The following is a 56,704-nucleotide window of genomic DNA, read 5'->3' on the forward strand; positions in this document are numbered from 1 at the left end:
ATGGGCCGCGCCATCGTGCGCGAACCGGCGGTGTTCCTGTTCGACGAGCCGCTCTCGAACCTCGATGCCAAGCTGCGCGTGCAGATGCGCGTCGAGATCCGCGAATTGCAGCGCAAGCTCGGGATCACCGCGCTTTACGTCACCCACGATCAGGTCGAGGCGATGACAATGGCCGACCGGATGATCGTGATGAATGGCGGCGTGGCCGAGCAGATCGGCACGCCTCTGGAGGTCTATGAGCGCCCGGTGACGGTCTTCGCCGCGCAGTTCATCGGCAGCCCTTCGATGAATATCCTGCCCGCCGAGGTGAAGGGCGGTCAGGTGATGCTGGGTGGCGCGGCGCTGGGCGCGAGCGATCTGCCCGATGGCCCGGTCAGCCTCGGCATCCGTCCCGAGCATCTGCATCCCGACGATGCGGGCCCGCTCACGCTCGAGGTGACGCTGGCCGAGCCTCTGGGCGCGAACACGCTGCTACACGGCACGCTGGGCGCGACCGGAGAGGCGATGACGGCGGCGCTGCCCGGCGTTCACATGGCGCAGAACGAGGTCGGCCAGATGCGGCTTTCGGTGAAGCCCGAGGACCTGCACCTGTTCGACGCGAAATCGGGCCAGCGGCTGAATTGATCAGCCCGCGCCGATCTGGCGCGTGACGGCGCGCGCGGCCTTCGTGACCGCCGCGCCGATCTCGGGCAGGCGCGTCTCACCCATCCGCTGCACCGGGCCGGAGACAGAGATCCCCGCCACCGCCTCACCATGGATATTGAAGATCGGGGCGGCGACGCAGCGCATCCCCACGGTGCGCTCCTCGTCGTCGATCGCATAGCCGCGCGCCTGTGCTTCGGTGAGCTGGGCGCGCAAGGTCGCGGCATCACCGATCGTCTTCTCCGTGAACCGCGTGAACTCATGACTGCCGAGGAAGCGCGCCAGCCGCTCCGGCGCGTAGCCGCTCAACAACGCCTTGCCGATCCCTGAGGCATGAAGCGGCGCGACGGTGCCGGGCGGGAAGAAGGCGCGGATCGCCTGATGCGTCTCGACCTGCCCGGTGAACAGCACCTGACCCGCGCGCTCCACCCCGAGGTTCGAGGTCTCGCCCGTGACCCGCATCAGCTCCTGCATGAAGGGGCGGGCGCGTTCGAAGACGTTGGTATGGCGCAGGAAGGCCGAGCCGATGCGGAAGGCGGCGGGGCCGATATGCCAATCCTGTCCCTCGGGGCTGGTCTCGACGAAATCGCGGGCGTGCAGCGTCGCGAGGACCCGGTGCATCGTGGCCGGCGACTGGCCGAGGCCGCGCGCGATCTCGCTCAGGCTCAGCCCCTCGTGGCGCGAGAGCAGGTCGAGCACGTCCAGCGCCCGGTCGAGCGCCTGGATCGTGCCTTGCCCCGGTTCGGTGTTGAACCCGCGCGGGCGGCCCTTGCGGCGGGCTGTGGTCATTCTTTCGCCTCCCGGACGGGGAAAATCCTTTTTAACGAGCATAAAGCAAAAATATATTTCATTGTATGAAAAACGTAACCCGTTGCTCTCACGGTGAAAGCTGGAAATTTCTGCGCTGCGGCTGCGGTTTTTCGTAAAAATATCCGAGCCTACCCGCGCGTGATACGACTTTTCCCAGCCAGAGGAGGAGGCGTCATGATCCATCTCAACCCCGTGTTCATTCCGGGCCCGACCAATATTCCCGAAAGCCTGCGCAAGGCCGTCGATATCCCGACGATGGACCATCGCAGCCCCGGCTTCGCCGATATCATCCACCCCGCGCTGGACGGCGTGAAGAAGGTGCTCAAGACCAAGGCCGGCGAGGCCTTCGTCTTCCCCGCGACCGGCACCGGCGGCTGGGAGACCGCGATCACCAACACGCTCTCGCCCGGCGACAAGGTTCTGGCCTGCCGCAACGGGATGTTCAGCCATAAATGGATCGACATGTGCCAGCGCTACGGGCTGGTGGTCGAGCAGGTCACGGTGAACTGGGGCGAGGGCATCCCGGTCGACCGCTTCGCCGAGATCCTCGCCGCCGATAAAGGCCACGAGATCAAGGCGGTGCTGGCCACCCATAACGAGACCGCGACCGGCGTGACCTCGGATGTCGCGGGCATCCGGCGGGCGATGGATGCGGCGGGCCACCCGGCGCTGTTCTTCGTCGATGGGGTCAGCTCGATCGGGTCGATGGATTTCCGGATGGATGACTGGGGCGTGGACGTGGCCGTGACCGGCAGTCAGAAAGGCTTCATGCTGCCGCCGGGCCTCGCGATCACCGGGTTCTCGCAAAAGGCGCTCGCCGCCGTGCAAAGCGCCAAGCTGCCGCGCTGTTTCTTCGATATCCGCGACATGCAGGCGGGTTACGCCGCGAACGGCTTTCCCTATACGCCGCCTGTGGGTCTGCTGAACGGGCTGAAAGCATCCTGCGACATGCTGCTGGGCGAGGGGCTGGAAAACGTCTTCGCCCGCCATGCCCGCATCGCCGAGGGCGTGCGCCGCGCGGTCTCGGCCTGGGGGATGGAGCTGTGCGCGGTCTCGCCCGATCTCTATTCCAACAGCGTCAGTGCTGTGCGCGCGCCCGAGGGGTTCGACGCGGGCCGGATCGTGGCGCAGGCGCTCAATACCTATGGCGTCGCCTTTGGCGGGGGCTTGGGCGATGTCGCGGGCAAGGTGTTCCGGATCGGGCATCTCGGTCTGATCACCGACGTGATGACGCTCTCCGGACTCGCGACCGCCGAAATGGCGATGGCCGATCTGGGCCTGCCTGTCGAGCTGGGCAGCGGCGTTGCCGCCGCGCAGGCGCATTACCGCGAGACGGCCGCGCCCGCACAGAAAGCCGCCGCGTAAGAGCGGCTAGCTCCGGGCGCTGGCGAGCCTCCCGATCATCGCCAGCGCCTGGGACATCTGGTCGAGCGAGACGTACTCATCGGCCTTATGCGCCTGCTCGATCGAGCCCGGCCCGCAGATCACCGCGTCCATCCCGATCGACTGGAACAGCCCGGCTTCGGTGTTGAAGGCGACGCAGCCCGCGTGGTTCTGCCCGGTCAGCGCGAAGACCAGATCGCGCGCGGCGTTCTCGTCCATCGGCTCGAGCCCCACCACCTCGCCGATCGTCTCGGTGGAGATGCCCGCCTCGGGGGCGATGGCGCGCATCTCGGGCAGCAGCTTGTCTTCGACGAAACTCGCGATTTCCTCTTTCACGAAGCGCATATCCGCCTCGTTGATCGGGCGCATCTCCCAGTTCAGCTCGGCCCGCGGCGCGATCACGTTATGCGAGACGCCGCCGCGCAGCGCGCCCACGTTGAGCGTCGTCTGCGGCGGGTCGAAGCGCGAGCCCTCGGGGCAGCGTTTGACCAGCTCGGCGCGCAGCTCGAACAGCCGGTTGATGTAGCGCACCGCATATTCGACCGCGTTCACGCCCTTCTCGGGGGCCGAGCTGTGCCCGGGCCGTCCCTCGAAGCGCACGGTATATTCGCAGCAGCCCTTGTTGCCGTCGAAGACCTGCATCGAGGTCGGCTCTCCGATGATGCACAGGGCGGGTTTGACCGGGCGCCTGGCGAGGATCTTCACCAGCTCCTGCGCGCCCAGACAGCCGACTTCCTCGTCATGGGTGAAGGCAAAATGGATCGGGCGGGTCCGTGCCGCCTCGGCCAGCAGATCGAGCGAGCCGAGACAGGCCGCGATAAACCCTTTCATGTCACAGGTGCCGCGCCCGTAGAGCTTGCCGTCACGCTCAGTCAGGGTGAAGGGATCGCTCGTCCAATCCTGATCGGTGACCGGCACCACGTCGGAATGACCCGACAGAACCAGCCCGCCATCGCGCGCCTCGCCCAGCGTGGCGAAGAGGTTCGCCTTCTGGCCGCTCTCGTCGACCATGACCTCCACCGAAGCGCCGACCGTTTCCAGCCGGTCGGCGATGTAATGGATGATCGGCAGGTTCGGGTCGGTCGAGATCGTCGGATAGGCGATCAGGTCGGACAGGATCGCGCGGGTGGTGTCGAGCCGCATCGCCTCAGTCCTTGATGAAAAGCTTGCGTTCGACCTTGCACAACGGCTCGGCGGGGCCGTCTTCAGTGATCAGGATCGTCTCGGTGGTTTCCATCCCCCAGTCGTCCATCCACAATCCGGGCATGAAATGGAAGGTCATGCCGGGCTCCAGGATCGTCTCGTCGGTGTCGCGGATCGAGACGGTGTGCTCGCCCCAATCGGGCGGATAGGAGCAACCCACCGCATAGCCCGCGCGGTTGGGCCGCTCGATCCCGACTTTCGCAAGCTCCACGTTCAGCGCGCGGGCGATGTCGCAGGCGCGATTGCCGGCGCGGGCGACCTCGATCCCGGCGTTCAGCCCCTCGGTCAGGGCGTGGCTCGCGTCGATCATGTGCTGCGGCGGCTTGCCGAGGAACACGGTCCGGCAGAGCGGCGCGTGATAGCGGCGATAGCAGCCCGACTGCTCGACGAAGGTCGCCTCGCCCGCTTTCAGCGCCTCGCCGTTCCAGGTCAGGTGCGGGGCGGAGGCATCGGGGCCCGAGGGCAGCATCGGCACGATTGCGGGGTAATCGCCCCAACTGTCCTCCTCGCCCTGCACGGCGGTCTTGTAGAGCTCGCCCACCAGATCGTGCTTGCGCAGCCCCGGCTCGGCCAGCTCCATCGCGCGTTCGATCACCAGTTCGGAGATCCGCGCGGCGCGGCGCATGAAGCGCAACTCCTCGTCGGATTTGATCAGGCGCTGCCAGTTCACCAGCACGCTCGCGTCGATCAGCTCGGCCTCGGGCAACCCGTCGGCCAGCACGGCATGGGCCTTGGCGGTGTAGAAATAGGTCTCCATCTCGACCCCGATCCGCGCCTTGCCATAGCCCATGATGCGCAGATGCGAGGCGAGGTCTTCCATCGGGTGCATCACATCCGACTGCACCATCGCGTCGTTGTAATGGAGGATGTTTTCCTCCTCCATCCAGACGGTGCGGCGCGCGCCGTTCGCATCCATGAAGCGGCCCCACCAGAAGGGTGCGCCCTCCATCGGCAGGATCACACCTTGGTGCGTGTAGAAGGACCACCCGTCATAGCCCGTCAGCCAGAACTGGTTCGAGGGGTTTGTGACGAAGAGAAGCTCGATCCCGCGTTCGGCCATCGCCGCGCGTACCAGCTTGATGCGACGGTCATATTCGGCCTGACTGAAGGGGGCGTGAGTGATGGGCATCTGGGTCTCCTGTCGCTTGCGCGCAGGGTGGGACGGTCGCATGGGAAACGTCAAGGGCAAAGCCGGGCAGGGCGGCGTGCCGCGCGGGGAAGAGCGGGCTGTGCAATGCCGCGCAGCCGCGCCGATTGACAGCGGCGCGCGTCTCTGAAACCCCTGAGGGCGAATTCCCGGAGACCCCCGGAGGCTCGATGAAACGTTACTCCCTTCTCGATCTCTCGCCCATTCCCGAAGGCGGCGGCCCGGCCGAGGCGCTGGCCAACAGCACCGATCTCGCGCGCGCGGCGGAAGCGGCGGGCTATCACCGCTACTGGCTGGCCGAGCATCATAACTTTCCCGGCATCGCGAGCGCGGCGACTGCGGTGGTGATCGGTCACATCGCGGGCGCGACGCGGCGGATGCGGGTTGGGGCAGGCGGCATCATGCTGCCCAATCATGCGCCGCTCGTGGTGGCCGAGCAGTTCGGCACGCTCGAGGCGCTCTATCCCGGCCGGATCGACCTCGGGCTGGGCCGTGCGCCCGGCACCGACATGGCGACGGCGCGGGCGCTGCGCCGACATATGGCGCCGGCGGATGGATTTCCCGATGACGTGGTCGAGCTGATGGATTTCCTTGCCGAAGGCCCCGAGGATGCCCGTGTCCGCGCGATTCCGGGGCAGGGCAGCAAAGTCCCGATCTGGATTCTGGGCTCCAGCCTGTTCGGTGCGCAGCTCGCCGCCTATCTCGGGCTGCCCTATGCTTTCGCTTCGCATTTCGCCCCGGCGATGCTGGAAGAGGCGCTGGCCGCCTATCGCGCAGGCTTCCGCCCGTCCGAGCACCTCTCGCAACCCTATGCGATGATGGCGGCGGGGCTCTTCGCGGCCGAGACGGATGCGGAGGCCGCCTATCTGCGCTCCTCACATCTGATGGGGTTTGCACGGCTGCGCATGGGCAAACCGGGCAAGCTGCCGCGCCCGAGCCATGATCCGGGCGCTGGCATCCCCGCGCAGGTTCTGGCGCAGGCGGAACAGGCGCTCGCGGTCTCGGCCACGGGCGCGCCCGCGATGATCCGCACGCAGCTTGCCGCGCTGATCGAACGCTACCAGCCTGACGAGCTGATGGTGACTGGGATGATCCACGACCCGGCCGCGCGCATCCGGTCCTTCCAGATCGGGGCCGAGGTGCTGCGCGAGCTGCAGGAGGCGTGATGCTGGGGAATGCCGATCTGATTGAGCTGACCGCGCTGCGCCACGCGCTCCACCGCGCGCCCGAGGTCTCGGGGCAGGAGGTGGACACCGCGCGCCGGATCGCAGGGGAGCTGAGCGCATTGAACCCGGCCGAGCTGATCACCGGGCTCGGCGGGCATGGCGTGGCGGCGATCTTCGACAGTGGAGCGCCGGGGCCGGTGGTGCTGTTTCGCGCGGAACTCGACGCGCTGCCGATCCCCGAGGCCCCCCATGTCGATTGGGTCTCTGAGCACCCCGGCGTGTCGCATGTCTGCGGCCATGACGGGCATATGGCGATGCTGATGGGGCTGGCGCGGCTGATCGCGCGCAAGCCCGTCGCAAAGGGTCGGGTGGTCGCGCTGTTCCAGCCCGCCGAGGAAACGGGCGCGGGTGCGCGTGCGGTGATCGCGGACCCGCAATTTGCCCGCATCGCCCCCGATTTCGCCTTTGCGATCCACGGGTTGCCGGGCCTGCCGCGCGGCTATGTGGGCACGAAGCCGGGGTTGATGAACTGCGCCTCGGTCGGGCTGAAGATCACGCTCTCGGGCAAGACTGCCCATGCTGCCGATCCCGGCGCGGGGCGCTCGCCGCTCCCGGTCTTCGCGCGTCTGGCACCGGTGCTGGAGGCACTCGGGCCGGGGGGCGAACTGGACGACAGCTTCCGCCTCGTGACGCTGACCCATCTGTCCGTGGGCGAGCCGACCTTCGGCATCGCGCCGGGCGAGGGCGTGCTTTATGCCACCCTGCGCACCGGGGGCGATGACAGCCTTGCGGCACTGGAGGCCGAGATCCGCGCTCGGGTGGCTCAGGAGGCCGAAGCGGCGGGCTTGGGTTTGATGATCGAGGAACACGACCGTTTCGCGGCCTCGGTCAATGCGGCCGAGGCCGTCGGAATCGCGCGGCAGGCGATGGATGCCCTCAAGATCGCGCATGGCGAGGAGGGCGTGCCGATGCGCGCCTCGGAGGATTTCGGGCTGTTCGGGCATGGGGCGCAATCGGCGATGCTGTGCCTCGGGGTGGGCCGGGATGCCCCCGCGCTGCACAATCCCGATTACGATTTCCCCGACGACCTGATCGGCACCGGCGCGCATCTCTTCGAGCGCATCGCCCGCGATCTGCTGGGCTAAGCGCGCGTTTGGGGGCGCGGATCGCCGCGCCCCGCCAAGGTCGTTAGGGGATCAGCCGCGCGATGATCAGATCGGCCGCTTCGTCCGGCGTCATCGCGGTCGTGTCGATGCGCAGCTCGGCATTGTCGGGCGCCTCATAGGGCGAGTCGATGCCGGTGAAGTTCTTCAGCTGGCCCGAGCGCGCCTTCGCATAAAGCCCCTTCACGTCGCGTGCCTCGGCCACTTCCAGCGGCGTATCCACGAAGATCTCGAGGAATTCGCCCGGCTGCATCATCGCGCGCACCATGTCGCGCTCCGAGCGGAAGGGCGAGATGAAGGCGGTGATCACGATCAGGCCGGCATCGGTCATCAGCTTGGCGACCTCGCCGACGCGGCGGATGTTTTCCACGCGGTCGGCCTCGGTGAAGCCCAGATCCTTGTTCAGCCCGTGGCGCACGTTGTCACCGTCGAGCAGGAAAGTGTGGCGGTTCATCCGCGCCAGCTTCTTCTCGACGATATTGGCGATCGTGGATTTGCCCGAGCCCGAGAGGCCCGTCAGCCAGATCACGGCGGGCTTCTGATGCTTCATGTTGGCATGATGCTCGCGTCCGATATCGGTCGCCTGCCAGTGGATGTTCTGGGCGCGGCGCAGCGCGAAGTTGATCATGCCCGCGGCCGCCGTCTGGTTGGTCATCTTGTCGATCAGGATGAACCCGCCCAGATCGCGGTTCTCGGCATAGGGCGCGAAGGGGATCTCGCGGTCGGTGGTGACATTGGCCACGCCGATCGCGTTGAGGTCCAGCGTCTTCGTGGCCAGATGCTCCTGCGTGTTGACGTTCACTTCGTATTTTGGCTCGTGGACGGTCGCCGAGACGGTCTGGGTGCCGATCTTGAGCCAATAGGCGCGGCCCGGCACCAGTTCGTTCTCGTCCATCCAGACGATCGTGGCCTCGAATTGGTCGGCGACCTCCAGCGGATCCTTGGCCGCGACGATGACTTGCCCGCGCGAGCAGTCGATCTCGTCGGTGAGCGTGATCGTGGTGGATTCGCCTGCCACCGCCATGTCGCGGTCGCCTTCGAGGCTGACGATACGCGCCACCGTCGAGGTCTTGCCCGAGGGCAGCACGCGCACCTCGTCGCCCGGTCGTACCGTGCCCGAGGCGATGAGGCCGGAAAAGCCGCGGAAATCAAGGTTCGGGCGGTTCACCCATTGCACCGGGAGACGGAAGGGGCGCTCCTGATCGGAAGTCACGTCCACTTCGACCGCTTCGAGGTAGGGTAGCAGCGAGGGGCCTTTATACCAGCCGGTCTTCTCGCTCGGGCCCGTGATGTTGTCGCCCTTGAAGCCCGAGATCGGGATTGCGGTGAAGCCCTCGATACCGATGCTGTCGGCGAAGGTTTTGTAGTCGGCGACGATGGCGTCGAAGGTCGCCTGATCGTAATCGACCAGGTCCATCTTGTTCACCGCCAGCACGATATGGCGGATGCCGAGCTGGTTCACGAGGTAGGAATGGCGCCGCGTCTGGGTCAGCACGCCCTTGCGCGCGTCGATAAGGATCACGGCGAGATCGGCGGTCGAGGCACCGGTGACCATGTTGCGGGTATATTGCTCGTGGCCAGGGGTGTCGGCGACGATGAACTTGCGCTTCTCGGTCGCGAAGAAGCGATAGGCCACGTCGATGGTGATGCCCTGCTCGCGCTCGGCGGCCAGACCGTCGACCAGCAGCGCGAAGTCGATCTCCTGACCCTGCGTGCCGACACGCTTGGAATCCGCTTCCAGCGCGGCCAGCTGATCCTCGAAGATCATCTTGCTGTCATAGAGCAGCCGCCCGATCAGCGTCGATTTCCCGTCATCGACCGAGCCGCAGGTGATGAAGCGCAGCATGGTCTTGTGCTGATGCGCCTCGAGATAGGCGTCGATATCCTGCGCGATCAGCGCGTCGGTCTTGTAGATCGGATCCTTGGTCGTCATGTCGGCTCACCTGATACGGGTGGAAATGGGGGCGCGAGAGGGAAGGCTCAGAAATAGCCTTCCTGCTTTTTCTTCTCCATCGAGGCGGCCTGATCGTGGTCGATCGCGCGGCCCTGACGTTCGGAGGTGGTGGTCAGCAGCATTTCCTGGATGACTTCCGGCAGGGTCTGCGCCTCGCTCTCGACGGCGCCGGTCAGCGGGTAGCAGCCAAGCGTGCGGAAGCGCACCGAGCGCATCACCGGCTCTTCGCCCTCGCGCAGCGGGAAGCGGTCGTCATCCACCATCAGGATCAACCCGTCACGTTCGACAGTCGGGCGCGGGGCCGAGAAGTAGAGCGGCACGATCTCGATCCCTTCGAGGTGGATGTATTGCCAGATGTCCAGCTCGGTCCAGTTCGAGATCGGGAAGACCCGGACGCTCTCGCCCTTGGCCTTGCGGGCGTTGTAGAGGCGCCAGAGCTCGGGGCGCTGGTTCTTCGGGTCCCAGCGGTGATTGGCCGAGCGGAAGGAGAAGACACGCTCCTTCGCGCGGGACTTCTCCTCGTCGCGGCGCGCGCCGCCGAAGGCCACGTCGAAGCCGTGCTTGTCGAGCGCCTGTTTCAGGCCTTCGGTCTTCCACATGTCGGTATGCAGCGAGCCGTGATCGAACGGGTTGATGCCCTTCGCCTTGGCCTCGGGGTTCTGATAGACGATCAGCTCCATCCCCGCCGCTTTCGCCGCCTTGTCGCGCAGCTTGTACATGTCCTGGAACTTCCAGGTCGTGTCGACATGCATGAGCGGGAAGGGGGGCGGCGAGGGGTAAAAGGCCTTCTTCGCGAGGTGCAGCATCACCGCGCTGTCCTTGCCGACGGAGTAGAGCATCACCGGGTTTTCGGCCTCGGCAACCACTTCACGCATGATGTGGATGCTCTCGGCTTCGAGGCGTTGCAGGTGGGTCAGGGTTTTCTGGTCCATGGGAGGGCCTTTGTCCGAACGCGAATTTTTTCCCGGTATAGGGAAGCGATCTTTCTGGATAACCCCCCAAATGGGGGGTAAATTAAAGCAATGTTGGGTCAGTCCGAAAACAGTTTGTTGATCAACGCCCTGTTTGCCGCCGCAAGTGATGCGGGGCAGGCGGGCTGGAACGGGTTTCTCGACCGCCTTTGTGTGGCCAGCCATGCCGAGGCGGCGGCATTGCGTTTGCTTGGGCCCGAAGGAGAAGGACCGGGTTGGCAGGTCGGCACGCTGGCGCTCCCCGAGGCGGAGCGGTTGCACGCGATGCGTCTCGACAGGGTCTATTCGCAGATTGACCTGCCAGGCGGGCCGGACTGGCCGACACCCCTGCGGGCGTTGAAGGTTGCGGCGGGTGCGGCGGGGCAGGTGGCGCTGATGATTGCCCGTTCGGGACGAGAATTTCGGGCCGCCGAGGCGCTGCCGCTTTCCAATCTCGCACCTCACCTGGGGCAGGCGCTGTCGATCCAGGCCGCACTAAAGACCGAGCGGGCCCGCGCCGCGCTGGCCGGGCAAAGTGCCGCGTCGCTTGGGGCGGGTTGGGTGGTGCTGAGTTCGGCGGGAATGGTGATCGCGCATGATCCGCAGATCGCGGCGGGGCTCGATGCGAGTGACCGGCTGCGACTGCGTCGGGGCGCGCGGCCCGAATTTGCCGACCCCGAGGCCGCGATAGCCTTTCGACAAGCCCTCGCGGCGCTGGCTGCCGGAGAAGGCGCAGAGCGCCCGATCGCGATTGCCGGCGCCCCCCCTGTGCACCTCCGGCTCGTGCTCGGAGACTGGCAGGGCGCGCCGGCCGTGATCGGCCATCTGCGCGCCCTGCCGATGGCGCAGGATCTGCCGCTCGCGCAAGTCGCGGGCGATCTCGACCTGAGCCGCTCCGAAGCGCGGCTGGCGGTGCTTCTGTGCGATGGAGCGAGCCTGCGCGAAGCCGCAGAGAGCCTCGGCTGGACGCTTGAGACCGCGCGCTCGACCTCGAAACAGATCTATGCGCGGGCCGGGGTCAGCGGCCAGACGGGGCTGTTGCGGCGGATGCTCGGCTCCGCGCTTTGGCTCGGTTAGCCAAGCTCGGGCGCAACTGGCACGACGATCCGCCCACGCACCTTCCCTTCGAGGAATTTCGGAGCCGTCGCGATCACGTCTTCCAGCGCGACCTCCATCTCCATCGCGGCGAGCTTGTCCATGTCGAGATCGGCGGCCAGACGGTTCCACGCCTCGATGCGGTCTTCGAGCGGGCACATCACGCTGTCGACGCCCGCGAGCGTGACATTGCGCAGGATGAAGGGTGCGACCGAGGTCGGCAGCGACATCGAGCCCGCAAGCCCGCAGGCCGCGACCGTGCCGCGATAGGCCATCATGGAAAGGACGTTGGCCAGCACCTCGCCGCCGACCACATCGACGGCCCCCGCCCAGCGTTCCTTGTTCAGCGGGCGCGCCTTGCCCGAGACTTCTTCGCGCGCGACGATCGAGGACGCGCCGAGCGATTTCAGGTAAGCCTCTTCCTCGGGGCGGCCGGTGACGGCGGCGACCGTATAGCCGAGCTTGCCCAGAAGCGCCGTCGCCACGCTGCCCACGCCGCCCGTGGCGCCGGTCACCACGACCTCGCCGCGCTCGGGCGTCACGCCATGCGCCTCGAGCGCCATCACGCAGAGCATCGCCGTGTAGCCCGCCGTGCCGATCGCCATCGCCTGCCGCAGAGAAATCCCCTCGGGCAGTTTCACCAGCCAGTCGCCCTTGAGATGCGCACGCTCTGCCAGCCCGCCCCAATGTTTCTCGCCCACGCCCCAGCCGTTGAGCACGACGCGGTCGCCTTTGGCGAAATCGGGGTGGTTGCTCTCAGTGACGATCCCCGAGCAGTCGATGCCCGGCACCATCGGGAAGGAGCGCACCACCGGCCCCGCGCCGGTGATCGCCAGCGCGTCCTTGTAGTTGAGCGTCGAATAGGCCACGTCCACGGCCACATCGCCCTCGGCCAGCGGCGGCAGCTCGATCTCCTTCAGCGCGACGGTCTGGGTGTCTTCCGGTTTCTCGATCAGGATGGCCTGCACCATGTCATGTCCTTTCAGCTTTGGGCGAGCCGCAGGAACCCGTCGGCGAAGCGACGCAGCGGCTCGGGGGAATGTTGAAGTTTCGCGCGCAGGACGGCGCCTTCCCAGCCCGTCCAGAAGATCTCGGCGAGCGTGTCGGGGTCTTGATGGGCAGGCACTTCGCCCGCTGTCTGGCCCGCGCGCAGGCAGTCCGCGACCAGCGCCTGCCAGCTTTCCAGCACGACGATGAGGCGGGCGCGGTAGTCCTCGGGCAGCGTGCCCATCTCCTGCCCGAGATTGCCGATCAGGCAGCCGCGGCGGAAATCGTATCTCGCCATGCCCGCCTCGGCGTCGCGGGTGAAGGCGTGCAGGCGCGCGAGCGGCGTCAGGTCAGCGCGGTTAAGCGAGAGGGACAGCTTGTCGCGGAAATAGGTGCCGTAAGCCTCGATCAGCTCGGCGCCGAAGGCGGCCTTGGTCGGGAAGTAGTGGTAGAAGCTGCCCTTGGTGACGCCAGCGGCGGCGGTGATCTCGTCGAGCCCGACATTGGTGTAGCCGCGCTCGGTCAGCTGCACGAGTCCCGCGCGGATCAGCGCCTTGCGCGCGGCCTGATCGTCCGGCTTGCGCGGTGGGCGGCCCCGGCGGCGGGGGGCGTTGGAATCGGGGGCGGGGGCGCTCATGCGGATTTAATATACCGAATGGTATGATAAATAAAGCGCCGTAATCTTGGGGTCGCTCAGCCGCCCGAACGGGGCGCGACGGGCGAGCCGTCCTCCAGCCCCTCGACCGGGTAAAGCACGACCTGATCGCCCTCGCTCAGCCCCGATGTAACCTCGGCCACGGTGCCGTTATCCGTGCCGATCTCGACCGAGACCTCATGCGCGCGGCCGTCCTCGACCTTGAAGGCCGCCCAGCCCGTGCCGCGCCGGAACAGGGCGCTGGAGGGCACGCGCAGCGCATCCTCCGCCTGCCAGACCACGATTTGCACTGTCACCTGAAACCCGTGGCCGAGCCCCGCACGTTTTGCCGGATCGCCGGTGAAGCCGATCACCACGCCGACGCGCTGTTCCTCGACCCCCAGCGCGGAAACCTTCGTCGTGCCCGCCGGATCGACGCGCAGCACCTTGCCATTCAGCACATCCGGCCCACCCCAATCGGTGATCTCGACCGGATCGCCCACGCGCACCCGCACCGCGTCGCGCGAGAGCAGGTCGGCCACCACCTCCAGCCCGTCCGAGATATTGCCGATCTCCATGATCGGGCTGCCGGCGGAGAGGACCGTCTCGTTCTCCTGCAGGATCTGCAGCACGGTTCCGGTCGCAGGCGCATAAAGCGGGATCGTCTCGGCGCCGGCGCTATTGGCGACGGCGGCATCGTTTTGCAGCACCGATTGCGCCGAGGCGACGGCCGCCTCGCGCATCGCGATCGCGGCTTTCGCGGCGGCCTCCTGGGCTGCGGCGTAATCGGCGTTGATCTGGTCGCGGTCGAGCGCGGATTGGCTGATCGTGCCCGAGAGCGCAAGACGCTGGGCGCGCGACAGATCCGCATCGGCCTGCTCGCGCATCGCGACGGCCGCGCGGTAATCGCCTTGGGCCGCGCTCAGCGCCGCCTGCGCCTCGGCCAGCGCGGCCTCGGCCTGCGCGCGGCTGCGGGCATCGAGCACGGCGGGCAGGGCGGGGCGCATCCGCGCCACCACCGTTTCGCCCTTCACCACCGGGTCGCCCACATGGATGTCGAGCCGCTGCAGCCGACCGCTCACCGGGGTCGAGACCGTGTAGCTTTCGCTGACCCGCGTGCGCCCGTCATCCTCGATCGCAAGCCGCATCGGCCCGCGCGTGACGGTCCCGAGATCGACCGTCTGCGACTGCGGCCAGAGCAGGGCCGCCACGGCGCCTGCCGCGATCAGCGCGACGAGGATCAGGATCAGCCAGCGGGTGCGGGGTCTTGGGGTCACGAGGTCAGTCCCTTGCCTTGAGCGCCGTCACCATGTTCAACCGATCCTGAGCGCGGCGCAACATCAGGATCGAGACCAGCATCGCCGCGACCACCACCAGCACCGCCTTGGCGATGCTGGGCAGATCGAAGCTGACGCTGACCTTGTAAAGCTCGTTCGAGAAAGCCACCGCGATCAGATTGGCGAGCCACCAGCCCAGCCAGATCCCCAGCGGCAGCGCGATTGCCACCAGCACCGCGATCTCGCCCGCCAGAACTAGCGTCACCTCGGCGCGGGTGAAGCCCAGCACGCGCAGGCTCGCGAGTTCATGGGCGCGCTCGGCGAAGGCGTTGCGCGCGGCGTTATAGACGATGCCGAAGCTCAGCACGAAGGCGATGGCGCCGAAAACGAAGCGCATCTGGCCCGCGCCCTCATCGGCGATCTTGCGAAAGGCCGCGTAGCTGTCGGCCTTGACCGAGACGCCCGCCACCTTGGGCCGCTCGCGCAGCGCGTGCAGCAGCTCCGGCGAGGGCGGGCCGGCGGTGCGGATCGAGACCGAGGTGATCCGGTCGGCCTCTCCGATCGCGCGGGTGAGCGCATCGAGGCGCATATAGGCGGGCGAGCCCAGCAGCGTGTCGGAGACCGCGACGACGGGCAGGGTCAGGTGACGCTTGCGTCCTTCGGTGACTTCGGCGGTGATCAGATCGCCGGGATGAAGCTTCAGAAGCTCCGCCAGCCCGCGCGACAGCACCACCCCGTTTGCAGGCAGCGGGATCGGGTTCAGCCCGGTATCGAGCGCGCGGTTCAACGTGGCAGGGTCGGGCAGCCCGGTCAGCTCGCCGCGATGGGTGATCGGGCCGTTGCGAAACAGCACCGGGACCATGCGCTGCGGCTCGGCCTCGAGCACGCCGGGCAGATGGGCGATCTCGTGGGTGACATCGCGCGAGATCGGATGGATGAAGCTCACCGCCGCATCCGAGCGATCCGCGAAGCCGAAGGTCACCGCCATCGTGTGATCGAAGCCCGCATAGATGATCAGCATCGCCATGTTGAGCGCGAGCCCCGCCGCCACACCCGCGATGGTGCCGAGGCTGCGAAACGGCTGGCGCGTGATCTGGCGCAGGATCATCCGCCCCGGCTGATCGAGCGGACGGGTCAGGAGCGCCAGAAACCCGATCCGGCCATGGGTGAAATCGGGCGGGGCGGGCGGACGCATCGCCTCGGCCGGGGTCAGGCGGAACACGGTGCGCAACGCGATCGCCGCGCCCAGGGCGGCGGCGAGCAGCGAGAAGGCGAGGCCTCCCGCGAAAGGACCGGGGCGCATCGAGAAGACGAGATAGGGGAACTTGTAGAACTCCATGTAGATCCCGGTGATGCCGCGCCCCGCCATCACGCCCAGCCCCGAGCCAAGCGCCGCCCCCGCCAGCGCGATCAGCAGCGCCAGTTCGAGGTAATGCCCCGCGATCTCGGCCCCGCTATGGCCGAAGGCCTTCATCAGCCCGATCTCGCGCCGTTCCGCCTGCACGATCCGGGTGATCGTGACATTGAGCAGGAAGGCCGCGACGGCGAGGAAAATGGGCGGCAGGAAAAGGCGCGACTGGCGCAACCCGTTCAGCTCTTCGTCGATGAAGCGTGCCGAGGTCTGCTGGTCCTGCAGGTAGCCCGCGCCGCCGCCATAGGGCGCCATCAGCCGGTCGAGATCGGCCAGCACCGCCTTGCGCGGGCGTTCGCGGGTGGTCAGCACCAGAACCTCGTTGAACGCGCCATCAAGATCGAGCACGGCAGCGGCCGCTTTGCGCTCCATCCAGATCACGGCGAAGCGGCCGTCGGTGGGGAAGAACTCGCCCGGCGCGGGCATGAACAGGAACTCGGGCGAGCGCGCGAAGCCGACCACGCGCAGGCGCTGGTGGCGACCCTCGACGGTGACGCCGAGCGTGTCGCCAAGCGCGATCCCGCGCGCGGCGGCGAAAGTGTCAAGCAGCACGACCTCGTCGCTGCGCCCCGCCACCGGCATCCGCCCCGCCGTCATCAGAATGCCGTTGAGCCCCGCAGGCCCCGGCAGCGACAGGATGCGCGCCTGCACCGGCTCGCCCCCATCCGCGTCGATCCTTCCGTAACCGCTCAGCCGCCCTTCAGCGGTCAGCACGCCGGGGATCGCGCTGACCTTCTCCATCAGGGAATTCGGCGCGCGGGTCAGCGGCTCGAAGACCTGCGCGAAGCGGTGGCGTTCGAAATAAGCGTCGCGGGTGATGGTGAGCGTGTCGGTCAGCCCCGCCATCATCACCTGCACCATCACGCCGACCGCAACCACCGCCGCAATCGCGAGCGCCTGCGCGCGGATGCGCCAGAGGTCGCGGCCGAGCTTGCGATGCAGGATCGTCATCGCCATCGGCTCACCACTCGATCTCGGACGGATCGGCGCGGGTCTCGTTGGTGATCGTCTCGCGCAGCTGGCCATCGGTGAAATGCAGAACGCGATGGGCCATCGCCGCCGTCGCCGCCGCATGGGTGACGATCAGAACGGTGGTGCCCAGCTCGCGGTTCACGTCGTTGAGGACCTGCAAGACGCGCCGCCCGGTCGTGCTGTCCAGCGCCCCCGTCGGCTCGTCGCAGAACAGAACCGCCGGGCGTTTCGCGATGGCGCGGGCGATGGCGACACGCTGTTGTTCGCCCCCCGACATCTGCGCCGGGAAATGGTCGAGCCGCCCTTCGAGGCCCACCAGCCGCAGCGCCTCGCCCGCATCCATCGGGTCATGCGAAATCTCCGTCACCAGCTCGACATTCTCGCGCGCGGTGAGGCTGGGCATCAGGTTGTAGAACTGGAAGACGAAGCCCACATGGCTGCGCCGGTATTGCGTGAGCGCGCGTTCGGACATGTCGGTCAGGCACTGATCGCCGAACCAGGCCTTGCCCGAGCTGGGCCGGTCGAGCCCGCCGATGATGTTCAGAAAGGTGGACTTGCCGCTGCCCGAAGGGCCAAGCAGCACCACGACCTCGCCGCGCGGGATTTCCAGCGTCACCTCGCGCAGGGCGTGGACGGCGGCCGGACCCTCGCCATAGGTCTTCGATAGCGCTTCTGTGCGAAAGGCGGGCTGCACGCGCGGGCTCCGTGATCGTTGCGGGCCGGATGGCCCGGTTGCGATCAGATCACAGCCCCGCGAGACAGTCAAAACCCGAGAGGGTAAAACCGCCTGGCCTGCCTCAGCGCCGGTTCATCGCATCGCGCAAAGCCGCGCCAAGCGCGCCATTGCCGCTATCCTTCGCGGGAGCTTTGCCACTCCCTTTACCCGGGCCTTTCCCGCGCGGGCCTTGCGGTCCGGGCTTGCCCTGACGCGGATTCTGGCCCTGCGGACTTGCACCGCCCTCGGATTGCTTGCGCATCGACAGCCCGATCCGCTTGCGCGGAATATCGACCTCGGTCACGCGGACGCGCACCACATCGCCCGCCTTCACCACCTCATGCGGGTCCTTAACGAAGCGATCGGCCAATTGGCTGACATGGACCAGCCCGTCCTGATGCACGCCGATATCAACGAAGGCGCCAAAGGCGGCCACGTTGGTCACGGTCCCCTCGAGGCTCATCCCCGGCTTGAGGTCCTTGATATCCTCGACCCCATCGGTGAATTGCGCGGTCTTGAAGCTCGGGCGCGGGTCGCGGCCGGGTTTTTCCAGCTCCGCGAAGATGTCGCGGATCGTGGGCAGTCCGAATTCGCCGGTGACGAACTCTTCGGCGCGCAGGCCCTTGAGCGCTGCGGGCTGGCCCATGATTTCGCGAATGTCGCGGCCGCAGCTTTGCACGATCTTGCGCGCGACTGCGTAGGCTTCGGGGTGAACCGAGGAGGCATCGAGCGGCTCCTCGCCCTCGCGGATGCGCAGGAAGCCCGCGCATTGCTCGAAGGCCTTGGGTCCGAGCCCCGCCACTTCCATCAATGCGCGGCGCGAGGGGAAGGCGCCATGCGCGTCGCGATGCGCCACGATGGCCTGCGCGAGCGCCGGGCCAAGCCCCGCCACCTGCGCCAGAAGCGGCGCGGAGGCCATGTTGAGATCGACGCCCACCGCGTTTACCGCATCCTCGACCACCGCGTCGAGCGCCTGCGACAGGCGGCGCTGATCCACGTCGTGCTGATATTGCCCGACGCCGATGCTCTGCGGCTCGATCTTCACCAACTCCGCCAGCGGGTCCTGCAGGCGTCGCGCGATCGAGACCGCCCCGCGCAAGGATACATCCAGATCGGGGAATTCGCGCGCCGCCAGTTCCGAGGCAGAATAGACCGAAGCGCCCGCCTCGGAGACCACCACTTTCGTCGGCGCGCGCACGCCCGGCGGCAGCAGCTTGAGCGTGTCGGCGACCATCCGTTCGGTCTCGCGGCTGGCGGTGCCGTTGCCGATCGCGATCAGCTCGACGCCATGACGCTTGACCATGTCGATGATCTTCGCCTCGGCCCCGCGCAGGTCCATCTTCGGCTGGAATGGGTAGAGCGTCGCGGTCTCCAGGAGCTTCCCGGTCGCGTCCACCACGGCCGCTTTCACGCCCGTCCGAATGCCCGGATCGAGGCCCAGCGTCGCGCGCGGCCCGGCCGGCGCTGCCAGCAGCAGGTCATGCAGGTTGCGCGCGAAGACCTTGATCGCCTCGTCATGGGCGCGCTGGCGCAGTTCTCCCAGCAGATCGACATAGAGCGAGACCGAGAATTTCACCCGCCACGCCCACCGCGCCACGTCGCGCAGCCACAGATCGCCCGGTCGCCCGGCTTCGGTGTCGAGCGTGGCCGCGATGGTGGCGATCGCGCGCGGCTCGCCGGTCTCGGGGTCGGGCGCGATCTCCATCGTCACGACCTCTTCCTTCGCGGCGCGCAGGATGGCGAGCGCTCGGTGACCCGGAATGCTGGCCCATTTTTCGCGATGGTCGAAATAGTCCGAGAATTTCGCGCCCGCCTCTTCCTTGCCGGGCACGACGCGAGCGGCGATCATCGCCTCGGCGCGCATGAACTCGCGCAGTTTGCCCAGCAGATCGGCGTTTTCCGACAGTTCCTCGGTCAGGATGTCGCGCGCGCCGTTCAGCGCATCCTTCACCGTGGGCACGGCCTCGGTGAGATACCCCTCGGCCAGCGCTTCGGGGGCTGCGCTCCGGTCGTCCTGAATGGCGCGCAACAGCGGCTCCAGCCCGTTTTCGCGCGCGATCATCGCCTTGGTGCGGCGCTTGGGCTTGAAGGGCAGGTAGATATCCTCGAGCGTCGCCTTGCTCTCCGCCCGTGCGATGGCCCGCGCCAGGTCGTCGGTCAGCTTGCCCTGTTCGCGGATCGAATTGAGGATCGTCTCGCGCCGCGCCTCCATCTCGCGCAGATAGCCCAGCCGGTCCGAGAGCGTCCGCAGCTGCGTATCGTCGAGCCCGCCCGTGGCCTCCTTGCGGTAGCGCGCCACGAAGGGCACGGTCGCGCCGCCATCGAGAAGTCCGATCGCCGCGGTCACCTGCGCGGGGCTCGCCGCGATGTCACTCGCAATGGTCTGCGCGATACGGGCTTGGACGGGGGCGGAATCGGTTTGGGCCAAGGCTCTCTCCTGATGCAATCGGGCCGTCAGCAATAGCCGCCCCGTCGCCTCGGGAAAAGGGGGAAGGGCGGGGTCGGGCGGATCGCGGCCTGTTGTCGCGCGCGGGCCCGTTCGTCTTGTCTGCCCGCCAGCGCGGGCCTAGCTGAGCGGGAGATGAGCGCAGAGGCCGGAATGGCGGATCTTTTCCTGTATGTCGCGATGTTCGGAGTGGTGCTGCTGGCGCTGCGCGCGCTGGTGCATCGCGCGCTTTTGCGCGGGCTGGCTGCGCCTCGGATCGCGCATGAGGTGACGCCTGCCGATCTCGATCTGGGCAGGGCCGAAGTGACGCAGGTCCAGATCGCAGGCCCCGAGGGCGCCCGGCTTTTCGGCTGGCTGATCACGCCCGCGACAGTGTCCGGGGGTCCGCCCGAGACCCCGCGCCCGGCGGTGTTGGTCATGCATGGCTGGGGCGCCAATGCGGCGATGATGCTGGGGCTCGCGCCGCCCCTGATCGCGGCGGGCTATGCGGTGATGTTTCTCGATGCGCGCTGCCACGGGCGCAGCGATGGCGCGCGTTTCACCTCGATGCCGCGCTTTGCCGAGGATATCGCGGCGGGGCTTGCGCATCTGCGCGCGCAACCGGGGATCGACCCGGCGCGGATCGCGCTGATCGGCCATTCGGTGGGCGCGGGGGCGGTGCTGCTCCATGCGGCGCGGGCGCGCGATATCTGCGCGGTCGTCAGCCTCTCGGCCTTCGCCCATCCGCGCGAGGTGATGCAGCGATGGATGGCCGAGCATCGCATCCCGTTTCGCGGGATCGGCCAATATATCCTGCGCCATGTGCAGCGCGTGATCGGCGCGCGGTTCGACGAGATCGCGCCGATCCACACGGTGACGCAACTGCGCTGCCCGGTGCTGCTGGTGCATGGGCTGGAAGATGTGACCGCGCCGTTTTCCGACGCCGAGCGCCTGCGCGCCGCCGCCCCCGACGCGCAGCTCCTGCCGGTTCACGGCGATCACGACCTGCGCGACAGTCTTCACGCACATGAGCCCGAGATCGTGAGCTTTCTCAACGCGGCCTGTCTTCCGTCCTGACCGAGCGTGCTTCACGCCGACATCGTTCCGAGCAGAACCGCACCGCGTCCCAATCCCGCGCCCATTTCTTGCGCCAGGTGAAGGGGCGCGCGCAATGGGCGCAGAGTTTCGAAGGCAGATCGGATTTGCGGCGCATTTTCATGGGCGAGTTACGCGGTGCGGGGCTTGGTGGATGAGTTGCGGGTTCTCGAGGATGCGGCTGAGGGCAAGGCTGGCCGCCTTGCGCTCCAAAAAGCAAAAGGGACGACCGTGGCCGCCCCTTTTTCATTCCTCATACTTTCTCGCTCAGATCGCCGAGCTGTGGCCCGCTTTAGACAGGTCATAGGCGTCGAAATGGCGGGCGATCATCCGCGTCAGCGGACGGCCTTTCATCGGAATGCGCAGCCCTTCCTCGCTGAGCTGCACCATATCGTCGAAATGATCCGCGCAGGATTTGAACATCGCGGTGAGCTCGTCCCGGTCCGCGCCGAAGTCGCGCACCAGTTCCTCCGTGCTGACCTCGAAATCGCACATCAGCGCCTCGATCAACCGTGCGCGCAGCTTGTCCTCGGCGGTGAATTCATGGCCGCGGGCAGTCGAGAAATGCCCCTCGCGGATCGCGGCCGTATGGGCCGAGGTCGCGGAGGCGTTCTGCGCATAGCCTTGCGGGAAGCGCGAGATCGACGAAGCGCCCATGCCGACCAGGGCCTCGGCCAGATCGTCAGTGTAGCCCTGGAAGTTGCGACGCAGCTTGCCCGCCTTCTGCGCGATCGAAAGACCGTCGGTCGGCAGAGCGAAATGGTCGATGCCGATCTCGTCATAGCCGTCGGCCACGAACAATTCGCGCGCCACCTCGAAGAGTTTCAGGCGCTCCTGTGGGGTGGGCAGGTGATCCGAGGGGATCATCGTCTGACGCCGCGCCATCCACGGCACGTGGGCATAGCCGTAAAGTGCCACCCGGTCGGGGTTGAGCGACAAAAGCTTCTGCACCGAATCCGCGATCTTCGTCGGGGTCTGGTGCGGCAGGCCGTAGAGGATGTCGGCGTTGAGGCTGGCCACGTCACGCTCGCGGATCATCTCGACTGCGGCGCGGGTGATCTCGTAGCTCTGGTCGCGCCCGATCACGCTCTGAATCTGCGGGTCGAAATCCTGCACGCCGATCGAGGCGCGGTTCATCCCCGACTCGGCCAGCGCATCCATGCGCGCGGCGTCGATCTCGTTGGGGTCGATCTCGACCGAGAATTCGGCCCCTTCGCCCATCGGCACAGCCTCGAAGACGGCATCGGCCACGCGGCGCATCATATCGGCGGGCATCAGAGTCGGCGTGCCGCCGCCCCAATGCAGCCGCGAAAGCTTCACGCCCGGCGCGAGCCGGTCCTTGAGCATCTTCAATTCGGCGAGCAACGTCTCGGAATAGGCGCGCACCGGCTCATCGCTCTGCGTGCCCTGCGTGCGACAGGCGCAGAACCAGCACAGACGCCGACAGAACGGCACATGCATGTAGAGCGAGATCGAGGCGCCAGCGGGGATCGCCTCGATCCATTGTTCAAAATGAGAAGGCCCGACATCGGCCGAAAAATGCGGCGCGGTGGGGTAACTCGTATAGCGGGGAACCCGTGCGTCGAATAGACCGAGCCGGGTCAGTTGCGATTCCTGTTCCATATGCGTATCTTTAGCGGTAAGACGCGCAACAGAATTTGACCCAGATCAAGCCTTTTCACCCTATGGCTCATGACGACGTATATCCTGTCTCGCTTGCTTGCGGAGACTGCCCGATTCAACACCGGGCAGTGTGCGCCCGTTGTGATTCGGACGAACTGGTAGAGCTTGAAAAGATCAAATATTACCGCAGCTTCGAAGCGGGGCAGACGGTTATCTGGGCAGGCGATCAGATGGATTTCGTGGCCTCGGTGGTCTCCGGGATCGCGACTCTGACGCAGACGCTCGAGGACGGACGCACGCAGATGGTGGGGCTTTTGCTGCCGTCGGATTTCGTGGGCCGCCCGGGGCGCTCGCGTGCGGCCTATAACGTGACCGCCACCACCGACATCCTGATGTGCTGCTTCCGCAAAAAGCCCTTCGAGGAGATGATGGACCGGACGCCGCATATCGCGCAGCGTCTGTTGCAGATGACCCTCGACGAGCTGGACGCGGCGCGCGAATGGATGCTGCTACTGGGCCGCAAGACTGCACGCGAGAAGATTGCATCGCTCCTGTCGATCGTGGCGCGGCGCGATGCCTCCATCAAGATGTCGACCGCCGCGGCACGGATGACCTTCGATCTCCCGCTGACCCGCGAGGCAATGGCCGATTATCTCGGGCTGACGCTAGAGACGGTGAGCCGCCAGATGTCCGCGCTCAAGCGTGACGGGGTGATCGAGTTGCAGGGCAAGCGCCATGTGACCGTGCCCGATATGGACCGGCTGCTGCTGGAAGCGGGCGACGACTGCGACGGCGGCTTCCTCGTTTGACGCGGCGCTTCGCGACCCTCGACGTGTTCACCGACAGGGCGCTGGCTGGCAATCCTCTGGCGATCGTGGAAGAGGCAGAAGGTCTCGACAGCGCGCAGATGCAGGCGATTGCGCGCGAGTTCAATCTCTCCGAAACGGTTTTCGTCTTGCCGCCCGACCTGCCGGGCCACGCGGCGCGGTTGCGGATCTTTACAACTATGGGTGAGCTGCCCTTCGCGGGCCATCCGACGATCGGCACGGCGATCCATCTGGCCACCACCCGCCATGGTCCCGACTTCGAAGGGCGACTGGTCCTGGGTGAAAAGGCGGGTCCGGTTCCGGTGCGGATCTGGTCCAAAGGCGGACGGATGCAGGCCGAGCTGACCGCGCCGGTCCTGCCGGAACTTGGAGCGGTCACGCCTGCTCGCACGGATTGTGCCGCCGCACTTGGGGTGGCGGAGAATGATCTCGGGGCGCTCGTGCCGCAGCTTTGGCGCGGTGGACCGGGATTTCTTTATATCGAGTTGGCCTCACTGGACGCGCTCGCGCGGGCGCGCCCGATCCAGCCCGGTTTCGACGCGCTGATGGCGCAGGTTGGAGAACTGGGCGTCTATGTCTTTGCCGCAGGCGAGGGGTGCGATTTTCAGGGGCGGATGTTTGCGCCAGCCGAGAACATGCCCGAAGATCCCGCGACGGGCTCGGCGACGGCGATCCTAGCCGGTCCGCTCGTCGCGCAGGGTCGTGTCGGCGAGGGCGAGACGGTGTTGCAGCTACGGCAAGGCGTCGAGATGGGGCGCCCATCGGAGCTGGTTCTGCGCATTGAGGTCGAGGGCGGTCAGTTGCGTGCGGCGCATGTTGCGGGCAGTGCCGTCCCGGTGATGCGCGGCGAGATTGATCTGCCGGGAGTCTGAGCGTCAAATCTTGGCCGGATTTTGAGGGTAGCCTCGCGTAATCGCTTCTGGAGGTTTCAATGCGCCGATTGATTCTTGCCGTCGTCGTGACCGCGCTCCCGATCGCGGCACAGGCTCAACCGCTATCGCAAAGCATGGCGCAATGTTCGGGGCTTTTCCATGCCGTGAGCACGTTCATGAGTGACCCCGTCCGTGCGCAGACGCTCGACGAGGCGGGAATCGCATGGCGCGCGGCGGCCGTGTTGCAGGCGCAAGAGGAAGGGCAGGCCGATCCGGCAGGCCATGTCGCCCGCTACCAGCGCGAGAGCTATGATGACTGGCGCGGGCGCGGCAAGCTCGCGGCCTTCAGCGAGGATTTCCGCGACTGGACGAAATATTGCAGCTCGCTGGCCAAATCGAAGGGGCTGAGGATTACGCCCGACTGAGCGGAGCGGTAATGCAAAACGGCGCCCCGAGGGACGCCGTTTGTCGTTTTGGGGCAGGGGCGCTCAATGCGCCATAAGCACCGGAACTTCCGCCATTTCCAGCATGTGCCGGGTCGCGCCACCCAAGATCGCCTCGCGGAAGCGCGAATGGCCATAGGCGCCCATAACGATCGCATCGGCATTGGTGTCGCTGACGTGACGGTTGAGCACGTCCGAGACGCGCGGCATCGTCTTGGCGAGCACCGAAACCTCGGCGTGAATGCCATGACGCGAGAGCATCTGGCTGAGCTGACCGCCCGGATCGGAGCGCTCGGGCCCATGTGCGGGCGGGTCGATGATGGTAATGTCGACCAGTTCGGCCGCCTTGAGAACCGGCAGGGCCGCGCGGATCGCGCGCATCGATTCATGCGACTGGTTCCAGGCGACCACGACGCGTTTCGCGGGGAGATCACCGGTGTAGCCATCGGGGACGATCACCACCGGCACCTGACCTTCGAAAAGCGCGGCCTCGACCGCGGCCTCGACTTCCGGCCCGCGGCCTTCGCCATAGGGGCGGCCCATCACCACGAGGTCGGCAAAGCGGGCGCGCAGCCCCACCACCGTGGCCATCGCACCGATCTGGCTGACAACGGCGTCGACGCCCCAGCGGATATCCTCGGCTTCAAGCCGCGCGCGCACCGCGATCTCGGCGTTGCGGGCGTCGTCCTGCGCGCGATCCATCGTCTCTTGCTGCACGAAGGCGGTCGCCCCTGCGTAGTAGTAGCCCGTTTGGGTGCGATCGACTCCCAGGCAGAGCACGTCGAGATGCGCATCGCGACGACGCGCCACCGCGACGGCGGTATCGAGCTGGGATGCGGCGGCGGCCGGATCCGTCACGATGGTGAGAAGGGTCTTGTAGTTCATGGGTCCCGTCCTTGCACAAAGCAAATTGCGTTTCGGGAACAAAGCTAACGCGATCACATCGGTACGACTTTGACAAGGATCAAGAGCGGTGGCCGCGAGATCACAAAGCTGCGACCGAATGGCGCAGTTCGATCGCGAGCATTTGATGCAGATCAAGGCATCGTGCATACCCTCAGATCACAAGGACTACAGTCACACCTCGGGGGGATTCTCTCGAAGCGAGCGTCGAGCCGAGGGCAGACAAGACGAAGGGACGCACAAAATGTGGGATTATATCAAGCTGATCGCGCTTGGCCTTGTGGCGGTTCTGGCCGCCATTGCGGCCGGTAACGCGCGCGATCTTGCCTATCAGGTGAATGCCGTCGAGGTCATGCTGGCCGCGGCGATCGCATTCATCTGGGTGCTTCGCACCATGGGAAGCCGCCAGCCGGTGGCTCAGAACGAGTATTTCGACGGCGTGGTTCGCGCCGGGGTGATCGCGACGACCTTCTGGGGCGTCGTGGGCTTCCTGGTCGCCGTCATTATCGCATTCCAGCTGGCCTATCCGGCGCTCAACTTCGAGTGGGCGCAGGGCTATCTGAACTTCGGCAAGCTGCGCCCGCTGCACACCTCGGCGGTGATTTTCGCCTTTGGTGGCAACGCGCTGATCGCCTCTAGCTTCTACGTCGTGCAGCGCACCTCCGCTGCGCGGCTCTTCGGCGGCAACGGCCTCGGCTGGTTCGTGTTCTGGGGGTACAACCTGTTCATCGTGCTCGCCGCGACCGGCTACATCCTCGGCGCAACGCAGTCGAAGGAATATGCGGAGCCGGAATGGTATGTCGATATCTGGCTGACGATCGTCTGGGTGGCTTATCTGGCTGCCTTCCTCGGCACGATCTTCAAGCGCAAAGAGCCCCATATTTACGTCGCCAACTGGTTCTACCTGTCCTTCATCGTGACCATCGCGATGCTGCATATCGTGAACAACCTGTCGATCCCGGTCTCGCTCTTCGGCTCGAAGTCGGTGCAGGTCTTCTCGGGCGTGCAGGACGCGATGACGCAGTGGTGGTACGGCCATAACGCGGTGGGCTTCTTCCTGACCGCGGGCTTCCTCGGGATGATGTACTACTTCGTGCCGAAGCAGGCCGAACGTCCGGTCTACTCCTACAAGCTCTCGATCGTGCACTTCTGGGCGCTGATCTTCCTGTACATCTGGGCTGGTCCGCACCACCTGCACTACACGGCGCTGCCCGACTGGGCCTCGACGCTCGGCATGGTGATGTCGGTGATCCTGTGGATGCCTTCCTGGGGCGGCATGATCAACGGTCTGATGACGCTCTCGGGCGCCTGGGACAAGCTGCGCACCGACCCGGTCATCCGTATGATGGTGGTGTCGGTCGGCTTCTACGGCATGTCGACCTTCGAAGGCCCGATGATGTCGATCAAGGCGGTGAACTCGCTGTCGCACTACACCGATTGGACGATCGGTCACGTGCACTCGGGCGCGCTCGGCTGGAACGGCATGATCACCTTCGGCACGCTCTACTTCCTCGTGCCGCGTCTGTGGGCGCGTGAAGGGCTCTACTCGCTGAAACTGGTGAGCTGGCACTTCTGGCTCTCGACCATCGGCATCGTGCTCTATGCAGCGTCGATGTGGGTTGCCGGGATCATGCAGGGCCTGATGTGGCGTGAAGTGGACAGCCAGGGCTTCCTCGTGAACGCCTTCGCCGACACGGTGGCCGCTATGCACCCGATGTTCGTGGTCCGTGGCCTTGGCGGGGTGCTCTACCTCACCGGTGGCATCATCATGGCCTACAACCTGTATATGACGGTCGCTCGTCAGCCGCGCGTGGAATCGCGTTCGGTTGCCGCAGTGCCCGCCGAGTAAGGAGGAGAACAGATGGGACTTCTCGACAAGCACGGCGTAATTGAAAAGAACGCCACGCTGCTTCTGATCTTCGCCTTCCTCGTGGTCACCGTCGGTGGCATCGTGGAGATCGCACCGCTCTTCTACCTCGAGAACACGATCGAGGATGTGGAAGGCATGCGTCCCTACACGCCGCTCGAACTGACCGGTCGCGACATCTACATCCGCGAGGGCTGCTACGTCTGCCACTCGCAGATGATCCGTCCGATGCGTGACGAGGTTGAACGTTACGGTCACTACTCGCTGGCAGCGGAGTCGCAATACGACCACCCGTTCCAGTGGGGCTCGAAGCGGACGGGGCCCGACCTCGCCCGCGTGGGCGGCCGCTACTCGGATGCCTGGCATGTGGATCACCTCGTGAACCCGCAGTCGGTCGTTCCGGAATCGGTGATGCCGAAATACGGCTTCTTGCTGAACCGGATGATCGAGCCGGCGCATATCGATCAGCGTCTGTCGACCGATGCTATGGTGGGTGTGCCCTATACGTCGGACATGATCGAGAACGCGAAGGCGGACTTTGCCGCCCAAGCGGACCCGAACAGCGACTATGACGGCCTGCTGGAGCGTTATCCCAACGCCACCAACGTCCGTAACTTCGACGGTCGCCCGGGCATTTCCGAGATGGACGCTCTTGTCGCCTATCTCCAGGTGCTCGGAACCATGGTCGATTTCTCGACCTTCCAACCCGTGGCCAGCCGGTAAGGGGGCTTAGCGATGGACTATCACATCCTCAGGGAATTCGCGGACAGCTGGTTTCTGATCTTCCTGTTCACGTTCTTCCTCGGCATCGTCGTCTGGGTGTTTCGCCCCGGTGCGCGCCGGACCTACGAGGATACGTCCGCGATCCCTTTCCGGAATGAAGACAAACCCGCCAGTTCCGAGGAGCCCGGCGCAAGCCGGGACTCCAAGGAATGACGGCGCCACGTTCTAAGGAGGCGTGGAGAAAATGAGCAAAAAACCGTTGAAGAAGAAGCACGAGGTCGAAACCACGGGTCATTCGTGGGACGGCATCGAGGAATACAATAACCCCCTTCCCAAGTGGTGGCTGTGGACGTTCTACGCCTGCATCATCTGGGGCATCGGCTATTCGATCGCCATGCCCGCTTGGCCGATCTTCAAGTCGGGGGCGACCCCGGGGATCCTTGGTTCCTCGACGCGTGCGAACGTTCAGGCCGATATCGACAAGTTCGCGGCCATGAACAAGCCGATCCAGGAGAAGCTGGTGACGGTCGATCTCGACCAGATCGCGGAAGATCCGGAACTGCGTAACTACACGCAGAATGCCGGTGCGGCCGTGTTCCGGACCTGGTGCGCGCAGTGCCACGGTGCGGGTGCGGGCGGCAATCCGGGTCTTGGTTACCCGAACCTGCTCGACAGCGACTGGCTCTGGGGTGGCACGATGGAGGATATCCATTTCACCATCACCCACGGCATCCGCAACGAGACCGATCCGGACGAAGAGGCGCGTTACTCTGAAATGCCCGCCTTCGGTCGCGATGAGATCCTCGCGAAAGAGGAAATCGATCAGGTCGTGCAATATGTCCGTCAAATCTCGGGCCAGGAACATGATGCGGATCTCGCATCGGCTGGCGAGACGATCTTCATGGACAACTGCTCTGCTTGCCACGCCGAAGACGGCACCGGCGACCAGATGCAGGGCGCGCCCAACCTGACCGACGCGATCTGGCTCTATGGTGGGGACGTGGACACGCTGACCTACACCGTGACCAACGCCCGTTTCGGCGTGATGCCGAACTGGAACGAGCGTCTGACCGAAGCGGATATCCGTGCGGTCGCGTCCTATGTCCACAGCCTCGGCGGTGGTCAGTAACAAGAAATCCGTGGGGGCTTCGGTCCCCTCGGGTCGCACCGGCGCCCCGTCCTGTTCGCGCGTTTCCTGGGGGTGCCGGTGCCCTTATCAAGAGGGCCCGCGAGGGCCCTCTTTTTTCGTGTTGAGGGTTACCTTTCCTTAGTCTTGGATGTATCTTTGGCAAAAGCAAGGTCTGAGGCGCCCGAGCACGCCCATGTGATGAGTGAAGCCGCATCGGAGGCCCGAAAACCGGCACATGCCGGAGGACGGCCCTGCGACCAAACGCCCGAGGTTTTCCTGCATGGCAAATCTGCCTTTTTGACGCAGGTCAAAGTCTTGAAGCCGGTGGCAGCCCAGAAGAGGCTTCGGACGCAGTCAAATATTGGAGAGAGTCGTGAGCTCCACCGAACCAGTTGAACCCCCGCCGCTCTATTCCGCGCGCGAGCCGGTTTTCCCGCGTCGTGTCAAAGGCCAGTTCCGCAACCTGAAATGGGTGCTGATGGCAATGATGCTGGGGCTTTACTATATCCTGCCCTGGATCCGCTGGGATCGCGGGCCGGAATTGCCCAACCAGGCGGTCCTCCTCGACCTCGCCAATCGACGCTTCTTCTTCTTCATGATCGAGATCTGGCCGCACGAATTTTATTTCGTCGCGGGGCTTCTGATCATGGCTGGCCTCGGCCTGTTCCTGTTCACCTCCGCGCTGGGTCGGGTGTGGTGCGGCTATGCCTGCCCGCAGACCGTCTGGACCGATCTCTTCGTGCTGGTCGAACGCTGGGTCGAAGGCGACCGCAACGCCCGTATCCGTCTGCTGCGTCAGAACTGGAATTCCGAGAAGATCCGCAAGCGCGTCACGAAATGGGTGCTCTGGCTGCTCATCGGCCTCGCGACGGGCGGGGCGTGGGTGTTCTACTTCACCGATGCGCCGACGCTGCTGCGTGAGCTGTTCGCCGGCACCGCTTCGCCGGTGGCCTATATCACCATCGCGGTCGCTACTGCGACGACCTTCGCCTTCGGCGGCTTCGCGCGTGAACAGATCTGCATTTATGCCTGCCCCTGGCCGCGCATTCAGGCCGCGATGATGGACGAAGACACGATCACCATCGCCTATCGCGAATGGCGCGGCGAGCCGCGCGGCAAGCTCAAAAAGGGTCAGCATGACCCGAGTCAGGGCGATTGCATCGACTGCATGGCGTGCTTCAACGTCTGCCCGATGGGGATCGACATCCGTGACGGGCAACAACTCGAATGCATCACCTGCGGGCTGTGCATCGACGCGTGCAACGAGATGATGGACAAGATCGGAAAGCCCCGCGGCCTGATCGGCTACATGGCGCTCAAGGACGAAGCCAACGAGCGCTCGGGCAACCCGGTCATCAACGTCTGGAAGCACATCCTGCGTCCGCGCACGATTCTCTATTTCACGCTTTGGGCGGGGATTGGTGTCGGGCTCGTCGTGGCGCTCTTCATGCGCTCGCCGATCGATTTCAACATTACTCCGAACCGCGATCCGCTCTACGTGATGGAGCCCGATGGCGCGATCCGCAACATCTACACGCTGCGGCTGCGCAACAAGTCGGGCGAGGATACCGCCTTCAAGGTTTCGGTCATCGCGCCGACGCCGGAAGAGCAATCCACACTCTCCCTTGCACTCGAGGGAACGGATGGTGATACCGTGACGGTACCGGCAGATGAAACCTACACGCAGCGTCTCTATATTATGGCTGCGCCGGGCTCTTCGCTGGCGACTTCGGACCGGACCGAGCTGACGATCTGGGTCGAAGACACCCATAATACGGACCGCGTCTCGACCGAGACGGTCTTCAACGGAAAGGCGAATTGAGCGTGATGTCGAAACCTCTCACCGGCCGGAAGGTGTTGATGATTGCCGTGGGTGCCTTTGGCATCATCATCACGGTGAACCTCGTGATGGCCTGGCAGGCGATCAGCACATTCCCCGGTCTTGAGGTCAAGAACTCCTATGTGGCGTCCCAGCAGTTCGACAAGAACCGCGCCGCGCAGGAGGCTCTCGGCTGGACGGTTTCTCCCGACTATTCGGACGGCAAGCTGAGCCTTGTCGTCCGTGATAGCGCGGGGCTGCCGGCCAAGGTCAAATCGCTGAAGGCGTTGATCGGGCGCACCACCCATGTCCGCGAGGACATGGAGCCGACATTCGACTACGTGGGCGGCATCTTTGTCGCCCCGTTGCAGCTTGGGCCGGGCGCCTGGCTGATCCATCTTGATGCCGAGGCCGCCGATGGCACGCATTTCCGCCAGCGGATCGACCTCTTCGTGAAAGGCTGAGTGCGATGACGGTTTCGCCAGCGCCATCCCGCAGCGTGGACGAGTTCGAGGACGAGCATGTCTCGGCCTCGGCCTGTCCCGCCTGCATCGCGGCCCCCTCGGCCGAGCAGATGGCGAAATCGGGCGACATCAAGGGCGCGCGCATCATGCTCTCGCTGCCCACTGCGCATTGCGCGGTCTGCATCACCGATGTCGAACGCGAGTTGATGAAGCAGCCGGGCGTGAAATCGGCGCGGGTGAACCTGACGCTCAAACGCGCCTCGGTCGATGCCGAGGGCGATGTCGAGGCGGCAGGGCTGATCTCGGCGCTCGACCGGATCGGCTACGAGGCGCATGAGCTCGACCCGGGCATGCTCTCGGCCACCGAGGCCGACAAGCGCGGCCGCGATCTGCTGATGCGGATCGGCGTCGCGGGTTTCGCGATGATGAATATCATGATGCTGTCGGTCGCGGTCTGGTCCGGGGCCGAGGACACGACGCGCGACCTCTTCCACTGGATTTCGGCGGCGATCGCGATCCCGACGACGATCTTCGCCGCCCAACCGTTCTTTGCCAATGCCTGGGCCGCGCTGCGCGGTGGGCGTCTGGGAATGGATGTGCCGATCTCGCTGGCGATCCTGCTGGCCCTCGGGATCTCGTTGTTCGAAACGATCCATTCGGGCTCGCATGCCTATTTCGAAGCGGCGACGATGCTCACCTTCTTCCTGCTGGTGGGCCGCTATCTCGACTATCGCACCCGCGCCGTGGCGCGCTCGGCGGCAGAGGAACTGGCCGCGCTCGAAGTGCCGCGCGCGACCGTGCTGCGTGATGGCGTCGAGGCCGTGGTGCCGGTCGGCGAGCTGGTTCCCGGCGATCTGATCCGGGTGCGCCCGGGTGGCCGCATCCCCGCCGACGGCGAGGTGATCGAGGGCCATTCCGAGAGCGACCGTTCGGTGCTCACGGGCGAGAGCCTGCCGGTGCAGGTCGCGCCGGGCATGGTGCTGTCGGCGGGCGAGGTGAACCTGACCGGCCCGCTGACGATCCGCGTCACCGCGGCGGGCAAGGACAGTTCGCTGCACCGCATGGCCGATCTCGTCGCGATGGCGGAAAGTGCAAAGACCAAATACACCTCGCTGGCCGAGCGCGCTGCGCGGCTCTACGCGCCGATCGTGCACCTGCTTTCCTTTTCTGCCTTTTGCGCCTGGGCATGGGTTACGGGCGGGGATTTTCGTCTTGCGGTGAATATCTCGGCGGCGGTGCTGATCATCACCTGCCCCTGTGCGCTGGGTCTGGCCGTGCCTGCCGTTGTCACGGCCGCGTCGGGCAAGCTGTTCCGCAAGGGGCTTCTGATCAAGGATGGCACGGCGCTCGAACGTCTGGCCGAGGTTGATACGGTGGTCTTCGACAAGACCGGCACATTGACGATGGGTGCGCCACGCCCGCAAAACCTTTCTGAACTTTCCTCCGAAGCGCTCTCGGTCGCGATGGCGCTGGCCGAGGGCTCGGCCCATCCGCTTGCGCGCGCCCTGCATGATGTGGCGGTGGGGCAGGGGGCAACCCCCGCCATGCTCGAGGATCTGCGCGAAGTTCCCGGCTATGGCGTCGAGGGCCGTTGGCAGGGCCAGACCGTGCGGCTGGGTCGTGCGAACTGGATCGGGGCCGAGGATGGCGCGACCACAGCGACCCATCTGGGGATTGGCGATGCCGCGCCGATCGCGATCACTTTCGCCGACAGCCTGCGGCCCGGCGCCGAGGACGCCGTGGCGGGCCTCAAGGCGCAGGGCAAACAGGTGTGGCTGGTCTCGGGCGATGTCGAGGGCGCGGTCTCCGAGCTTGCCGCCCGGCTTGGCATCGAGAATTACCGCTCCGGCGCGCTGCCGCTCGAGAAGGCGCAGCTGGTGAACGATCTCACCCATGAGGGCCATCGCGTGCTGATGGTGGGCGACGGGCTCAACGACACGGCCGCACTGGCTGCCGCGCATGTCTCGGTTTCGCCGGCCTCGGCGCTCGATGCAGCACGCACGGCCTCCGATATCGTGCTGCTGGGCAAGGAGCTTGCCCCGGTCGCGGATGCCGCCTCGATCGCGGTGCGCGCGCGCCGCCGGATCAAGGAGAACTTCGGCATCTCAATCGTCTATAACATCATCGCGGTGCCGCTGGCGCTGGTCGGGCTCGCAACGCCGCTGATGGCGGCGCTCGCAATGTCGGCCTCCTCGATCACCGTGTCTCTGAATTCGCTGCGCCTGCGCTGAGAAAGACTGACGATGGACGCACTTCTCTACTCGATCCCGATCTCGCTGTTGCTGGGGGGCATTGGTCTTGCCGCCTTCTGGTGGTCGATCAAGAACCGCCAATATGATGATCCGAAAGGGGATGCCGAGCGCATCCTATCGGACGAGTTCGACGACCGGCCCAAGCAGGACTGAGCGGGCAGGGCATCAACGCCGATACCGGAAAAGAGAAAAGCCGCGCTCTGCGAAGCGCGGCTTTCTCTGATCTGGCCCCAACCGGAGGAAGAGGGTTTCAGGGGCCGATCACCTTGCAATCCATAGCACGAGCCTGGAGGCGCGCACAGGCCAGAGAGGCCATGTCTTCGGTCATGCCGACGAAATTCGCCTCATAGCCGGTCTTGCGTTGCGCGACCTTGCGCAGCGCTTCGCCCAGCGTATCCGATTCCATCAGCGCCGTCGTCAACATGTGACGTTCGGCGGCGAAACGGGAGCCAAATTGACCGAGGCTGACGCCCCAGTTGCGCCCGCCCGAGCTGGAGACGCGCGCCACGATGCGCGGTTTCGCCTGCGGCGTGGGGGCGGGCGGGGTGAGAGCTGCGAGGATCATCGTCGAGGGGCGCGCTTCGGGCGCCTCGGCCATTGCCATGGTCTCGGGCTGCGGCTCGGTCGACTGGAGGAAGCTCGGGGTCGGCGGCACGGCATCGCCTTCGGCCAGACTTTCGTCGCCCACGTCGAGCGCGCGCGCCTGTGCCAGCTCTTGCGTTTCGGGCTGGGGCTCGGTGCTCTGGATGAATTTCGGTCCGCTCGGCGCATCTGCCTGCGGCTCATAGGACGCAAGCTGGATATCGCTGGGCTCGATCGAAGTGTCGGCCTCGGCCACCTCGGTGCGCGCGGCGGCGTCGCTGGCTTGCGCCTGTGCAAGCGGGGTGGCCTTGGTGACGGCGGCGGGCAGCGATTGCGTGGCCGCAGCCATCATGACCGGGCGCGGCGCGGGCATCGGGCGCGGGCTGGCGGTGATATCGGCGCCGATCCCGACCGTGCCTGCTTCGGCCACGACGATATCTTCCGCGTCCGGCGCGTCGGTGACCGTGTCGGTCTCAAGCGTCGCGACCTGGGTCTCAGCCGCGGGTGCATCACTTTCCTCGGCCACATCCTCGGGAACATCCGTCGACGTGTCATCGACCTGATCGGCCTGCACGGCTTCGGCGAGTGCCAGGGCGATCGCATCGCTGTCGGCTTTCGGCGGTGCGGGGCGGGCATCGGGGCGCGGGCTCGCTTTGGGCGCAAGCGGTTTGGCGCTGGCCAGCAGCATCGGCTGATCGCCACCCTGCGGGCCGATATAGCGCGGCGGTGTCGGGCGCAGCGTCGGCGCTTTCGAGGGCGCACGCTTGAAGCCGAGATCCAGCAGGTCCGCCATTTTGGCATTCCGCTGCGCGGTCGAGGTGCCGCCGAAGACGGTGGCGATGATGCGTTCGTTGCCGCGCTTGGCCGAAGCGGTGAGGTTGAAGCCCGAAGCCGAGGTGTAGCCCGTCTTGATCCCGTCCGCGCCCTGATAGGCATTCAGGAAGCGGCGGTTCGTCGAATAGACCGTGGCGATCTTCGCGTCGGCCGAGCGGCGCGAGAAGATGTTGTAATATTGAGGGAAATCGAAGAACAGGTGACGCCCGAGGATCGTCATGTCATGGGCCGAAGAGAGATGCCCCTTGCGGGTCAGGCCGTTGGCATTGACGAAATGGGTGTGGGTCATGCCGAGCTGCCGGGCGGTGCGGTTCATGCGCTCGGCGAAGCCTTCTTCCGAGCCGCCGATGAAATCCCCAAGCGCCGCGGCGGCGTCGTTGGCCGATTTGATCGCGGCGGCGCGGATCAGGTAGCGCACCGCGATCTTCTGCCCCGGACGCAGCCCAAGCCGCGAAGGCGGCTGCGAGGCGGCATGCTTGGTGACGGTGACCATCTCGTCGAGGCTGATCTCGCCATGCTCGATAGCCTGGAAGGTGATGTAGAGCGTCATCATCTTCGTCAGCGAGGCAGGGTGCAGCGGGGTGTCGGCATTCTTGGAATAGAGCACCTCACCGGTGCGCATATCCATCACCATCGCCGCATAGGGCGCGGCCAGCGCCGCAAGCGGAGCAAAGATTGCAAGAAGAAATACGAATAGCCCTGAACGGACCCAGCGCGCCAGCGTGGTCACGGCTCTCACCTTTTTACTGCCTCTCTCGCCCCTTGTCTTCGTGCCGCATCGTTGACGGCGTTCGGAGCTTGTTAAAACCAGCGTAACACGAGGTCCGCGAGCTGAAAACCATCTATTTTCAAGCGGTTTCAGTGCGACATTCATGCAATACCGCAAGATGTGGTGGGATGACCCGCGGGCACCCCTCTATGGGTTGATCGCGCCTCCGTGAGGAGCCGAAATGTCGCGCTCAGCTCTCGATCCGCTCGATCAGTGCCGGAAGGCCGCTGAGGTCGGGCAGTTCGGCGAAGCGCGGATGTGTCAGCGGGGCTTCGGCATGCTCGAGCGCCCAGGTCAGCTCATGGGGAACGTGCACGCCCCAGCCACCGGCTTCGATCATCGGGATCACGTCGGATTTCAAAGAGTTACCTGCCATGAGGCCGCGCTCGGCACCCTCGCCATGGCGCGCGAACACCTCGGCATAGATGGCCGGTTTCTTGTCCGAGACGATCTCGACCGCATCGAACAGATCGCCCAGCCCCGATTGCGCCAGCTTGCGCTCCTGGTCGATCAGATCGCCCTTGGTCACGAGCATGATCCGGTAGCGATCCGACAGGCTCTCGATCACCGGACGCACATCCGGCAAGAGCTCGATCGGATGGGAGAGCATCTCGCGCCCCGCCGCGAGGATCTCGGCCAGAACCGACGCCGGCACGCGCCCCTCGCTCACCTCGATCGCGGTCTCGATCATCGACAGGGTAAAGCCCTTCACCCCGAAACCGTAATGGGCGATGTTGCGCTTCTCCGCCTCGATCAGCCGCTCGCCCAGATGATCGGCACCCGCGTGATCGGCCATCAGCTCGGCGAAGCGCGCCTGCGTGAGCTGGAAGAAACGCTCGTTGTGCCAGAGCGTGTCATCCGCATCGAACCCGATTACCGTGAGCCGCATCGCTTCGCCTTTCGCCACTCTCAAGCCCCAAAGGCTTTTCATATGTCACGAAGCGCCTATATTCCGCCAGAGCCCCTCAACGATTCCTGATTGCCGGAGTGCCCGTGATCGAGCCGCTTCACATGATGTCCGACGACAACAAGGACGATAGCGAAGACGAAACCGGTGTCGCGACCAAGACCCGGCCGAAGACGCAGCGCCCGCCTATGTACAAGGTGATGCTGCTCAACGACGATTACACGCCGATGGAATTCGTCGTGCATATCCTCGAGCGCTTCTTCGGCCTCAACCACGCGCAGGCGTTCGAAATCATGCTGACCGTCCACAAGAAGGGGCTCGCCGTCGTCGGCGTGTTCTCCTTCGAGGTTGCCGAGACTAAGGTCGCGCAAGTCATGGATTTCGCCCGCCGTCACCAGCACCCGCTGCAATGCACGATGGAGAAAGACTGACGTTCCGCGCTTTCTTGCAGAATCTGCGCTGCCCGCCTATCTGGCGGGCTTGTTTCTTTCCGGAGGTCCGCCGATGAGCCATCCCCGCCTGACGCTCGCGCTCGAAATGCCCGGCTCGCTGCCGGAGGCGGGCGACATCGCGCTGTTCGCGCCTTCGGGCACGCTCGATCTGGGTGGGCTGCCGCTGGAGCGGCTCGTTGCGGTCCAGCGCGAAAAGCCCGATTACGATGCGCTGGCCGCGCGCGGGGTTCGGGTGAGCGTTGCACCCGAAGGCAGCTACGCCGCCGCGATCGTCTTCGCGCCGCGCGCCAAGGCCGAGGCCAAGGCGCTTCTGGCCGAGGCCGCCGCGCGTGTCACCGATGGCGGTCCGGTCTTCGTCGACGGGGTGAAGACCGAGGGGATCGACTCGCTGATCAAGGAATTGCGCGGGCGGGTGGATCTTTCCGCCCCGATCGCCAAGGCGCATGGCAAGATCGCATGGTTCGCCGCCGATCCCGCGCCGCTGGCTGACTGGGCCGCGACGGACATTCATCCGGCAGAAGGGTTCGTGACCCGGCCGGGCGTGTTTTCCGCCGATGCGGTGGATGAGGGATCGGCGCTGCTGGCCGAGTGCCTGCCCGAGACTTTGCCCGCGCGGGTGGCCGATCTTGGCGCTGGCTGGGGCTGGCTTTCGGCGCAGATCCTTGCGCGCAAGGGTGTCGAGCAACTTGATCTCGTGGAATCAGATGCGGTGGCGCTCGATTGCGCCAAGCGCAACATTTCCGATCCGCGCGCGCAGTTCCTCTGGGCCGACGCGACCCGCCACATGCCGGAAGAGCGCTACAATGCCGTGGTAATGAACCCGCCTTTCCATGGCGCCGCGCGCGGCGCGGAGCCTTCGCTCGGGCTGGCTTTCATTCATGCCGCGCAGCGGATGCTCTCGCTTTCGGGCACGCTGTGGATGGTTGCGAACCGCCATCTTCCTTATGCCGATGCGCTCGCCGATGCGTTTCAGGAGGTTGAAGAGATCACTCCGCCTTCTGGAACCTCGACCCGGTTTCGCATCATCCGTGCGGCCAAGCCGCTTTCCGCAAAACAGGTGGCGAGCAAACGCGCCACAGCCGCGCCCAAACGCAGCCTCGCCCCTCGCAAGCGGCGCTGAGCTCGCCTAACCTGCGCCAAACCACTCAGGGAGACCTCTGATGTCCCTTTCCATTTCCGGCAAGACTGCCATCGTTACGGGTGCTGCCCACGGTATCGGCCTTGCTATCGCGCGCCATTTCATCGATCGCGGCGCGCAGGTGATGTTTGCCGATATCGACGAAGAGAAACTGCTCGCCGAGCTGGGCGACGAGGCGAAATCCGAAGGGCCCGCACGATATTTCTCGGGAGATCTGTGCGAGAAGCTGACGGTGAAGAACCTGCTCTCGGCCACGGTGGACGCGTTCGACCGGATCGACATTCTCGTGAATTGCGCGCGCACCTTTGCGCCTTGCGATCCGCTGGAACCCTCGACCGAAGTGCTCGATGCGATGCTCGCCCAGAACATGAAATCGGCCCTGCGCGTTTCGCAGCTGACCGCGAAGCGGATGATCAAGCAGGCCGAGGATGAAGGCCGAACCGAGGGCGAGATCGGCACGATCATCAATGTCTCGACGCTCGCCTCTGCGCGTACCCAGCCCGAGCTGATGGCCTATTCTATCGCCTGCGCGGCACAGGATCAGGCGATCCGCTCGCTCGCAGTCGCCCTCGCGCCCCACCGCATCCGGGTGAACGGGGTGAGTTTTGCCTCGGTGATGAGCCGCTCCTTGCAGGATGCGCTGAAGGAAAACGACGACTGGCGCGAAGCGATTTGCGAAGGCACGCCTCTGGGCCGCATCGCGCCACCCTCGGAACTGGCCGAGACGGTGCAATATCTGGCCTCCTCGGGCGCGAGCTTCGTGACCGGTCAGATCATCAATGTCGATGGCGGGCGCGGGCTGCTGGACCGGGTGCAGGTCCCGGCATTCTGAGGACTTCGTTTCCGGGCTCTGTCGGGCGCCTTACTTCACCTCTTCAGGATAGGCCGCCTTGCAGGCTGCAATCTGAGCTTCGGCCGCGCGGCTCAGCTCGGCCTGCCGCTTGAGCAGGTTTTCCAGCTTGCGCTTCTCCACCACCGGGTCGATCGGAACGGGACGCCTCCGCGTCACCGTGTAATCCTCCAGACACATGCGCGGCCGCTTGATCACCTTGTCGCCCTTGGTGATCGTGTCATAGCCGCAGACTTCCCAGCGGCTCGTTTCGGTCTCGTATTCCTGCCAGGCATAGCCGCGCGCAAGATTGCCGCGCACTTCCGCGACCAGCTCGGTCACCCGGCGCAATTCAGCGGTTGATTGTCGGATGCAGCGCTCCTGCGGGGTACCGCAGGCGGTCAGGAGGACAAGAGGAAACAGCAACAGGGCAGCGCGCATGGGGCATCTCCTTTTGATCAGCCTACGCCCGCGCGCCGATGCGATCAATCGTGCCCTTTCCGCACGCGCAGTGGCCTGCTAAGGATTTCGCCGAATGTACGAGGAGGCCCCCATGACAGACACGGTTGAGGATTTTGATGCCCGCAAGGCCCAGGCGAGCCAATGGTTCTCGGACCTGCGCGACCGGATCGTGGCCGCCTTCGAGGGGTTGGAAGACAGCCACGCGCAAGGCCCGCTTTCCGATCAGGCGCCGGGCCGGTTCGAGGTCACGCCGACAGAACGCAAGGGCCCGAATGGCGAAGACCATGGCGGCGGCAAGATGAGCGTGATGCGTGGCGGACGGGTCTTCGAGAAGGTCGGCGTCAACATCTCGACCGTCTGGGGTGAACTGGCTCCGCGCGCGCAAAAGGCGATGGCGGCGCGCGGCGTTCCGGGAATGGAGGAAGATCCGCGCTTCTGGGCGAGCGGAATTTCCCTCGTTGCGCATATGCAGAACCCGCATTGCCCGGCTGTGCACATGAACACGCGGATGTTCTGGACGCCCGGTGCGTGGTGGTTTGGCGGCGGCGCGGATCTCAACCCCTGCATCGAATATGAAGAGGACACGGAGCATTTCCACGCCGAAATGCAGCGTGCCTGCGATACCCATGACAAGAGCTACTACGACCACTTCAAGGCCTGGGCGGACGAGTATTTCTTCGTGCCCCATCGTGGCCGTGCGCGCGGTGTCGGCGGTATCTTCTACGATGATCTGAACACCGATGAGTGGGACGAGGATTTCGCGTTCACGCAATCGGTCGGCGCGGCCTTCCTGCCCGCTTTCCAGCCGCTGATCGAGAAGCGCCGCGTGCAGGACTGGTCCGAGGAAGATCGCGAAACGCAGCTGCGTCATCGCGGCCTCTATGCCGAATACAATCTCGTCTATGACCGGGGTACGAAATTCGGTCTGGAAACCGGGCATAACGCGGATGCGGTTCTGATGAGCCTGCCGCCTGTCGCGAAGTGGTATTGATCGGCTGGGCCCGGTTGCGGCATGCTCCGCATCCGGGCGCGCCAATCGAACCTTGCGTGGGCTCGGGAAGGGAATATGCTCGACCCGAGGAGCGCAATGTCGAAAACCCCGCAAAAACTGGACCCTGAGACCTTCGATCCGGCCCGGCTGGCCGGGTTGGTCCGGCCCGATGCGGCGCCGGCAGAGGGCGGGGATGATGTCTGGTTCGAGGTGCTCTCGGCGGTCGACCGCACTTGTGCCGATCTCGTCGATTATCAGGAACGGCTTGAGCGGCAGAATCACGAGCTCGAAGATCTTCGGTCTTTCCTCGCGTCGATCCTGTTCAGCGTTTCCGATGCGCTGATCGTGATCTCACGTTCTGGCGAAGTGCTCGAAACCTCCGCCTCCGTGGCCACGCTGACGGGTCAGCCACGCGGCACGTGGCACGGAAAGGCGCTGGCTGGGATGTTCGAGTCCGGCAGCATCGAGGCGATTGACCGCGCGTTGGGCGAGGCTGCCAATTCGCGCAGCCCGGTGACGCTCGAGGTCGCCCTCAAAGGCCCGGTCGGTCCCGCGCCGCTCGAGTTGTCGATCAGTCCGCGGCTCGATGATCGCAAGCGCGTCGTGGGTTACGTGCTGACGGGCCGACCCTTGGGTGAGCTGCGTCAGGCCTATTCCGCACTGGCTGCGAGCCACGAGGCGTTGAAATCCACGCAAGCCCAGCTCGTACGGAACGAGAAGCTCGCCTCGCTGGGTCGTCTTCTCGCAGGCGTGGCGCATGAGCTGAACAACCCGATTTCTTTCGTCTATGCCAATGCGCATGCGCTCGAACGCTATGCGGGGAAATTCGAGGCCTATTTCGAGAAACTTCAGGCGGGAGCGGATCGTGACGAGCTGATCGCGCTGCGCGAGGCGCTGAAGCTCGACCGCGAGATCCGCAACCTGCGCACCGCGATCGAGGGTGCGCGCGACGGGGCCGAACGGGTGCGCGATATCGTCGAGGACCTGCGTCGGCTCAGCGCCGAAGGCTCGGGCGAGATGGTCGAGTTCGATCTTGTAGATGTCGCGCGGATCGCGGCCCATTGGGTGCAGCGCGGTTCCAAGGCCGGGGCGGAGGTCATGTTCACCGGGCTGCCCTCGCTCGCGGTGCGCGGGCGGCAGGGCCATATCCAGCAGGTCGTGATGAACCTCGTGCAGAACGCCATCGATGCGGTCAGCGAACAGGGAGAGGCGGGCCGGATCGAGATCACCGCCGATACCGAAGATGGCCGCGCCTGTCTGGCGGTGAGCGACAACGGGCCCGGCATTTCCGAGGAGGTCGCGCAGGCCGTATTCGACCCATTTTTCACCACCAAGGCGGTAGGATCAGGCACCGGACTCGGTCTCGCGATCAGCAACAAGATTGTCGAGGAGCACGGTGGACGGCTTCGTCTCTGCCCGCGTGGCGGCGCTCTGGGAGGGGCCTGTTTCTCCTTCGATCTCGAACTGGTCGAGGGGGCGGAATGAAGGTTCTCTGGCTTCAGGCGGCAGGCTGCGGCGGCTGCACGATGTCGCTGCTTTGCGCGGAATCGCCCAATGTCTTTGATACTCTGGGCGGCGCGGGGATCGAGTTTCTCTGGCATCCGACGATCAGTCTCGAGACCGGGGCGGAGGTGCGAGCGATCTTCGAGGCGGTCGAGGCCGGTGAGATCGAACTGGATGTGCTGGCGGTCGAGGGCTCGATCGCGCGCGGCCCGCGTGGGACGGGCAAGTTCCAGATGGTTTCGGGCACCGGGCGCTCGATGCTCGACTGGGTGGTGAGCCTCGCACCGAAAGCGCGCCATGTCGTGGCCGTGGGCACCTGCGCGACCTATGGCGGCGTGACCTCTACGGGTGGCAATCCCTCCGACGCAGTGGGCGTGCAATATGACGGGGCGCATCGTGGTGGCGCGCTTGCGGCCGAGTTCCGTTCGGGCTCGGGCCTGCCGGTGATAAACGTGGCGGGCTGCCCGACCCATCCCGGCTGGGTGACCGAGACGCTGCTTTTGCTCAATGAAGGTGCGCTGAGCGCAGAAGATCTCGACGAGTTCGGCCGGCCACTGTTTTACGCGCAGCACCTTGTCCATCACGGCTGTTCGAAAAACGAGTTCTACGAATACAAGGCCTCGGCCGTGGAGCTGTCCGATATCGGTTGCATGATGGAGAATCTCGGCTGCATCGGCACGCAGGCGGTGGGCGATTGCAATATCCGGCCGTGGAACGGGGAGGGCTCGTGCACCTCGGGGGGCTATCCCTGCATCAACTGCACCGCGCCCGAGTTCGAGGAGCCGCGCCACGCCTTCACCGAGACGCCCAAGATCGCAGGCATCCCCGTGGGCCTGCCGACCGATATGCCGAAAGCTTGGTTCATGGCGCTCGCGTCACTGTCGAAGGCCGCCACGCCCGAACGGATCGCGAAGAACGCGGTCGCCGACCGGGTCGAAGTGACGCCGACGATCCGCAAGCCGAAAGGACGCAGATGAGTGATCAGCCGCGCCTTGTCGTCGGTCCGTTCAACCGGGTCGAGGGAGATCTCGAAGTGCATCTCGATCTCGCCGATGGGGCGGTGGCCGAGGCGCGCGTGAATTCGCCGCTCTATCGCGGGTTCGAGCGGATGCTGGAAGGCAAGGATCCGCGCGATGCGCTGACGATCACGCCGCGGATCTGCGGGATCTGCTCGATCAGTCAGTCGGCGGCGGCGGCGCGGGCGCTGGGGGCTGCGATGGGGTTGGAGCCCACGCCGCAAGGCGCGGGCGTGGCGGCGCTGATCCACGCGATCGAGAACGTCTCGGATCATCTCTTTCATTTCAACCTGTTCTTCATGCCCGATTTCATCCGCCCCGTTTACGCGGACAAGCCGTGGTTCGACCGGGCCGTCGCGCGCTTCACCCCCGCCGAGGGTGGCGCGCAGCGGGCCGCGGTCGCGGCGCGCGCCGAGCTGATGCATATCCTCGGGCTGATGGCGGGCAAATGGCCCCATACGCTCGCGATCCAGCCCGGCGGCGTGACCCGCGCGCCGGGGCCCCGCGACAAGGTGCGGATCGAGACGACCCTGCGCGCTTTCCGCCGCTATCTCGAGGAGGTGGTTTTCGGCGGGTCGCTCGAAGCCTTCTGCGCGATCGAAACCGTCGATCAGCTGATGGCATGGGAGACGGGCGATGCGGGCCTGTTCCTGCGCATCGCCGCCGATCTCGATCTGGACCGGCTGGGCCGAGGCTCGGGACGGTATATGAGCTTTGGCGCCTATCCGCTTGCCGAGGGTTTCGGTTTCGCGCGCGGGCTATGGGATGGCGGCCTGGGCGCGGTGGATTTCGGCGCGATCACGGAAGATCTCAGCCATGCCTGGATGCTCGGCGCACAGGCGCATCCCTGGCAGGGCGAGACGCGGCCCGACGAGGCGATGCGCGAGGCGGCCTATAGCTGGTGCAAGGCGCCGCGGCTGGCGGGCCAGACGGTGGAGACCGGCGCGCTCGCGCGGCAGGTGGTCGATGGTCATCCGCTGGCGCGTGCGCTTGCGGGGGGCGGTGTGCTGGCGCGGGTCGCGGGGCGCCTGTTGGAACTGGCGCGGACGCAGAGCTTCATGGAAGGGCTCGCGAAAGGGATCGATCCGGGGGCTGCATTCATGGTGCAGGGTGAGCTGCCCGAGGCGGGGCAGGGCGCGGGACTCGTGGAGGCCGCGCGAGGCGCGCTGGGGCATTGGCTGCGCATCGAGGGCGGCAAGATCGCCTCTTACCAGATCATCGCGCCGACCACTTGGAATTTCAGCCCGCGCGATGCCGACGGTACCCCCGGGCCGCTCGAGGCAGCCCTGGTCGGTGCCCCGGTCGGCGCAGGAGAGACCACGCCGGTTTCCGTGCAGCATATCGTGCGCAGTTTCGATCCCTGCATGGTCTGCACAGTGCATTGAGCGCAGCAGGGGGTACTGCCCCTTCCATTGCCGGAGGGCGACAAACTGAAAGCGAAAAGGGGGCGCTGCCCCGCCCGTCGCCGGAGGGCGATAAACTGAAAGCGAAAAGGGGGCCCTGCCCCCTCGGCCTGACGGCCTCACCCCCGAGATATTTGGATCAAGAAGAAGATGCAGGGTTACGAGATCAGGGTTCGCGGGCAGGTACAGGGGGTGGGGTTCCGCCCCTTCATCTGGCGGCTGGCGCGCGAGCGCGGGCTTGCGGGGCATGTGCTCAACGATCCCGAGGGCGTGTTGATCCGCGTGGCGGGGGCGTTGGGCGGGTTCGCGGAGGCGATTGCGGCAGAAGCGCCGCCTCTGGCGCGGGTCGATGCGGTGGAAGTGTCGGAGTTCGAATTTGAGCGCGTCCCGGAAGAATTCGAGATCGTGGCCTCGCAGGGGGCGGGGGCCGAGACGCGGGTGACCCCGGATGCAGCGACCTGCCCGGACTGTCTGGCGGAGATCCGGGGTGAGGGGCGCAGGTGGCATTACGCCTTCACCAATTGCACCCATTGCGGGCCGCGTTTCACGATCCTCAAGGCGCTGCCCTATGACCGGTCGAAGACGACGATGGCGCCCTTCGAGATGTGCGCGGCCTGTCGTGCGGAATACGAGGACCCTGCGGATCGTCGGTTTCATGCGCAGCCCATCGCCTGTCCCGATTGCGGGCCGCGGGTCTGGCTGGAAGTGGCTGGCGAAGAGCGGCCTGCCGAAGAGGTCGGCGCCGTTTTGCGCGCAGGCGGGATCGTCGCGGTGAAGGGTCTGGGCGGGTTTCATCTGGCCTGCGATGCGACGAACCCTGAGGCCGTTGCGCTGTTGCGGGCGCGCAAGCATCGGCCTGCGAAGCCTTTCGCGCTGATGGGAGAGATCGAGGCCATCCGGCGGTACGCCGAGGTCTCGGAGGCGGAAGAAGAACTGTTGCGCGATCCTTCGGCCCCGATCGTTTTGCTTGGCAAATCGGGAGAGGCGCTGCCGGATACGGTCGCGCCGGGGCAGCAGACCCTCGGCTGGATGCTGCCCTACACGCCGCTCCATCACCTGTTGCTGCGCGAATGGGGGGCGGATGGGAGTGGGGCGCCGTTGGTGATGACCTCGGGCAATCTCTCGGGCGAGCCGCAGGTGATCGGCAATGAGGAGGCGCGCGCGAAGCTGGCAGGCTTCGCCGATGCCTTTCTCATGCATGACCGGGAGATCGCGCGGCGGCTGGATGACTCGGTCGTACGGGCCGATCCGCCAATGGTGCTGCGTCGCGCGCGGGGGCAGGTGCCCGGCACCTTGCCGTTGCCAGAGGGGTTCGATGAGGCACCGCAGGTCGTGGCCTATGGCGGGCAGATGAAATCCGCGATCTGCCTGATCAAGAACGGGCAGGCGCTGCTGGGCCATCATCTGGGAGAGCTCGACGAAGCGCTGACATGGGAGGCGTTCCAGCAGGCCGATGCGGATTATGCCGCGCTTTTCGATCATCGCCCCGAACGGGTTGCGGTCGATCTGCATCCGGATTTCCGCGCCTCGCGCCATGGGGTGGAGCGGGCTGCGCGTGAGAGCCTACGGTTGATAGAGGTGCAGCATCACCACGCCCATCTCGCGGGCTGCATGGTGGAGAATGACTGGCCGCGAGAGGGCGGCAAGGTGGCGGGGATCGTGCTGGACGGGCTTGGGCTCGGGCCTGACGGCACGGTCTGGGGCGGCGAGCTGCTGCTCGGCGATTATCGTGGGGTCGAGCGGCGAAGCTGGCTGAAGCCTGTGCCTTTGATCGGCGGCGATCGCGCGCAGATGGAGCCGTGGCGCAATGCGCTGGTGCGGCTGGATGCGGCGGGGCTTTCGGATTGGGCGGATGCGCTTTTCCCCGATGCGCCGCGCGATCTGGCGCGGCAGGCGGCGGCGAAGGGGATCAACGCTCCGCTGTCCTCCAGCGCGGGTCGACTTTTCGATGCGGTGGCGGCCTGTCTGGGGATCTGTCCGATGCGGCAGAGTTTCGAGGGCGAGGCGGCGATGCGTCTGGAGGCGCTGGCGGGCGAGGCGACGCAAGAGGCGCTGGCTTTCGAAGCAAGGAACGGGATGCTCGATCCGGCGCCGCTCTTTCATGCGCTGCAGGACCTCGTAAAGGCCGACCGGCAGGCGCAGGCGGCGGCGCTGTTCCATGTCAGCCTTGCGGAGGCCTTCGCCGCGCAGGCCGTGGCGCTGGTCGCATCGGGAGAGGCGCAGGCGGTGGCCTTGTCGGGCGGAGTTTATCAGAATGCGCGGCTTCTGCGCGAGACACTGCGCGCGCTTGGCGATGTTCCGGTGCTGCTTCACCGGAGGACGCCGGCCAACGATGGCGGACTCGCGCTGGGACAGGCGATCATTGCTGCGGCGCAGTCGGAAAGAGACTGACCGGAAAGCTGACAAGCTGGTTACCGCCTAGCCAGTGAGGGGTGTAGAAAACGCCTCGAAAATTCGCGCAATTTATTGAATCATTTGAAAAATTATCGACTGCGACATTCTGTCATTTTTCTTTCGAAACCGGCGCTGCGCCCTGCCATTTCTGGTCTCACACGCGGTTCTTCCCCGGGAGGGGGACGGCTCCGCATCCGGGATCTTAAGGGAGGGACACTTTGCCTGCGATCGAAACCTTTTACGATGTGATGCGGCGGCAGGGGATCACCCGCCGCAGCTTCATGAAATACTGTTCGCTGACGGCTGCGGCGCTGGGGCTTGGCCCCGCATATGTGCCCAAGATCGCCGAGGCGATGGAAACCAAGCCGCGCACCCCGGTGATCTGGGTGCACGGGCTCGAGTGCACCTGTTGCTCTGAAAGCTTCATCCGGTCGGCGCATCCGCTGGCCAAGGATGTGGTGCTCTCGATGATCTCGCTTGATTACGATGACACCCTGATGGCAGCGGCAGGGGAGGCCGCGGAAGCAGCCCTTCAGGACACCATCGACAAGTATAAAGGCAATTACATCCTGGCCGTCGAGGGCAATCCGCCGCTCAACGAAGACGGGATGTTCTGCATCGTGGGCGGCAAGCCATTTGTCGAGCAACTCCGCCATGCTGCCGAGCACGCAAAAGCCATCATCTCCTGGGGCGCTTGCGCTTCCTATGGCTGCGTGCAGGCTGCCGCCCCGAACCCGACCCGCGCGACGCCCGTGCACAAGGTCATCACCGACAAGCCGATCATCAAGGTGCCGGGCTGCCCGCCCATCGCCGAGGTGATGACGGGGGTGATCACCTACATGCTCACCTTCGACCGGATGCCCGAGCTCGACCGTCAGGGGCGCCCGGCGATGTTCTATTCGCAGCGCATTCACGACAAGTGCTACCGCCGTCCGCATTTCGACGCGGGTCAGTTCGTCGAACATTGGGACGACGAGAACGCGCGCAAGGGCTATTGCCTCTACAAGATGGGCTGCAAGGGGCCGACGACCTACAACGCCTGTTCGACCGTGCGTTGGAATGATGGCGTCTCCTTCCCGATTCAGTCGGGTCACGGCTGCATCGGCTGTTCGGAGGACGGGTTCTGGGACCAGGGCTCCTTCTACGACCGGCTCACCAATATCAAGCAATTCGGGATCGAGGCGAATGCCGACGTGATCGGTGGCACCACGGCGGCTGTCGTGGGGGCCGGCGTGGCCGCCCATGCCGCGATCTCGGCGCTCAAACGCGCCCAGAAGAAGAACGAGGAGGCGTAATCCATGTCGGTTCTCAACACGCCGAACGGCTACACCATGGACAATTCGGGCAAGCGGGTCGTCGTCGACCCGGTGACCCGGATCGAAGGCCACATGCGCTGCGAAGTGAACGTGGACGAAAACAACATGATCACCAACGCGGTCTCGACCGGCACGATGTGGCGCGGGCTGGAGGTGATCCTCAAGGGCCGTGACCCGCGGGACGCCTGGGCCTTCACCGAGCGGATCTGCGGCGTGTGCACCGGCACCCATGCGCTGACCTCGGTGCGCGCGGTGGAAGACGCGCTCGGGATCCAGATCCCGGACAATGCGAACTCGATCCGCAACATGATGCAGCTCGCGTTGCAGATCCATGACCATGTCGTGCATTTCTACCACCTGCACGCGCTCGATTGGGTCAATCCGGTCAACGCCCTGCGCGCGGACCCGAAGGCAACTTCGGAGCTGCAGCAAGCGGTCAGCCCGAGCCACCCGTTGTCCTCCCCTGGATACTTCCGGGACGTCCAAAACCGTCTCAAGAAGTTCGTCGAAAGCGGGCAGCTCGGGCTGTTCAAGAACGGCTATTGGGACAATCCGGCCTATCTGTTGCCGCCCGAAGCGGACCTGATGGCGACGACGCACTACCTCGAAGCGCTCGATCTCCAAAAGGAGATCGTCAAGGTCCACACCATCTTCGGCGGCAAGAACCCGCATCCGAACTGGCTGGTGGGGGGCGTGCCGTGCCCGATCAATATCGACGGCGTAGGCTCGGTCGGCGCGATCAACATGGAGCGCCTGAACCTGGTGTCCTCGATCATCGACAAGTGCCAGGAGTTCAACGAGAACGTCTACATCCCGGACGTGATCGCGATCGGCGGCTTCTACAAGAACTGGCTCTATGGCGGCGGTCTGTCGTCGCAGGCCTGCCTTGCCTATGGCGATATCCCCGAGAACCCGAACGACTTCTCGCCCGAGCAGCTTCACCTGCCGCGCGGCGCGATCATCAACGGCAATCTCAACGAGGTGCATGACGTCGACCCGCGCGATCCCGAGCAGGTTCAGGAATTCGTCGACCACTCCTGGTATACCTATGGCGAGCCGGGCAAGGGCCTGCATCCCTGGGACGGCGTGACCGAGCCGCTCTACGAGCTCGGCCCCAATGCCAAGGGCACCAAGACCAATATCATCGAGCTCGACGAGGCTGCCAAATACAGCTGGATCAAGGCGCCCCGCTGGAAGGGGCACGCGATGGAGGTCGGTCCGCTGGCGCGCTACGTCGTGGGCTATGCCAAGGGCCACGAGGACATCAAGAACCAGGTCGACGGCCTGCTTCGCAAGATGGACCTGCCGCTCAACGCGATCTTCTCGACGCTGGGCCGCACCGCGGCGCGGGCGCTGGAATCCGAGTATTGCTCGCGTCTCCAGCGGCACTTCTTCGACAAGATGATGACCAACATCAAGAACGGCGATGAAAGTACCGCCAATGTCGAGAAGTGGGACCCGTCGACCTGGCCGAAGGAAGCCAAGGGCGTCGGCATGACCGAGGCGCCGCGCGGTGCTCTGGGGCACTGGGTGAAGATCAAGGATGGCCGCATCGAGAACTACCAATGCGTCGTGCCGACCACCTGGAACGGGTCGCCCCGTGACACCAAGGGCAATATCGGCGCCTTCGAGGCCTCGCTGATGAACACCAAGATGGAGCGTCCGGAGGAACCGGTCGAGATTCTGCGCACCTTGCACAGCTTCGATCCGTGCCTGGCCTGTTCGACCCATGTCATGTCGCCCGATGGCGACGAGCTCACCACCGTCAAGGTGCGCTGATAGAGGAGGAAACCATGAAGAAACTCGCAGTTGCTTTCAGCGTGATCGCAGCGCCGGCGTTGGCCCATCCGGGCCACGCCGTGGCGCCGGGGCCCGAAGGCCATGCCATCGCCCATGTCGCGATGGCTGCCATCGCCATCGCCGCGGTCTATGTCGCACTCGAACTCGGTCGGACGCTCAAGCGGATCCGCAAAGGGTGAGCGCATGGACAAACATATCCATGTTCCCAACCCCGCCGCCCCGGAGCCTTTCGAGGCGTCCCGGCTGACCGGCGATGCGACCGCGGAGGATCTTGATTCCATCCGCCGCCGCACCTCCGTCTATGTCTACGAGGCGCCCGTGCGCGTCTGGCACTGGCTCAATGCCGCGATGATCACGATCCTGATCGTCACCGGCTATTTCATCGGCAGCCCGCTGCCCTCGATGCAGATCGACGAAGCCTATAACCAGTTCGTCATGGGCTATATCCGCTTCGGCCATTTCGCGGCCGCGCAGGTGCTCACGGTGATCTTCTTCGGGCGCATCTACTGGGCCTTCGTGGGCAATCACCACGCCCGCCAGCGCTTCTACGTGCCTGTCTGGCGTGCGCGCTGGTGGCGGGAGCTGTTCCACGAACTGAAGTGGTACTCCTTTCTGGAGAGCACGCCGAAGAAATACGTGGGCCACAACCCGCTCGCACAGCTTGCCATGTTCTTCTTCATGACGATCGGCCTGACTTTCATGCTGATCACGGGCTGGGCGCTCTATGCCGAGGGTGCGGGTCAGGGCAGCCTGCCCGATACGGCGATGGGCTGGGTGCTCGGGCTGGTGCAAAACTCCCAGCGTCTGCATACGCTGCACCATCTCGGGATGTGGGCGATCATCATCTTCATGATCATCCATATCTATGCCGCGATCCGCGAGGACATCATGAGCCGTCAATCGATGGTCTCGACCATGATCTCGGGGCACCGGACCTTCAAGGATGATCGTGTCGAGTAAACGGTAACCTGTTCGGTCTCCCTGCAAACGGGCGCGGCTCCCTCCGCGCCCGTTTCGCATTTTGAGCACAGATGTGGATTCGCGTTTCGCATCGATTTGCAAGCACGGTGGAAAGAGATCTTCCGCAATCTGCGTATAAGTGGTAACTTTGTCTCCATTGCGCAGATGGAAATAGCACGACGAATTGGCAGAAAAGGTCGCAAAAACAATAAGAAGACAGATTGTCGCAGCCTCCTGCGGTTTTTATGAATTTGGACCCGCTGCAAAGCCTACTGTCGCTTTCATGCGGTGCTGGCAACTCGCTTGCCGCCCGCCTGAGGAGGGACAGGATGACGGATTTCAAACCTGCGCGGGTGCTCGTGCTGGGAATTGGCAATGTGCTCTGGGCCGACGAAGGGTTCGGGGTGCGCTGCGTGGAGGTGATGGCCGAGACGCGCGCGGTGCCGGGCAATGTGAAGCTGCTCGATGGCGGCACGCAGGGGCTCTACCTGCTGCCGTTTCTCGAAGAGGCCGAAGCGCTGATCGTGTTCGACGCGATCGATTTCGGGCTGGAGCCGGGGGAGATGCGGGTGCTGCGCGACGCGGACGTGCCCGCCTTCATGGGCGCCAAGAAGATGAGCCTGCACCAGACCGGCTTTCAGGACGTGATCGCGACCGCGCAGCTTCTCAACCGTTGCCCCGGAAAGCTGACGCTGATCGGCTGCCAGCCGGTCGAGCTGGAGGATTACGGCGGAGGCTTGCGCCCTGCCGTCGCCGCCCAGATTGAACCGGCGATCACCGAATGCGTGGCCGAACTCGCCCGCTGGGGCATCGAGGTCGGTGAAGGCCGGACACAGGCCCATGATCTCGCCGATGTCTCGATCCGTCGAGGCGCCTATGAAGAGGGTCGTCCCTCGGAAGACGAGGCCTGCCGGATGGGCGATCATCGCTTCTTCCCCGGCGCCGAGAAGGTGCGCGCCTGATGTGTGTCGGCGTGCCCGTTCAACTGATCGCGGTCGATGGTATCCGCGGCGAGGTGCTCGAGGAGGGCCAGCGCGGTGTCGTCGATCTCTCGCTCACCCCCGATGCCAAGCCCGGTGACTGGCTTCTGGCCTTCCTGGGGGCCGCACGCGAGGTGATTTCCGAGGACGAAGCGCAGAAGATCGCCGCCGCACTCGCGGGTCTGCGCGCGCTGATGCAGGGCGGTGATCTGGGCGATGCCTTCGCCGATCTCGAAGCCCGCGCCCCGCAACTTCCGCCCCATCTGCAAGCCGCGCTCGATGCCGGCGAAACTTCTGCCTGAGGAGACAGACATGCACGATTTCGTCATGCCAGACAGCACCGCCCCCTCGGGCGAGATGCACCCGCTCGTGACCCGCCTGATCGAGGAGCTGGGCTATCCGCTTCTGTCGAACATGTCCGACGTGGCCGAGTTCACCGCGCGCGAAGGGGCGCATTGCCTGTTCATTCCGGGCGATGCGAAGCGCAATCTCGAAACCCCCGACGCCGCCGTCGTGCTGCCCGAGATCCGCATGACCTTCCAGCACGCCTTCGATTGCGCGGTGGTCGGCAACGAGATCGAGGCCGAGCTGCGCCAGCAGACCCGTGCGCTCAAGACGCCCGGTTTCCTGTTCTATCGCGAGAGCGCGTATCTCGGCGCGATCGAGAAGATCCGCGACTGGGATGATTACATCGCCCGCACCACCCACATCCTGACTGCGAAAGGCTGACGACATGGTTTCCAATTTCCACATGCCGCCCGTGGGTTTCGGTCCCGGTTCCCAGCCCGAGGATGAGGACAAGCAGCTCGAATATATGCAGCTGCCCTCGGGGATGCGGACCTATTCCGCCCATATGCCCGATATCGACGATCCCTCTGCGGTGACCCCGGCGCTCAAGACCCTTGCCGATATCGCCTCGGCCAGCGAGGCCGCCGCGCTCGGTGGCATGGCGAGTTTCGATCTGAGCCATCTCGACAAAGCCAACCGCGCGCTCATCGCTGAAACGATGGGGCAGGGCGAGGTCTCGGTGAAGATCCGGGGCATCCCCGCGCTTTCCGTGCAGGAGTCGGTTTTCGCGGGGGTGTGGATGATCGCGGGCGTCGGCATCGACAAGATCGAGGTCGGCCCGGTGCCGTCCGCCGCGCTGAGCCGCGCCTTCGAGCCCTTTCGCCATGGGCAGGGCAAGGCCCATCCGCGCGGCGGCGATGTCGTCAATGCGCCCGCGCTGATGGCCGAGCTTGAAGACAAGTCGGCCGCTTTCATGGGCGGTGAGCCGCATGTGATCAATCTTACGCTTCTGCCTCATACCGAGGGCGATCTGCTTTGGCTCGATGCGGTGCTGGGCGAGGGCGCGGTCACGATCCTGTCGCGCGGCTACGGCAATTGCCGCATCACGGCGACGGCGCTGCCCCATGTCTGGCGCGTGCAATTTTTCAACTCGATGGACACGCTGATCCTCGACACGTTCGAAGTGACTACGATGCCCGAAGTCGCCATCGCGGCGTCCGAGGATCTTGCTGACTCGGCCGAGCGCATCCGCGAAGTGCTGGAGGCGATCCGATGAGTTTTGCTGGGTTTGAGGGCAGCTATCTGGGGGCCAATGATCGGATCTCCGATCAGGCGATCATGGAATGCAAGATCTGCTGGACGCCTTACGATCCGGCCGAGGGCGATGATTTCCGCCAGGTTCTGCCGGGCACGCCTTTCACGGCGCTGCCCGAGGACTGGCATTGCCCCAATTGCGATGCGCCGAAAGAGCAGTTCATGGTGCAGACCGATCCCGGTGCGCCCGCGATGCTGGAAGCGCGCCGCATCGAGGAGCAGGTGACGAAACTCACGGCTGATTTCCGCGAGGTCTGGCATTCGAAGATGCGCGACGTGCCGCTGGTCAACAAGGCGCTGTCTGTCGAGGCGGTGGGCTTTGTCAGCCACGAGGGGCGCGGGCTTGGCGTGCTGGTCAGCCCGTGGTTCATGAACCTGATCCTGCTGCCCCGCGAGGGCGAAGACTGGTCGGCGCTGGTGCCGGGTGCGAAGGAGAATATCGTTTTTCCGTCGGGGACTTACGAGTTCATCCACAATGTCCGTGAGCTGGGCGGCGGCTACAAGGCCTGTTCGCTTTTCTCGCCGATGGGCGATTTCCAGACGCAAGCTCAGGCGACCGATGTCGCCCGTGCGATCATGGTCGAGCTGTTCAAGGACGAGAACCGCGCCGAAACCGACCGCAAGTCGGAAATTCGTGCCAGCCGCGAGGCCGAGATTGCGGCGGTCGAAGAGGCCGAAGCCGCTCAGGCGGCCGAGGATGCGCGCGTCGAGGAGATGGCCCAGCCGACGCGGCGCAAGTTGATTTCGGCCGGTTTGGCCGAGGACAAGGACAGCGCGGAGGATGAGGCGTGAATGGAGCGCTCGGCATAACCATTGCGCGCGACGGAGACGCGTTGCGGGTGGCGATCGCGCCGCCCGTGCCGAGCCCCGTCGAGGCGATGATGCTGGGCAAATCCCCTCAGGAAGTGGCCTCGCTGATGCCGCGTTTGTTCAATCTCTGCGGCGTCGCGCAGGGGCTGGCAGCGCGGCTCGCGCTGGGGCTCGATGCCGGGGGCAGCGATCCAAGGCGCGAGATCCTGCGCGATCATCTTGCGAAATTCTGCCTGCGTTGGCCGCAATTGCTCGGGCTTTCGCCGCAGGCATTGCCGGCCAATTGGTCGCAAGGTGGCGAGACGCTGCGGCTTTGGCTGTGGGGCGGAGAGCCGCCAGAGGATATCTGGCGCTGGCTTGCCTCTGGCGAGGGCGTGAGCGGGGTTCTTCAGGTCATTGCCGACCGTTTCGCGCCGGGCGAAGCAGTGGCAGAGTTGCCGCCCCTGACCAATCCGATCTCCCTGATCGCACAGGAGAACTCTCCGGCGGGCCGGGTCTCGAACGATCCGCGGATGCGTATGATCGAGGACCGTTACGGCCGTGGGCCGCTCTGGCGCGCGCTGGGGCGCGCTATTGATCTCGACCGGCTGTGCCAGGACGCTCCGATCTCCAAGCTCTATTCGAAAGGGCTCGCGGTGGTTGCGGCCGCGCGCGGCAGCTATGCGCTTCAGGCGCAGGCGAGCGACGGGCGTGTGACGATGCTCAGCCGCGTCACCCCGACCGATCATCTCCTTGCGGCGGGCGGTGTGCTCGAGCGCAGCTTCGCGACGCTCCCCGCATGCAAGGCCGATCTGGCGCCATTGCTGGTGGACATACTCGATCCCTGCGTGCCAGTCCTGATGAAGGAGGCCGCCAATGCATGAGATGTCGATCGCAGAAGGGATTCGGGGCGTGATCGAAGATTCGGCACGCGCCAACAGCTTCGACCGCGTCACCCGCGTGCGGCTCGAGATCGGACGCTTTGCCGGCGTCGAGACCGATGCCCTCGAATTCGCCTTCGACGTGGTGATGCGCGGCTCGGTCGCGGAAGGTGCGGAATTGCAGATTATCGACCTTCCCGGCAAGGCGCTTTGTTACGACTGCGCTGAAATTGTGGAAATCGAACATCGGCTTGATCCTTGCCCGAAATGCGGCGGGGGCAAGCTGCTCGCCCAGGGCGGCGAGGAAATGCGGATCAAGGATATGGAGGTGCTCTGATGTGCACGGTTTGCGGTTGCGGAGGACATAGCGTGGAAGATCAATTCCGCGCGCATCTCGAGAAGACCGGGAAAGCGCCGGGCAACGGGTCGGGCGCACCTTTCGCGGTGCTCGCGCAGGCAGGCGGGGGCGGCGCCCATGCGCATTCCCACGATCACGCGCATAATCATGCACACGACCACGGGCATGCCCATCATCACCATCACGATCACGGTGATTTCCATCTTGGCCAAGGCCCCGCAGGTACCGAGGTGCCCGGGATGAGCCAGGAGCGGCTGATCGAGATCGAGACGGATATCTTGTCTAAAAACAACAATTTCGCCGGCCGAAACCGCGCGGAACTAGCCCAAAAGAGCATTTTTGCAACCAACCTCGTGTCCTCCCCCGGCTCGGGAAAGACCACGCTTTTGTGCCGCACGATCGAGATGCTCGGCGATGTGCCGCTCGCGGTGATCGAGGGTGACCAGCAGACCACCAATGATGCCGACCGCATTCGCGCCACCGGGGCGCAGGCGATCCAGGTCAATACCGGCAAGGGCTGCCATCTCGACGGGCGCATGGTCGAGACCGCGCTCGAGCGGCTCAAGATGCCCGAAGGCGCGCTTCTTTTCATCGAGAATGTCGGCAATCTCGTCTGCCCGGCGGCCTTCGATCTGGGCGAAGATGCCAAGGTCGCGATCCTCTCGGTCACGGAGGGCGAGGACAAGCCGCTGAAATACCCCGATATGTTCGCCGCCGCCGGGCTTGCGATCCTCAACAAGGTCGATCTCGCGCCCCATTGCGATGTCGATCTCGATCTTTACGAGGC

General features: G+C 65.3%; 54 protein-coding genes (1 of these 54 cut by a window edge). 37 read left to right on the plus strand and 17 right to left on the minus strand.

What is annotated here, in order from left to right; genetic code table 11:
- A partial coding sequence (locus tag TP2_RS00005; protein ID WP_038072028.1) for an ABC transporter ATP-binding protein occupies window positions 1-624 on the plus strand: 624 nt, incomplete at its 5' end.
- Here TP2_RS00005 and bhcR read toward each other — a convergent pair.
- Entirely contained in the window at window positions 625-1,431 is an 807-nt protein-coding gene (gene bhcR, locus TP2_RS00010) for an HTH-type transcriptional regulator BhcR (protein ID WP_038072030.1), read from the minus strand.
- 195 nt (window positions 1,432-1,626) lie between these two features.
- On the opposite strand from bhcR, the gene bhcA reads away from it, so the two are divergent.
- Window positions 1,627-2,817: an L-aspartate--glyoxylate aminotransferase BhcA gene (bhcA, locus tag TP2_RS00015; protein ID WP_038072032.1), complete on the plus strand. Its 1,191-nt coding sequence runs from the start codon at window positions 1,627-1,629 to the stop codon at window positions 2,815-2,817.
- A 6-nt stretch (window positions 2,818-2,823) separates the two neighbouring features.
- On the opposite strand, the gene argE is transcribed toward bhcA, so the two are convergent.
- Both argE and TP2_RS00025 read right to left on the minus strand, forming a co-directional pair.
- Window positions 2,824-3,978: an acetylornithine deacetylase gene (gene argE, locus TP2_RS00020; RefSeq protein WP_038072035.1), complete on the minus strand. Its 1,155-nt coding sequence runs from the start codon at window positions 3,976-3,978 to the stop codon at window positions 2,824-2,826.
- Window positions 3,979-3,982: 4 nt separating this feature from the next.
- On the minus strand, window positions 3,983-5,167 hold the full coding sequence (locus TP2_RS00025) for a M24 family metallopeptidase (protein ID WP_038072037.1): 1,185 nt from the start codon (window positions 5,165-5,167) through the stop codon (window positions 3,983-3,985).
- 188 nt (window positions 5,168-5,355) lie between these two features.
- Here TP2_RS00025 and TP2_RS00030 point away from each other — a divergent pair, with 188 nt between their 5' ends.
- Both TP2_RS00030 and TP2_RS00035 read left to right on the plus strand, forming a co-directional pair.
- Window positions 5,356-6,351 (plus strand): LLM class flavin-dependent oxidoreductase, encoded by a 996-nt coding sequence (locus TP2_RS00030; RefSeq protein ID WP_038073160.1) that lies wholly within the window; start codon window positions 5,356-5,358, stop codon window positions 6,349-6,351.
- On the plus strand, window positions 6,351-7,496 hold the full coding sequence (locus tag TP2_RS00035) for an amidohydrolase (protein WP_084713720.1): 1,146 nt from the start codon (window positions 6,351-6,353) through the stop codon (window positions 7,494-7,496). The genes TP2_RS00030 and TP2_RS00035 overlap by 1 nt, the downstream gene beginning before the upstream one ends.
- 43 nt (window positions 7,497-7,539) lie before the next feature.
- Here TP2_RS00035 and cysN read toward each other — a convergent pair whose 3' ends face one another.
- On the minus strand, window positions 7,540-9,447 hold the full coding sequence (gene cysN, locus TP2_RS00040; RefSeq protein ID WP_038072041.1) for a sulfate adenylyltransferase subunit CysN: 1,908 nt from the start codon (window positions 9,445-9,447) through the stop codon (window positions 7,540-7,542).
- 47 nt (window positions 9,448-9,494) lie between these two features.
- Window positions 9,495-10,439 (minus strand): sulfate adenylyltransferase subunit CysD, encoded by a 945-nt coding sequence (cysD, locus tag TP2_RS00045; protein ID WP_276202122.1) that lies wholly within the window; start codon window positions 10,437-10,439, stop codon window positions 9,495-9,497.
- A 78-nt stretch (window positions 10,440-10,517) separates the two neighbouring features.
- Between cysD and TP2_RS00050 the strand changes: the two genes are divergently transcribed.
- Window positions 10,518-11,495, plus strand: coding sequence for a helix-turn-helix transcriptional regulator (locus TP2_RS00050; RefSeq protein WP_157617006.1), 978 nt, complete (start codon window positions 10,518-10,520; stop codon window positions 11,493-11,495).
- Here TP2_RS00050 and acuI read toward each other — a convergent pair.
- The 6 genes from acuI to TP2_RS00080 form a co-directional block, all read right to left on the minus strand.
- Window positions 11,492-12,481, minus strand: coding sequence for an acrylyl-CoA reductase (NADPH) (gene acuI / locus TP2_RS00055; RefSeq protein ID WP_206198302.1), 990 nt, complete (start codon window positions 12,479-12,481; stop codon window positions 11,492-11,494). The two genes, TP2_RS00050 and acuI, sit on opposite strands and share 4 nt — an antisense overlap.
- A gap of 14 nt (window positions 12,482-12,495) precedes the next feature.
- Window positions 12,496-13,137: an acrylate utilization transcriptional regulator AcuR gene (gene acuR / locus TP2_RS00060; protein ID WP_038072048.1), complete on the minus strand. Its 642-nt coding sequence runs from the start codon at window positions 13,135-13,137 to the stop codon at window positions 12,496-12,498.
- A 56-nt stretch (window positions 13,138-13,193) separates the two neighbouring features.
- Window positions 13,194-14,411: an efflux RND transporter periplasmic adaptor subunit gene (locus tag TP2_RS00065; protein ID WP_051692071.1), complete on the minus strand. Its 1,218-nt coding sequence runs from the start codon at window positions 14,409-14,411 to the stop codon at window positions 13,194-13,196.
- Between the two features lie 4 nt (window positions 14,412-14,415).
- Window positions 14,416-16,779: an ABC transporter permease gene (locus tag TP2_RS00070; protein WP_240473672.1), complete on the minus strand. Its 2,364-nt coding sequence runs from the start codon at window positions 16,777-16,779 to the stop codon at window positions 14,416-14,418.
- Window positions 16,780-16,783: 4 nt separating this feature from the next.
- On the minus strand, window positions 16,784-17,488 hold the full coding sequence (locus TP2_RS00075; protein WP_038072049.1) for an ABC transporter ATP-binding protein: 705 nt from the start codon (window positions 17,486-17,488) through the stop codon (window positions 16,784-16,786).
- A 103-nt stretch (window positions 17,489-17,591) separates the two neighbouring features.
- Entirely contained in the window at window positions 17,592-19,937 is a 2,346-nt protein-coding gene (locus TP2_RS00080) for a Tex family protein (RefSeq protein WP_038072050.1), read from the minus strand.
- 171 nt (window positions 19,938-20,108) lie between these two features.
- Between TP2_RS00080 and TP2_RS00085 the strand changes: the two genes are divergently transcribed.
- Window positions 20,109-21,011: an alpha/beta hydrolase gene (locus tag TP2_RS00085; protein ID WP_051692072.1), complete on the plus strand. Its 903-nt coding sequence runs from the start codon at window positions 20,109-20,111 to the stop codon at window positions 21,009-21,011.
- On the opposite strand, the gene TP2_RS18155 is transcribed toward TP2_RS00085, so the two are convergent.
- Complete coding sequence (locus TP2_RS18155; protein WP_240473695.1) at window positions 20,986-21,147, minus strand: DUF2256 domain-containing protein; 162 nt, start codon at window positions 21,145-21,147, stop codon at window positions 20,986-20,988. The two genes, TP2_RS00085 and TP2_RS18155, sit on opposite strands and share 26 nt — an antisense overlap.
- 149 nt (window positions 21,148-21,296) lie before the next feature.
- Window positions 21,297-22,652, minus strand: a complete 1,356-nt coding sequence (hemN, locus tag TP2_RS00090) for an oxygen-independent coproporphyrinogen III oxidase (protein WP_038072051.1) — start codon at window positions 22,650-22,652, stop codon at window positions 21,297-21,299.
- Window positions 22,653-22,714: 62 nt separating this feature from the next.
- Between hemN and fnrL the strand changes: the two genes are divergently transcribed.
- The 3 genes from fnrL to TP2_RS00105 are packed head-to-tail and all read left to right on the plus strand — an operon-like array spanning window position 22,715 to window position 24,776.
- Window positions 22,715-23,461 carry a transcriptional regulator FnrL gene (gene fnrL, locus TP2_RS00095; protein ID WP_038072052.1) on the plus strand — a complete coding sequence of 249 codons (747 nt, stop codon included), beginning with the start codon at window positions 22,715-22,717 and terminating at the stop codon, window positions 23,459-23,461.
- A complete protein-coding gene (locus TP2_RS00100; protein WP_038072053.1) occupies window positions 23,458-24,351 on the plus strand; it encodes a PhzF family phenazine biosynthesis protein in 894 nt (297 codons plus the stop codon). The genes fnrL and TP2_RS00100 overlap by 4 nt, the downstream gene beginning before the upstream one ends.
- 59 nt (window positions 24,352-24,410) lie before the next feature.
- Entirely contained in the window at window positions 24,411-24,776 is a 366-nt protein-coding gene (locus TP2_RS00105) for a hypothetical protein (RefSeq protein WP_038072054.1), read from the plus strand.
- 63 nt (window positions 24,777-24,839) lie between these two features.
- Here TP2_RS00105 and TP2_RS00110 read toward each other — a convergent pair whose 3' ends face one another.
- Entirely contained in the window at window positions 24,840-25,679 is an 840-nt protein-coding gene (locus tag TP2_RS00110; RefSeq protein ID WP_038072055.1) for a universal stress protein, read from the minus strand.
- Window positions 25,680-25,941: 262 nt separating this feature from the next.
- Here TP2_RS00110 and ccoN point away from each other — a divergent pair, with 262 nt between their 5' ends.
- The 8 genes from ccoN to ccoS all read left to right on the plus strand — a co-directional run bounded on the left by ccoN (window position 25,942) and on the right by ccoS (window position 34,104).
- Window positions 25,942-27,546, plus strand: coding sequence for a cytochrome-c oxidase, cbb3-type subunit I (gene ccoN / locus TP2_RS00115; protein ID WP_038072056.1), 1,605 nt, complete (start codon window positions 25,942-25,944; stop codon window positions 27,544-27,546).
- Window positions 27,547-27,558: 12 nt separating this feature from the next.
- On the plus strand, window positions 27,559-28,287 hold the full coding sequence (gene ccoO, locus TP2_RS00120; RefSeq protein ID WP_038072057.1) for a cytochrome-c oxidase, cbb3-type subunit II: 729 nt from the start codon (window positions 27,559-27,561) through the stop codon (window positions 28,285-28,287).
- A 12-nt stretch (window positions 28,288-28,299) separates the two neighbouring features.
- On the plus strand, window positions 28,300-28,500 hold the full coding sequence (locus TP2_RS00125; RefSeq protein WP_038072058.1) for a CcoQ/FixQ family Cbb3-type cytochrome c oxidase assembly chaperone: 201 nt from the start codon (window positions 28,300-28,302) through the stop codon (window positions 28,498-28,500).
- A gap of 31 nt (window positions 28,501-28,531) precedes the next feature.
- Window positions 28,532-29,416 carry a cytochrome-c oxidase, cbb3-type subunit III gene (ccoP, locus tag TP2_RS00130; RefSeq protein WP_038072059.1) on the plus strand — a complete coding sequence of 295 codons (885 nt, stop codon included), beginning with the start codon at window positions 28,532-28,534 and terminating at the stop codon, window positions 29,414-29,416.
- 373 nt (window positions 29,417-29,789) lie between these two features.
- Entirely contained in the window at window positions 29,790-31,238 is a 1,449-nt protein-coding gene (gene ccoG, locus TP2_RS00135) for a cytochrome c oxidase accessory protein CcoG (RefSeq protein WP_038072061.1), read from the plus strand.
- Between the two features lie 5 nt (window positions 31,239-31,243).
- Window positions 31,244-31,699, plus strand: a complete 456-nt coding sequence (locus tag TP2_RS00140; RefSeq protein ID WP_038072063.1) for a FixH family protein — start codon at window positions 31,244-31,246, stop codon at window positions 31,697-31,699.
- A gap of 5 nt (window positions 31,700-31,704) precedes the next feature.
- Window positions 31,705-33,930 carry a cation-translocating P-type ATPase gene (locus TP2_RS00145; protein WP_084713725.1) on the plus strand — a complete coding sequence of 742 codons (2,226 nt, stop codon included), beginning with the start codon at window positions 31,705-31,707 and terminating at the stop codon, window positions 33,928-33,930.
- Window positions 33,931-33,942: 12 nt separating this feature from the next.
- Window positions 33,943-34,104, plus strand: a complete 162-nt coding sequence (gene ccoS, locus TP2_RS00150) for a cbb3-type cytochrome oxidase assembly protein CcoS (RefSeq protein ID WP_038072065.1) — start codon at window positions 33,943-33,945, stop codon at window positions 34,102-34,104.
- Between the two features lie 97 nt (window positions 34,105-34,201).
- Here the strand turns inward: ccoS and TP2_RS00155 are convergent, their stop codons facing one another.
- Both TP2_RS00155 and TP2_RS00160 read right to left on the minus strand, forming a co-directional pair.
- On the minus strand, window positions 34,202-36,001 hold the full coding sequence (locus tag TP2_RS00155) for a D-alanyl-D-alanine carboxypeptidase family protein (RefSeq protein WP_240473696.1): 1,800 nt from the start codon (window positions 35,999-36,001) through the stop codon (window positions 34,202-34,204).
- Window positions 36,002-36,326: 325 nt separating this feature from the next.
- A complete protein-coding gene (locus TP2_RS00160) occupies window positions 36,327-37,025 on the minus strand; it encodes an HAD family hydrolase (RefSeq protein ID WP_038072069.1) in 699 nt (232 codons plus the stop codon).
- A gap of 125 nt (window positions 37,026-37,150) precedes the next feature.
- Between TP2_RS00160 and clpS the strand changes: the two genes are divergently transcribed.
- The 3 genes from clpS to TP2_RS00175 all read left to right on the plus strand — a co-directional run bounded on the left by clpS (window position 37,151) and on the right by TP2_RS00175 (window position 39,465).
- Window positions 37,151-37,474, plus strand: coding sequence for an ATP-dependent Clp protease adapter ClpS (gene clpS / locus TP2_RS00165; RefSeq protein ID WP_157617023.1), 324 nt, complete (start codon window positions 37,151-37,153; stop codon window positions 37,472-37,474).
- Between the two features lie 73 nt (window positions 37,475-37,547).
- Entirely contained in the window at window positions 37,548-38,615 is a 1,068-nt protein-coding gene (locus tag TP2_RS00170) for a class I SAM-dependent methyltransferase (protein WP_084713731.1), read from the plus strand.
- Window positions 38,616-38,655: 40 nt separating this feature from the next.
- A complete protein-coding gene (locus TP2_RS00175; protein ID WP_038072071.1) occupies window positions 38,656-39,465 on the plus strand; it encodes an SDR family NAD(P)-dependent oxidoreductase in 810 nt (269 codons plus the stop codon).
- 30 nt (window positions 39,466-39,495) lie between these two features.
- Here the strand turns inward: TP2_RS00175 and TP2_RS00180 are convergent, their stop codons facing one another.
- The gene (locus TP2_RS00180; RefSeq protein WP_038072073.1) at window positions 39,496-39,903 is read right to left on the minus strand and encodes a hypothetical protein; all 408 of its coding nucleotides are present in this window, start codon (window positions 39,901-39,903) and stop codon (window positions 39,496-39,498) included.
- A 112-nt stretch (window positions 39,904-40,015) separates the two neighbouring features.
- Between TP2_RS00180 and hemF the strand changes: the two genes are divergently transcribed.
- The 17 genes from hemF to hypB form a co-directional block, all read left to right on the plus strand.
- Window positions 40,016-40,915 (plus strand): oxygen-dependent coproporphyrinogen oxidase, encoded by a 900-nt coding sequence (hemF, locus tag TP2_RS00185; RefSeq protein WP_038073172.1) that lies wholly within the window; start codon window positions 40,016-40,018, stop codon window positions 40,913-40,915.
- Between the two features lie 156 nt (window positions 40,916-41,071).
- A complete protein-coding gene (locus TP2_RS00190) occupies window positions 41,072-42,400 on the plus strand; it encodes a sensor histidine kinase (protein WP_038073173.1) in 1,329 nt (442 codons plus the stop codon).
- Window positions 42,397-43,395 (plus strand): NADH-quinone oxidoreductase subunit B family protein, encoded by a 999-nt coding sequence (locus TP2_RS00195; RefSeq protein ID WP_038072077.1) that lies wholly within the window; start codon window positions 42,397-42,399, stop codon window positions 43,393-43,395. The genes TP2_RS00190 and TP2_RS00195 overlap by 4 nt, the downstream gene beginning before the upstream one ends.
- Window positions 43,392-44,819, plus strand: coding sequence for a nickel-dependent hydrogenase large subunit (locus tag TP2_RS00200; protein WP_038072080.1), 1,428 nt, complete (start codon window positions 43,392-43,394; stop codon window positions 44,817-44,819). The genes TP2_RS00195 and TP2_RS00200 overlap by 4 nt, the downstream gene beginning before the upstream one ends.
- Before the next feature lie 168 nt (window positions 44,820-44,987).
- The gene (gene hypF / locus TP2_RS00205; RefSeq protein ID WP_038072083.1) at window positions 44,988-47,228 is read left to right on the plus strand and encodes a carbamoyltransferase HypF; all 2,241 of its coding nucleotides are present in this window, start codon (window positions 44,988-44,990) and stop codon (window positions 47,226-47,228) included.
- 221 nt (window positions 47,229-47,449) lie between these two features.
- Window positions 47,450-48,526: a hydrogenase small subunit gene (locus TP2_RS00210; RefSeq protein ID WP_084713737.1), complete on the plus strand. Its 1,077-nt coding sequence runs from the start codon at window positions 47,450-47,452 to the stop codon at window positions 48,524-48,526.
- Window positions 48,527-48,529: 3 nt separating this feature from the next.
- Window positions 48,530-50,326, plus strand: a complete 1,797-nt coding sequence (locus TP2_RS00215) for a nickel-dependent hydrogenase large subunit (RefSeq protein ID WP_038072086.1) — start codon at window positions 48,530-48,532, stop codon at window positions 50,324-50,326.
- Between the two features lie 14 nt (window positions 50,327-50,340).
- On the plus strand, window positions 50,341-50,526 hold the full coding sequence (locus TP2_RS00220) for a hypothetical protein (RefSeq protein ID WP_038072089.1): 186 nt from the start codon (window positions 50,341-50,343) through the stop codon (window positions 50,524-50,526).
- Window positions 50,527-50,530: 4 nt separating this feature from the next.
- Window positions 50,531-51,307, plus strand: a complete 777-nt coding sequence (cybH, locus tag TP2_RS00225; protein ID WP_038072092.1) for a Ni/Fe-hydrogenase, b-type cytochrome subunit — start codon at window positions 50,531-50,533, stop codon at window positions 51,305-51,307.
- A 329-nt stretch (window positions 51,308-51,636) separates the two neighbouring features.
- On the plus strand, window positions 51,637-52,269 hold the full coding sequence (locus TP2_RS00230) for a HyaD/HybD family hydrogenase maturation endopeptidase (protein ID WP_038072096.1): 633 nt from the start codon (window positions 51,637-51,639) through the stop codon (window positions 52,267-52,269).
- Window positions 52,269-52,589 carry a HypC/HybG/HupF family hydrogenase formation chaperone gene (locus TP2_RS00235; RefSeq protein ID WP_038072100.1) on the plus strand — a complete coding sequence of 107 codons (321 nt, stop codon included), beginning with the start codon at window positions 52,269-52,271 and terminating at the stop codon, window positions 52,587-52,589. The genes TP2_RS00230 and TP2_RS00235 overlap by 1 nt, the downstream gene beginning before the upstream one ends.
- A 10-nt stretch (window positions 52,590-52,599) precedes the next feature.
- Window positions 52,600-53,016, plus strand: coding sequence for a thioredoxin domain-containing protein (locus tag TP2_RS00240; protein WP_051692073.1), 417 nt, complete (start codon window positions 52,600-52,602; stop codon window positions 53,014-53,016).
- A 4-nt stretch (window positions 53,017-53,020) separates the two neighbouring features.
- Window positions 53,021-53,851, plus strand: a complete 831-nt coding sequence (locus TP2_RS00245) for a hydrogenase expression/formation protein (RefSeq protein WP_038072103.1) — start codon at window positions 53,021-53,023, stop codon at window positions 53,849-53,851.
- Complete coding sequence (locus TP2_RS00250) at window positions 53,848-54,681, plus strand: [NiFe]-hydrogenase assembly chaperone HybE (protein WP_038072105.1); 834 nt, start codon at window positions 53,848-53,850, stop codon at window positions 54,679-54,681. Before TP2_RS00245 ends, TP2_RS00250 begins: the two co-directional genes overlap by 4 nt.
- The gene (locus TP2_RS00255) at window positions 54,678-55,562 is read left to right on the plus strand and encodes a hypothetical protein (protein ID WP_038072108.1); all 885 of its coding nucleotides are present in this window, start codon (window positions 54,678-54,680) and stop codon (window positions 55,560-55,562) included. The genes TP2_RS00250 and TP2_RS00255 overlap by 4 nt, the downstream gene beginning before the upstream one ends.
- A complete protein-coding gene (hypA, locus tag TP2_RS00260) occupies window positions 55,555-55,896 on the plus strand; it encodes a hydrogenase maturation nickel metallochaperone HypA (RefSeq protein ID WP_038072111.1) in 342 nt (113 codons plus the stop codon). The genes TP2_RS00255 and hypA overlap by 8 nt, the downstream gene beginning before the upstream one ends.
- Window positions 55,896-56,704: the 5' portion of a hydrogenase nickel incorporation protein HypB gene (gene hypB / locus TP2_RS00265; RefSeq protein ID WP_084713740.1), read on the plus strand. 121 nt of this gene lie beyond the right edge of the window; only the first 809 of its 930 coding nucleotides appear in the window; the start codon lies at window positions 55,896-55,898; its stop codon lies off the right edge, out of view. Before hypA ends, hypB begins: the two co-directional genes overlap by 1 nt.

The organism is Thioclava pacifica DSM 10166 (genome assembly GCF_000714535.1).
Lineage (GTDB): Bacteria > Pseudomonadota > Alphaproteobacteria > Rhodobacterales > Rhodobacteraceae > Thioclava > Thioclava pacifica.

Excerpts from the sequence above, each read along its gene's own strand:
- cybH (WP_038072092.1), top strand. The coding sequence starts at position 50,531 with ATGGACAAACATATCCATGTTCCCAACCCCGCCGCCCCGGAGCCTTTC.
- acuR (WP_038072048.1), bottom strand. The coding sequence starts at position 13,137 with ATGAGCGCCCCCGCCCCCGATTCCAACGCCCCCCGCCGCCGGGGCCGC.
- TP2_RS00195 (WP_038072077.1), top strand. The coding sequence starts at position 42,397 with ATGAAGGTTCTCTGGCTTCAGGCGGCAGGCTGCGGCGGCTGCACGATG.
- TP2_RS00035 (WP_084713720.1), top strand. The coding sequence starts at position 6,351 with ATGCTGGGGAATGCCGATCTGATTGAGCTGACCGCGCTGCGCCACGCG.
- TP2_RS00145 (WP_084713725.1), top strand. The coding sequence starts at position 31,705 with ATGACGGTTTCGCCAGCGCCATCCCGCAGCGTGGACGAGTTCGAGGAC.
- ccoP (WP_038072059.1), top strand. The coding sequence starts at position 28,532 with ATGAGCAAAAAACCGTTGAAGAAGAAGCACGAGGTCGAAACCACGGGT.
- ccoO (WP_038072057.1), top strand. The coding sequence starts at position 27,559 with ATGGGACTTCTCGACAAGCACGGCGTAATTGAAAAGAACGCCACGCTG.
- fnrL (WP_038072052.1), top strand. The coding sequence starts at position 22,715 with ATGGCTCATGACGACGTATATCCTGTCTCGCTTGCTTGCGGAGACTGC.
- hemF (WP_038073172.1), top strand. The coding sequence starts at position 40,016 with ATGACAGACACGGTTGAGGATTTTGATGCCCGCAAGGCCCAGGCGAGC.
- TP2_RS00085 (WP_051692072.1), top strand. The coding sequence starts at position 20,109 with ATGGCGGATCTTTTCCTGTATGTCGCGATGTTCGGAGTGGTGCTGCTG.
- clpS (WP_157617023.1), top strand. The coding sequence starts at position 37,151 with ATGTCCGACGACAACAAGGACGATAGCGAAGACGAAACCGGTGTCGCG.
- TP2_RS00025 (WP_038072037.1), bottom strand. The coding sequence starts at position 5,167 with ATGCCCATCACTCACGCCCCCTTCAGTCAGGCCGAATATGACCGTCGC.
- ccoS (WP_038072065.1), top strand. The coding sequence starts at position 33,943 with ATGGACGCACTTCTCTACTCGATCCCGATCTCGCTGTTGCTGGGGGGC.
- cysN (WP_038072041.1), bottom strand. The coding sequence starts at position 9,447 with ATGACGACCAAGGATCCGATCTACAAGACCGACGCGCTGATCGCGCAG.
- TP2_RS00160 (WP_038072069.1), bottom strand. The coding sequence starts at position 37,025 with ATGCGGCTCACGGTAATCGGGTTCGATGCGGATGACACGCTCTGGCAC.
- TP2_RS00175 (WP_038072071.1), top strand. The coding sequence starts at position 38,656 with ATGTCCCTTTCCATTTCCGGCAAGACTGCCATCGTTACGGGTGCTGCC.
- hypF (WP_038072083.1), top strand. The coding sequence starts at position 44,988 with ATGCAGGGTTACGAGATCAGGGTTCGCGGGCAGGTACAGGGGGTGGGG.
- TP2_RS00110 (WP_038072055.1), bottom strand. The coding sequence starts at position 25,679 with ATGAACTACAAGACCCTTCTCACCATCGTGACGGATCCGGCCGCCGCC.
- ccoN (WP_038072056.1), top strand. The coding sequence starts at position 25,942 with ATGTGGGATTATATCAAGCTGATCGCGCTTGGCCTTGTGGCGGTTCTG.
- TP2_RS00070 (WP_240473672.1), bottom strand. The coding sequence starts at position 16,779 with ATGGCGATGACGATCCTGCATCGCAAGCTCGGCCGCGACCTCTGGCGC.
- argE (WP_038072035.1), bottom strand. The coding sequence starts at position 3,978 with ATGCGGCTCGACACCACCCGCGCGATCCTGTCCGACCTGATCGCCTAT.
- TP2_RS00030 (WP_038073160.1), top strand. The coding sequence starts at position 5,356 with ATGAAACGTTACTCCCTTCTCGATCTCTCGCCCATTCCCGAAGGCGGC.
- TP2_RS00215 (WP_038072086.1), top strand. The coding sequence starts at position 48,530 with ATGTCGGTTCTCAACACGCCGAACGGCTACACCATGGACAATTCGGGC.
- TP2_RS00230 (WP_038072096.1), top strand. The coding sequence starts at position 51,637 with ATGACGGATTTCAAACCTGCGCGGGTGCTCGTGCTGGGAATTGGCAAT.
- hemN (WP_038072051.1), bottom strand. The coding sequence starts at position 22,652 with ATGGAACAGGAATCGCAACTGACCCGGCTCGGTCTATTCGACGCACGG.
- TP2_RS00155 (WP_240473696.1), bottom strand. The coding sequence starts at position 36,001 with ATGGTGATGGATATGCGCACCGGTGAGGTGCTCTATTCCAAGAATGCC.
- TP2_RS00235 (WP_038072100.1), top strand. The coding sequence starts at position 52,269 with ATGTGTGTCGGCGTGCCCGTTCAACTGATCGCGGTCGATGGTATCCGC.
- TP2_RS00170 (WP_084713731.1), top strand. The coding sequence starts at position 37,548 with ATGAGCCATCCCCGCCTGACGCTCGCGCTCGAAATGCCCGGCTCGCTG.
- TP2_RS00140 (WP_038072063.1), top strand. The coding sequence starts at position 31,244 with ATGTCGAAACCTCTCACCGGCCGGAAGGTGTTGATGATTGCCGTGGGT.
- TP2_RS18155 (WP_240473695.1), bottom strand. The coding sequence starts at position 21,147 with ATGCGCCGCAAATCCGATCTGCCTTCGAAACTCTGCGCCCATTGCGCG.
- TP2_RS00125 (WP_038072058.1), top strand. The coding sequence starts at position 28,300 with ATGGACTATCACATCCTCAGGGAATTCGCGGACAGCTGGTTTCTGATC.
- TP2_RS00200 (WP_038072080.1), top strand. The coding sequence starts at position 43,392 with ATGAGTGATCAGCCGCGCCTTGTCGTCGGTCCGTTCAACCGGGTCGAG.
- hypA (WP_038072111.1), top strand. The coding sequence starts at position 55,555 with ATGCATGAGATGTCGATCGCAGAAGGGATTCGGGGCGTGATCGAAGAT.
- TP2_RS00250 (WP_038072105.1), top strand. The coding sequence starts at position 53,848 with ATGAGTTTTGCTGGGTTTGAGGGCAGCTATCTGGGGGCCAATGATCGG.
- TP2_RS00180 (WP_038072073.1), bottom strand. The coding sequence starts at position 39,903 with ATGCGCGCTGCCCTGTTGCTGTTTCCTCTTGTCCTCCTGACCGCCTGC.
- bhcR (WP_038072030.1), bottom strand. The coding sequence starts at position 1,431 with ATGACCACAGCCCGCCGCAAGGGCCGCCCGCGCGGGTTCAACACCGAA.
- TP2_RS00240 (WP_051692073.1), top strand. The coding sequence starts at position 52,600 with ATGCACGATTTCGTCATGCCAGACAGCACCGCCCCCTCGGGCGAGATG.
- TP2_RS00220 (WP_038072089.1), top strand. The coding sequence starts at position 50,341 with ATGAAGAAACTCGCAGTTGCTTTCAGCGTGATCGCAGCGCCGGCGTTG.
- bhcA (WP_038072032.1), top strand. The coding sequence starts at position 1,627 with ATGATCCATCTCAACCCCGTGTTCATTCCGGGCCCGACCAATATTCCC.
- TP2_RS00245 (WP_038072103.1), top strand. The coding sequence starts at position 53,021 with ATGGTTTCCAATTTCCACATGCCGCCCGTGGGTTTCGGTCCCGGTTCC.
- TP2_RS00105 (WP_038072054.1), top strand. The coding sequence starts at position 24,411 with ATGCGCCGATTGATTCTTGCCGTCGTCGTGACCGCGCTCCCGATCGCG.